This is a genomic window from Hymenobacter arizonensis, from assembly GCF_900115775.1.
Classification (GTDB): Bacteria; Bacteroidota; Bacteroidia; order Cytophagales; family Hymenobacteraceae; genus Hymenobacter; species Hymenobacter arizonensis.
This window is the reverse complement of record NZ_FOXS01000005.1, coordinates 400,922-457,860: the sequence shown is the minus strand read 5'-3', so window position 1 is coordinate 457,860 and position 56,939 is coordinate 400,922. Positions and strand designations below refer to the sequence as shown.

Annotated in this window: 48 protein-coding genes and 1 tRNA gene (2 of these 49 running past the window's edge); 9 read left to right on the top strand and 40 right to left on the bottom strand. The window is 62.5% G+C overall.

Annotated elements, in window-relative coordinates:
- The 8 genes from BMZ66_RS18435 to BMZ66_RS18400 form a co-directional block, all read right to left on the bottom strand.
- On the bottom strand, positions 1–323 hold the 5' portion of the coding sequence (locus tag BMZ66_RS18435; protein WP_092677012.1) for an energy transducer TonB. Its footprint begins 241 nt before the window's first position; only the first 323 of its 564 coding nucleotides appear in the window; it begins with the start codon at positions 321–323; its stop codon lies off the left edge, out of view.
- 272 nt (positions 324–595) lie between these two features.
- Positions 596–1,324 (bottom strand): hypothetical protein, encoded by a 729-nt coding sequence (locus BMZ66_RS18430; protein ID WP_143080276.1) that lies wholly within the window; start codon positions 1,322–1,324, stop codon positions 596–598.
- 230 nt (positions 1,325–1,554) lie between these two features.
- Positions 1,555–2,181, bottom strand: coding sequence for a hypothetical protein (locus BMZ66_RS18425; RefSeq protein ID WP_092677008.1), 627 nt, complete (start codon positions 2,179–2,181; stop codon positions 1,555–1,557).
- The gene (locus BMZ66_RS18420; RefSeq protein WP_092677006.1) at positions 2,181–3,014 is read right to left on the bottom strand and encodes a metallophosphoesterase family protein; all 834 of its coding nucleotides are present in this window, start codon (positions 3,012–3,014) and stop codon (positions 2,181–2,183) included. Before BMZ66_RS18420 ends, BMZ66_RS18425 begins: the two co-directional genes overlap by 1 nt.
- Positions 3,015–3,230: 216 nt before the next feature.
- Entirely contained in the window at positions 3,231–4,082 is an 852-nt protein-coding gene (locus tag BMZ66_RS18415) for a maleylpyruvate isomerase N-terminal domain-containing protein (protein WP_092677004.1), read from the bottom strand.
- Positions 4,083–4,096: 14 nt separating this feature from the next.
- Positions 4,097–4,807 (bottom strand): SIMPL domain-containing protein, encoded by a 711-nt coding sequence (locus BMZ66_RS18410; protein WP_092677002.1) that lies wholly within the window; start codon positions 4,805–4,807, stop codon positions 4,097–4,099.
- 221 nt (positions 4,808–5,028) lie between these two features.
- Positions 5,029–5,391 carry a hypothetical protein gene (locus BMZ66_RS18405; RefSeq protein WP_092677000.1) on the bottom strand — a complete coding sequence of 121 codons (363 nt, stop codon included), beginning with the start codon at positions 5,389–5,391 and terminating at the stop codon, positions 5,029–5,031.
- Between the two features lie 55 nt (positions 5,392–5,446).
- Entirely contained in the window at positions 5,447–6,586 is a 1,140-nt protein-coding gene (locus BMZ66_RS18400; protein ID WP_092676998.1) for a cystathionine gamma-synthase, read from the bottom strand.
- 177 nt (positions 6,587–6,763) lie between these two features.
- On the opposite strand from BMZ66_RS18400, the gene BMZ66_RS18395 reads away from it, so the two are divergent.
- The 3 genes from BMZ66_RS18395 (at position 6,764) to BMZ66_RS18385 (ending at position 8,692) form a co-directional block, all read left to right on the top strand.
- A complete protein-coding gene (locus BMZ66_RS18395) occupies positions 6,764–7,669 on the top strand; it encodes a DUF2167 domain-containing protein (protein ID WP_092676996.1) in 906 nt (301 codons plus the stop codon).
- 114 nt (positions 7,670–7,783) lie between these two features.
- Positions 7,784–8,497 carry a TVP38/TMEM64 family protein gene (locus BMZ66_RS18390; RefSeq protein ID WP_092676994.1) on the top strand — a complete coding sequence of 238 codons (714 nt, stop codon included), beginning with the start codon at positions 7,784–7,786 and terminating at the stop codon, positions 8,495–8,497.
- A 121-nt stretch (positions 8,498–8,618) separates the two neighbouring features.
- Positions 8,619–8,692 (top strand) — tRNA-Arg (locus BMZ66_RS18385).
- Positions 8,693–8,951: 259 nt separating this feature from the next.
- On the opposite strand, the gene BMZ66_RS18380 is transcribed toward BMZ66_RS18385, so the two are convergent.
- The 5 genes from BMZ66_RS18380 to BMZ66_RS18365 form a co-directional block, all read right to left on the bottom strand.
- A complete protein-coding gene (locus BMZ66_RS18380; protein ID WP_092676992.1) occupies positions 8,952–9,719 on the bottom strand; it encodes an MBL fold metallo-hydrolase in 768 nt (255 codons plus the stop codon).
- 70 nt (positions 9,720–9,789) lie between these two features.
- Positions 9,790–10,371: a TetR/AcrR family transcriptional regulator gene (locus BMZ66_RS18375; RefSeq protein WP_092676990.1), complete on the bottom strand. Its 582-nt coding sequence runs from the start codon at positions 10,369–10,371 to the stop codon at positions 9,790–9,792.
- Positions 10,372–10,587: 216 nt separating this feature from the next.
- A complete protein-coding gene (locus BMZ66_RS25590) occupies positions 10,588–10,743 on the bottom strand; it encodes a DUF8832 domain-containing protein (protein ID WP_177204797.1) in 156 nt (51 codons plus the stop codon).
- A gap of 198 nt (positions 10,744–10,941) precedes the next feature.
- Positions 10,942–11,466 carry a GNAT family N-acetyltransferase gene (locus BMZ66_RS18370; protein ID WP_092676988.1) on the bottom strand — a complete coding sequence of 175 codons (525 nt, stop codon included), beginning with the start codon at positions 11,464–11,466 and terminating at the stop codon, positions 10,942–10,944.
- Positions 11,467–12,011: 545 nt separating this feature from the next.
- Positions 12,012–13,301 carry a PQQ-dependent sugar dehydrogenase gene (locus tag BMZ66_RS18365; protein ID WP_092676986.1) on the bottom strand — a complete coding sequence of 430 codons (1,290 nt, stop codon included), beginning with the start codon at positions 13,299–13,301 and terminating at the stop codon, positions 12,012–12,014.
- A 487-nt stretch (positions 13,302–13,788) separates the two neighbouring features.
- On the opposite strand from BMZ66_RS18365, the gene BMZ66_RS18360 reads away from it, so the two are divergent.
- Both BMZ66_RS18360 and BMZ66_RS18355 read left to right on the top strand, forming a co-directional pair.
- A complete protein-coding gene (locus tag BMZ66_RS18360; protein WP_092676984.1) occupies positions 13,789–16,200 on the top strand; it encodes a TonB-dependent receptor in 2,412 nt (803 codons plus the stop codon).
- 185 nt (positions 16,201–16,385) lie between these two features.
- Positions 16,386–17,570 carry a PepSY-associated TM helix domain-containing protein gene (locus BMZ66_RS18355; protein ID WP_092676982.1) on the top strand — a complete coding sequence of 395 codons (1,185 nt, stop codon included), beginning with the start codon at positions 16,386–16,388 and terminating at the stop codon, positions 17,568–17,570.
- 173 nt (positions 17,571–17,743) lie between these two features.
- Here the strand turns inward: BMZ66_RS18355 and BMZ66_RS18350 are convergent, their stop codons facing one another.
- From BMZ66_RS18350 to BMZ66_RS18320, 7 genes are all read right to left on the bottom strand, one after another.
- Entirely contained in the window at positions 17,744–20,713 is a 2,970-nt protein-coding gene (locus BMZ66_RS18350; protein ID WP_092676979.1) for a PAS domain-containing protein, read from the bottom strand.
- A gap of 395 nt (positions 20,714–21,108) precedes the next feature.
- Entirely contained in the window at positions 21,109–21,621 is a 513-nt protein-coding gene (locus tag BMZ66_RS18345) for a RidA family protein (RefSeq protein ID WP_092676977.1), read from the bottom strand.
- A 100-nt stretch (positions 21,622–21,721) separates the two neighbouring features.
- Positions 21,722–22,663 carry an NAD(P)-dependent alcohol dehydrogenase gene (locus BMZ66_RS18340; RefSeq protein WP_092676975.1) on the bottom strand — a complete coding sequence of 314 codons (942 nt, stop codon included), beginning with the start codon at positions 22,661–22,663 and terminating at the stop codon, positions 21,722–21,724.
- Positions 22,660–23,415, bottom strand: coding sequence for a pirin family protein (locus tag BMZ66_RS18335; RefSeq protein WP_092676973.1), 756 nt, complete (start codon positions 23,413–23,415; stop codon positions 22,660–22,662). The genes BMZ66_RS18340 and BMZ66_RS18335 overlap by 4 nt, the downstream gene beginning before the upstream one ends.
- A complete protein-coding gene (locus BMZ66_RS18330) occupies positions 23,408–24,313 on the bottom strand; it encodes an alpha/beta hydrolase (RefSeq protein ID WP_092676971.1) in 906 nt (301 codons plus the stop codon). The genes BMZ66_RS18335 and BMZ66_RS18330 overlap by 8 nt, the downstream gene beginning before the upstream one ends.
- Before the next feature lie 38 nt (positions 24,314–24,351).
- Positions 24,352–25,434: an alkene reductase gene (locus BMZ66_RS18325; RefSeq protein ID WP_092676969.1), complete on the bottom strand. Its 1,083-nt coding sequence runs from the start codon at positions 25,432–25,434 to the stop codon at positions 24,352–24,354.
- 80 nt (positions 25,435–25,514) lie between these two features.
- Positions 25,515–26,498, bottom strand: a complete 984-nt coding sequence (locus BMZ66_RS18320) for a helix-turn-helix transcriptional regulator (protein ID WP_092676967.1) — start codon at positions 26,496–26,498, stop codon at positions 25,515–25,517.
- A gap of 284 nt (positions 26,499–26,782) precedes the next feature.
- On the opposite strand from BMZ66_RS18320, the gene BMZ66_RS18315 reads away from it, so the two are divergent.
- Positions 26,783–28,828, top strand: coding sequence for a HelD family protein (locus BMZ66_RS18315; protein ID WP_092676965.1), 2,046 nt, complete (start codon positions 26,783–26,785; stop codon positions 28,826–28,828).
- Between the two features lie 137 nt (positions 28,829–28,965).
- On the opposite strand, the gene BMZ66_RS18310 is transcribed toward BMZ66_RS18315, so the two are convergent.
- The 3 genes from BMZ66_RS18310 to BMZ66_RS18300 all read right to left on the bottom strand — a co-directional run bounded on the left by BMZ66_RS18310 (position 28,966) and on the right by BMZ66_RS18300 (position 31,447).
- Positions 28,966–29,811: a phosphatase PAP2 family protein gene (locus BMZ66_RS18310; RefSeq protein ID WP_092676963.1), complete on the bottom strand. Its 846-nt coding sequence runs from the start codon at positions 29,809–29,811 to the stop codon at positions 28,966–28,968.
- Positions 29,812–29,963: 152 nt separating this feature from the next.
- Positions 29,964–30,599, bottom strand: a complete 636-nt coding sequence (locus BMZ66_RS18305) for a hypothetical protein (RefSeq protein WP_092676961.1) — start codon at positions 30,597–30,599, stop codon at positions 29,964–29,966.
- Positions 30,599–31,447 carry a metallophosphoesterase family protein gene (locus BMZ66_RS18300; RefSeq protein WP_092676959.1) on the bottom strand — a complete coding sequence of 283 codons (849 nt, stop codon included), beginning with the start codon at positions 31,445–31,447 and terminating at the stop codon, positions 30,599–30,601. Before BMZ66_RS18300 ends, BMZ66_RS18305 begins: the two co-directional genes overlap by 1 nt.
- A 974-nt stretch (positions 31,448–32,421) precedes the next feature.
- On the opposite strand from BMZ66_RS18300, the gene BMZ66_RS18295 reads away from it, so the two are divergent.
- Positions 32,422–33,267: a DNA/RNA non-specific endonuclease gene (locus BMZ66_RS18295; RefSeq protein ID WP_092676957.1), complete on the top strand. Its 846-nt coding sequence runs from the start codon at positions 32,422–32,424 to the stop codon at positions 33,265–33,267.
- A gap of 2 nt (positions 33,268–33,269) precedes the next feature.
- Here BMZ66_RS18295 and BMZ66_RS18290 read toward each other — a convergent pair whose 3' ends face one another.
- Positions 33,270–33,881, bottom strand: coding sequence for a TlpA family protein disulfide reductase (locus BMZ66_RS18290; RefSeq protein ID WP_234795154.1), 612 nt, complete (start codon positions 33,879–33,881; stop codon positions 33,270–33,272).
- Positions 33,882–34,093: 212 nt separating this feature from the next.
- On the opposite strand from BMZ66_RS18290, the gene BMZ66_RS18285 reads away from it, so the two are divergent.
- Positions 34,094–34,858, top strand: coding sequence for a TIGR04283 family arsenosugar biosynthesis glycosyltransferase (locus BMZ66_RS18285; protein ID WP_092676955.1), 765 nt, complete (start codon positions 34,094–34,096; stop codon positions 34,856–34,858).
- 43 nt (positions 34,859–34,901) lie between these two features.
- Here BMZ66_RS18285 and BMZ66_RS18280 read toward each other — a convergent pair whose 3' ends face one another.
- From BMZ66_RS18280 to BMZ66_RS18260, 5 genes are all read right to left on the bottom strand, one after another.
- Positions 34,902–35,615, bottom strand: coding sequence for a hypothetical protein (locus BMZ66_RS18280; RefSeq protein WP_092676953.1), 714 nt, complete (start codon positions 35,613–35,615; stop codon positions 34,902–34,904).
- 290 nt (positions 35,616–35,905) lie between these two features.
- Positions 35,906–36,196: a hypothetical protein gene (locus tag BMZ66_RS18275; protein WP_092676951.1), complete on the bottom strand. Its 291-nt coding sequence runs from the start codon at positions 36,194–36,196 to the stop codon at positions 35,906–35,908.
- A 200-nt stretch (positions 36,197–36,396) separates the two neighbouring features.
- On the bottom strand, positions 36,397–37,221 hold the full coding sequence (locus BMZ66_RS18270) for a universal stress protein (RefSeq protein WP_092676949.1): 825 nt from the start codon (positions 37,219–37,221) through the stop codon (positions 36,397–36,399).
- Between the two features lie 11 nt (positions 37,222–37,232).
- Positions 37,233–37,463: a hypothetical protein gene (locus BMZ66_RS18265; RefSeq protein WP_092676947.1), complete on the bottom strand. Its 231-nt coding sequence runs from the start codon at positions 37,461–37,463 to the stop codon at positions 37,233–37,235.
- 29 nt (positions 37,464–37,492) lie between these two features.
- Positions 37,493–37,828, bottom strand: a complete 336-nt coding sequence (locus BMZ66_RS18260; RefSeq protein WP_143080275.1) for a BON domain-containing protein — start codon at positions 37,826–37,828, stop codon at positions 37,493–37,495.
- A gap of 126 nt (positions 37,829–37,954) precedes the next feature.
- On the opposite strand from BMZ66_RS18260, the gene BMZ66_RS18255 reads away from it, so the two are divergent.
- On the top strand, positions 37,955–38,935 hold the full coding sequence (locus BMZ66_RS18255; RefSeq protein WP_092676943.1) for a universal stress protein: 981 nt from the start codon (positions 37,955–37,957) through the stop codon (positions 38,933–38,935).
- Between the two features lie 36 nt (positions 38,936–38,971).
- On the opposite strand, the gene BMZ66_RS18250 is transcribed toward BMZ66_RS18255, so the two are convergent.
- The 11 genes from BMZ66_RS18250 to BMZ66_RS18200 all read right to left on the bottom strand — a co-directional run.
- Positions 38,972–40,816 (bottom strand): glycoside hydrolase family 35 protein, encoded by a 1,845-nt coding sequence (locus tag BMZ66_RS18250; RefSeq protein WP_092677136.1) that lies wholly within the window; start codon positions 40,814–40,816, stop codon positions 38,972–38,974.
- A gap of 213 nt (positions 40,817–41,029) precedes the next feature.
- Complete coding sequence (locus tag BMZ66_RS18245) at positions 41,030–42,526, bottom strand: TSUP family transporter (protein ID WP_177204796.1); 1,497 nt, start codon at positions 42,524–42,526, stop codon at positions 41,030–41,032.
- Between the two features lie 181 nt (positions 42,527–42,707).
- The gene (locus BMZ66_RS18240; RefSeq protein ID WP_234795153.1) at positions 42,708–44,165 is read right to left on the bottom strand and encodes an efflux transporter outer membrane subunit; all 1,458 of its coding nucleotides are present in this window, start codon (positions 44,163–44,165) and stop codon (positions 42,708–42,710) included.
- 199 nt (positions 44,166–44,364) lie between these two features.
- Positions 44,365–47,547, bottom strand: a complete 3,183-nt coding sequence (locus tag BMZ66_RS18235; RefSeq protein WP_092676936.1) for an efflux RND transporter permease subunit — start codon at positions 47,545–47,547, stop codon at positions 44,365–44,367.
- A gap of 63 nt (positions 47,548–47,610) precedes the next feature.
- Positions 47,611–48,738, bottom strand: a complete 1,128-nt coding sequence (locus BMZ66_RS18230) for an efflux RND transporter periplasmic adaptor subunit (RefSeq protein WP_234795152.1) — start codon at positions 48,736–48,738, stop codon at positions 47,611–47,613.
- 372 nt (positions 48,739–49,110) lie between these two features.
- Positions 49,111–49,455 (bottom strand): four-helix bundle copper-binding protein, encoded by a 345-nt coding sequence (locus tag BMZ66_RS18225; RefSeq protein WP_092676932.1) that lies wholly within the window; start codon positions 49,453–49,455, stop codon positions 49,111–49,113.
- 87 nt (positions 49,456–49,542) lie between these two features.
- Positions 49,543–49,803, bottom strand: coding sequence for a hypothetical protein (locus tag BMZ66_RS18220; RefSeq protein WP_092676930.1), 261 nt, complete (start codon positions 49,801–49,803; stop codon positions 49,543–49,545).
- A gap of 317 nt (positions 49,804–50,120) precedes the next feature.
- On the bottom strand, positions 50,121–51,491 hold the full coding sequence (locus BMZ66_RS18215; protein ID WP_092676928.1) for a HAMP domain-containing sensor histidine kinase: 1,371 nt from the start codon (positions 51,489–51,491) through the stop codon (positions 50,121–50,123).
- A 5-nt stretch (positions 51,492–51,496) separates the two neighbouring features.
- Positions 51,497–52,174, bottom strand: a complete 678-nt coding sequence (locus BMZ66_RS18210; protein ID WP_092676926.1) for a response regulator — start codon at positions 52,172–52,174, stop codon at positions 51,497–51,499.
- A 120-nt stretch (positions 52,175–52,294) separates the two neighbouring features.
- Positions 52,295–52,999, bottom strand: coding sequence for a phosphatase PAP2 family protein (locus BMZ66_RS18205; RefSeq protein ID WP_177204795.1), 705 nt, complete (start codon positions 52,997–52,999; stop codon positions 52,295–52,297).
- A 277-nt stretch (positions 53,000–53,276) separates the two neighbouring features.
- Positions 53,277–56,939, bottom strand: partial view of a T9SS type A sorting domain-containing protein gene (locus BMZ66_RS18200; protein WP_092676922.1) — the 3' portion only. The gene runs 585 nt beyond the window's last position; 3,663 of the gene's 4,248 nt are visible here — the last part of the coding sequence; its start codon lies off the right edge, out of view; the stop codon is at positions 53,277–53,279.

The following is a 56,939-nucleotide window of genomic DNA, read 5'->3' as shown; positions in this document are numbered from 1 at the left end:
TTGGAGGTGTAGGCGGCAAGGGCCTCGTGGCCGCCAATGAACCAGGGCGCCTGCGCGAGTTGGGTGCTCTGCCACTGCCCGGGCGCCGTTTCGGCCCGGTAGCTTTTATCGTCGGGCCGGGCATACACCAGCTTCCGGGTGGTGTGGTCGTAGCGCTGGGTTATCACCCGCTCACCCAGAGCCGAATAGCTGTAGTATTGCCATTCGCCCACCTTTTCGCCTTTTTCGAGGGTGCCGCTTTCCCAGTTTGTGTTGCGTTGTCGCTGGGCAGTGGCCCACAGCGGCAGGCTACTTAATAGAAAAACTAGTAACAGACGAAACATAGCAAAAGGTAGATAGCGGAAGGACTTGAAAAGTTGACCTTCTAAGAGAGAAGCAGTACAATATACTGGCAACAAGCCAGTATGATGCTCGCCACTCGCAATATTTCTTCTTTTCCTGTTTTTGCACTATTCCTTAGCGGCAGTATCCTGCAAAGCCCCCCCAGGCGTTACGGAGCAATCAATATTGAATAAGTATAAAGAAAACTATTACACCTCCAAAGCCTCCCGCTGGCAACCCTCTTCAGCCGTTTCACCTGACATAAAGCCGGTACCTATTTCAGGCGGTAGGCCAAGCCCAGACGCAGTATTCGCGCATACACTTCGGAGTTGGTTCCTTTCAGGCCACTCTGGTAGTTCAGCAAGCCATGGGAATAGCTGGCGTTGGCCCCTAGCTGGTGGTACCACACCGTGATGTCGGCGCGCAGGCGGAGGTCGAGGCGGCTTTCGTAGCTGCGGAGCGAGTTAATGGCCCAAGGTTGGCCGCCGTTGTAGGTGCCGCTGCCTTTATCACGCAGCTCGTAGATGTAAGCCAGCTCTGGCCCAGCCAAAATATCTACTTCAACCAGGCTCGCTTTTAGGCGGCGGCCCAAGCCCAGGAAGGCTGTCAGGTTTTTGCTTTGCAGTGCCGCACTTCCGTCGGCGCTATACACCCCGATGAAGGAGCTGAACTGCGACGGCGAGTAGAACAGCTGGTTGATATTGTTTCGGCTCCGAAGCAGTTCGTATCCGAGGTCAAACGCTAGCAGGCCATTGTGTGAACCCACGCGCTGCACCCGCCCGCCCAGCGCCAAGCCCGTACCCACGCGGCTACCGTAGGGGTTGTTTACGTAACCTTCGCTGCTGGCACCCAGGTCCTGATACAGCACGAAAGAGTTGCTCGTTGCATTTTGGCCTCCAAACCTAAACAGCCCTACCCCTGCCCGGCCCGCAATTTCAACGTGTTGGGCAGCTACCGGAGCGGCCAACGCCAGTAACGTCAAGAGCATAAGGCATTTTTTCATGGAGCAAAAGGTAAGGCGAGACCAGTAGAGTCATCTGTTCGCCGATGACCTCCCCCCTAGCGCAAAAGTTGCGCTGCTTGCTGAAAGCGACACCTTTCCGCTATGAAATAGGCAGGGCGGCATTTACTAACCGTTCCTGAGAACCCAAAAAACCCTCAGCAACGGTGGCGGCTGAGGTTTAAGAGTTGCTTATAGTGGCACAATTGGGGCGGCGCCTCGGTTCTTCAACTTCAGAAATCAGCTTTTACGCCCAAGGCCAGGGTAAGAAGCTGGCCTATGCCTAGCCCGCCATCGCGGTTGGTGAGGTAACTGGCAATGTAGAGGTCGTTGCTGCCCAGCTCGTAGTAAAAGGAGAGCTTGCGGGGGGTACCGGTGGCCGCTATAGGCGGGGCCAGGTAGGTGAAGCGCCCGCCGATGAAAGGGCCGTAGCGGCTATCGGTCGAAAACCAATAGTAGTCGGCGGGGTACTGCCCACTGGCTCCGCTGTTGATGGTGTTGTGGGTGTAGCTGTAATAGCCCCCAATGGTGAAGGGCAGCACCTGCACCTGCTCGGCCACGCGCAGCCGAAACGGCGAGTACATCAGCTTGATTGAGGCGACGCCGAGCGCGGAGCCCGCGAAGCGCTTGGGCACGTAGCCAACCAGCACGTCGGCATCAATCCGGTTGTTGACGAAGGCATAGCCGAGGCCGCCCGTCACCATGCCCAGGCCACCGCCGGTTTGCAGCAGCGCATGCGTGGGGCGGTACCATTTGCGCACTACCAGAGGGGCCGGCACTGCAGTAATGGTATCGGCGGGGGGCGCTGCCGGGCTGGCCGGAGCCGCCAGCAGCAGGGCAGAGAGCAACAAGGAGGCCATTAGAACTGAACCTGTTTGATGCGGAATTCGCGGTCGCCCCACACCGTAACCACCATATAGGTGCGCTCGGAAAAGGCATCGGAGTTGACGTAGGTTACGCCGTCGTCGTAGGGCTGGCCCACGCTGGAGGAGTGTCGGTGCCCGTTCATCTTCAACACCAGGTTTTCGGTGTCGCGCAGGGCCTGGGCGTAGGGCACGCTCAGGGCCGGGTCGAAGTCAACGTCGTTGGGCGGCACGTGCGCCACCACCACCTGCCGGCGGGCGCCGTCGAAGTTGGCAAGCTGCGGCTTCAGCCAGCCCATGTTGGGAACCTGGCCGTTGAAGTTGTACTCCCGCCCGTTGGTGTCGACCATAATGAACTTGGTATCGCCGTACACAAACGAGTAGTTCAGGTCGCCGAAGATGCGCTGGTAGGTTTCGCGGCCATTGCCTATCAGGTCGTGGTTGCCCACTACGGTCAGGTACGGCACGTTCAGGCGGCGCAGCTTCTCGTCGACCCAACGCATTTCGCGGGCCAAACCAAAATCGGAGATGTCGCCGGCTACTAGCAGAAAGGAAATGTCGGGCTGCTGATTCACGCTCTTTACCAGGGCTTCGGCCTCGTCGTAGAACTGCTGCGAGTCGCCGGTGAATACAAAGCGCAGGGTATCGCCGGGGGCCAGGGGATTGGCTTCCAGCTTAGCCAGGTTTTTCTGAGTAAGGTTGGTGAACTCCTCGGGCACACGGCTGTCGTTGGGACTGAATTCCAGCAAATCGCAACCCGACAAGCTCAACACTAGAATGGCAAGCGGAGCCGCGCGGAACCAGCGCCGCAAAGTAGATAAAGGTGACATAACTAAGGAGCGGCGGACAGCCGCAGTACAATAATTGAATAGTCCTTTAACTACTCTTCTGCCTATGTGGTTGGGCACAAATACGTATTTTCCGATTTTAATTGGTTTATACGTATTTTTTCCATAAGAGCAGCAAGCCCGCCCGGCCCCAGCTATTAAGGAGTGGAGACGAAAACCTTATCAGATTACTTCATTTCGAGGCGCATTGCCGCGCTCTTAGGCCATCACAGCCAGCAGGCCCAGAGCTGCCTCGCCCAGCGGCTGACTGCCAACGAGCTGCACGTGGGGCCGGGCCTCGGCTGGGCTCATGCCCTTGGTAAACAGCCGCCAAGCCACGTCAGGGCTAAGGCTGACCACCGTGGCGGGCACGGCAACAGCATCAGGGGCTTGCAGCTCCCAGCCGGCCGGGACTTTCCGGAGCTGCCACGTTCCGCCCAAATTGGTCGTGATGCAGACGTGCACCACTGTGCCCACGGGCGCGGCCACGTGCCGGTAGGCGTGCGGCAGGCCGCGCAGGCAGGTTTCGGCAAAGGGCCCGAACAGCTCCGGCGTCAGCAGGCCGGGACCGCCCACGGCGGCGTGAATCTGCTGCTGGTGGTGCCACTTCTCGGTGTACTCGCGGGCAATGTGAAACCAGTTGCGCGACTCGGCTTCGCCGGCCCAGGCCACGGCGAAAGTGGCCGGCGCGAAAGGGTCGAGCGAGTTGAGGTAGGCCGTGTACTCAGCGCCAGACTGTGCCAGCAGCTCCATGAGCACTGCGGGGCTGAGGCGGCGGGCAGCCCGCACCCACTCCGCATTAAGACGGTTCAGGAAGGTTAGAATTCCCTGGTAGGAATCAGGGTCGTCGGGTGCTTCGCCGAAATGCCCATCGCGCAGCATGGATAGCGTGCGCAGGTTGCCGTCGAGCAGGTGGGCGGCCACGTCCTTCACCGTCCACTGCCGGGCCAGGGTGGGGCGCTGCCAGTCAGTGGGCGACAGGGAGCGCAGCAGCTCGGCGAGGCGCTGGTCCAGCACCGGAAACAGCGGCAGCACCTCAATGGGAACGGCAGGGCGAGCAGGCGCTGGCATGGCGAAAGAAAAAACTACTTGACCTCGAACACCATGTCGTACACGGCCTTCACTTTGATTTTGCGCAGGTTTGGGGTGGCAATGTCGGCTCCGCCATCCCCGCCGCCCATTGATTTCACTTTCTTGTCGGCGCCCAACTGGTATTCACTTAGAGTGTTGTTTCCGGGGCTGCCGGGCAATACTTCCGTAGCGGCTACCACGCCGCCAAGCTGCCCACCGGCCTGCTTTACCACGGTTTGGGCTTTTTGGCGGGCGTTGGCCGCGGCGCGGCCGGCCACTTCCAGCTGGGCCGCGTCGAGGCGGCTGCTTTCCAAGTTCACCACGCGCAGGTTGTCGGCGCCGGTTTGCACCAGCTGCGGGATGAGACTATTGAGCAGCTTCGGGTTGTTTAGCGTCAGCCGGTAGACCTTAGTCAGGGCCACGTTGGCATTGCCTGTTTTGGAGAAGCCGCCGTAGCCACTGGCGCTTAGGTCTTCCAGTAACAGCTTTTCGGGCGCAATGCCGGCCTGCGTCAGCACGCGCTGCAAGTTCTGCTCCTGCTCCTGGGTGCGGCCGCTCTCCTTCACATTATCGGAAAACCGGTAGGTGAGCAGCAAATCCAGCTTTTCGGGGTCCAGCTCCTGCTCGGCGGTGCCGCGCACCAATATGGTGCGGGGTGGAGTTGGTGGGGCTACCTGGGCAGCAACCGGGTGGGCAAAAGGCAATAGCAGCAACAGGTAGCGCATAAGGCAGATTACAATGGAAGTGACTGGCCTGCTAAAAGCAAAAGCGCCGGAACACTGCACTAACAGTCCGGCGCTTTTTTTTAGTATGCAACTACTGCAATATTCTTGCTCAATGGCAAGACTCTGGTTTTTAAAGAATCACTTGCTTCCCCGGGTAGCTGTGACAAGCTTTTGTTTGCTAAAACGAACCTGCCCGCCAGGATGTGCCCGCGCGGTAGTTTCTATCTCGCGAAACGTTTTTTGGCCGGCGACCAATCAAACCCCCAGAATTCCGAAGGATAAAAGACGTTGCTGCCCACACCAAGTGCGGCCACCGAACCCGTCAGCCGCACGCCGCCAGACATTGTTGCCAGGCGAATAACCAACGGCCAAGACTCGGTGCCGGGCGGGATAGTGGGCATGGTGGTTACCACCCCACCCTCGTAATCGACCGAATCGAGCGCAAAGCCACGCTGGCGCAGGTTTTCACCCAGCTCACGGAGCACAGCTACAGGGCTAGCATTTGTGTAGAGCAGAACGGTATTCGCGCGGCGGAATGGCTGCGGCTCGCCGGCAATACTTTGCGCACGGGTACCTGCAGCCAAGCCAGAAACAGCTACAGCAGCAAGCTACCAGCTTTTTACAGCAGCTGCTTTCATGTTAGCCAATGGCCTGGGCCAGGTCCTCAATCAAGTCCTCGGCGTCCTCAATTCCCACGCTCAGGCGGATGAGCGAGTCGCTGAGGCCCGATTTGCGGCGCTGCTCGGCCGGGATGCTGGCGTGCGTCATGCTGGCGGGGTGGCCACTGAGGCTTTCTACGCCGCCCAGGCTTTCGGCCAGGGTGAAGTACTTGAACTTCTCGAGCACGGCAATGGCATCTTCCTGACGGTCGCCTTTGAGCACGAAGGAAATCATGCCCCCGAAGTCACGCATCTGCTTGGCCGCAATGGCGTGGTTGGGATGGTTCTCGAAACCGGGCCAGTAAACTTTCTCCACTTTGGGGTGCTGGCGCAGGAACTTGGCCACGGCGCGGCCATTCTCGCAGTGCCGCTGCATGCGGATGTGCAGGGTTTTGAGGCCGCGCAGCACCAGGAAGCAGTCTTGGGGGCCGGGTGTGCCGCCGCAGGCATTCTGATAGAAGCTCAGGCGCTGGTGCAGCTCGTCGTCGTTCACGATGAGGGCGCCCATCACGGTATCGGAGTGGCCGGCCATGTACTTCGTGAGCGAATACATCACGATGTCGGCGCCCAGGTCCATGGGCGTTTGCAGGTAGGGCGTGCTGAAAGTATTATCCACGGCCAGCAGGGCGCCGCACTCCTTGGCCACGGCTGCCGCGGCAGCGATGTCGATGACGTTGAGCAGCGGGTTGGTGGGCGTTTCCACCCAAATCAACTTGGTTTTGGGGCCGGCTACGGCGCGCACGGCTTCCATGTCGTGCATGGGCACGAAGTGGAATTTGATGCCCAGCGGCTCGTATACTTTGGTGAAGAGGCGGTAGCTGCCGCCGTAGAGGTCGTTGGTGGAAATGACTTCATCGCCGGGCTGCAGCAGCTTGGCTACGCAGTCGATGGCGGCCATGCCGGTGGCAAACGCCAGGCCGTGCTTGCCGTTGTCGAGGGCCGCCAGGGCATCCTGCAGCTGCGAGCGGGTGGGGTTGTGGGTGCGGGAGTACTCGAAGCCCTTGTGGTCGCCGGGCGAGCGCTGCACGTAGGTCGACGTCTGGTAGATAGGCGTCATGATGGCGCCGGTGGTGGGGTCCGGGTGCACGCCGGCGTGAATGGCTTTGGTGGCGAATTTCATAGAAAAAGGAAAGCGGGAATTTGACAGAAATTGAGCACGGCGCGGGCCTGGGGCCAGCCGCTTTGGGGCGGCAAGTTACGGACGCCGGCCAAGGCAAAGCTCAAATGTGGGCATAAGGTTATATTCGCCTTTTGGCTACTTCACTCTCTACATTTTTTTACCCATCTCTGGTTCTACATGAAAAAACATCTACTGCTCGTTTCCCTTCTGCTTGCGTCTGAGGGCGCCTTTGCCGGGCCCAAACCCGTGCCTACCGCCGCCGATAGCGTCGTGATGCGCATGGCCGCCTACAAAGCCTACACCGACTCGGTTCAGGCCACGCTGCACTACCAGCAGGGCCACATTGTGCTACCCGGGGGCATAGGCGAGCTCACCGTGCCCAACGGCTTTCGCTACCTCGACTCGGCCCAGAGCCGCCGGGTGCTCACGCAGCTGTGGGGCAACCCCAAGAGCGAAACGCTGGGCATGCTGTTTCCCGCCAACCGCGGCCCGCTCGATGAGAAAGCCTGGGCGTACTCCATCAGCTACGACGCCATGGGCTACGTGAAGGACGACGACGCCGACGACATCGACTACAAAGAGCTGCTGGAGGAAATGCAGGGCGACACCGAGGAGAACAACAAGGAGCGCCAGGCCGCGGGCTACGAGCCGTTTTACCTGCTGGGCTGGGCCGCCAACCCCTACTACGACAAAAACACCCACGCCCTGCACTGGGCCAAGTCCATCCGCTTCGGCAGCAACCCCGACACCACCCTCAACTACAACGTGCGCCTGCTCGGCCGCAAGGGCGTGCTGGTGCTGAACGCCATTGGCGAACGCGAGCAGCTGCCCGAAATCAAGGCCAGCATTCCGGGCCTGCTTGCCGGCGTGAGCTTCGCCCGCGGGCAGCAGTACGTCGACTTCAACGCCGACATCGACGAAGTAGCGGCTTACTCCATCGGCGGGCTGGTGGCCGGCAAGGTGCTGGCCAAAGTGGGCCTGTTTGCCATCATTCTCAAATTCTGGAAGCTTGGCCTGCTGGCGCTGGCCGGCGCCTGGGCCGGGGTGAAGCGCTTTTTCGGGTTTGGCACCAAAGAATCGTAAGCCCGAGCTGGCCATAAGCGCAAGCAGAGCGTAAAGGCACCCAATTGGCGGGGCAATTCGCACCCGGGCCGCGTGGCCCGGTGCGGGTTGCCCCGCTCCTACCTTTGCCTGCCTATGAAATTTCTGCGCGAGCTTTTCCAAAAAAACTTCTCCACCCTGCTCACCATGTTTCTGCTGGTGGCCGTGCCGCTGCTGGGCTCGTCGTCGCTACTGGTGCTGCTCTACCAGAAGCAGGAACTGCTGCAGAACCTGAGCCTGGTGCAGCAGCTGCTTTACTTTGTGGTTATTGCCTTCACCATGGCGTTTGCCTTCACACCCACCACGTTTGTGGCCATCGTGACGGGGTATTACTTCGGCTGGCTGGGGCTGCCGGGCATGGTGCTGGCCTACGCGCTGGCTTCGGTTATTGGCTACGAGCTGGCCCAGCGCCTCGACCATGGCAAGCTGCGCAATTTCCTGCACCTATTCCCCAAGGCCGAGGCCGTGCTCGGCGAGCTGCAGAATCAGAGCTGGCAGCTCATCATCCTCACACGGTTGTCGCCGGTGCTGCCGTTTGCCCTCATGACGTTTGTGCTGGCCATCGTGGGCGTGCCGCGCCGCCGGTTTCTGGTGGCCTCGGTGCTGGGCATGCTGCCTCGTAGCCTGTTTTTCTACTGGCTGGGCACGCAGGCCTCCGACGTGCTGGCCCTGCTGCGCGACCCCGACCAGGGCACCTTGAGCAAGGCCGTGCTGCTGGTGCTGGTGGCCGCCTCGCTTTTCGGCCTGTTCGTGGTTTTCAATCGGGCCCTGCAGAAAGCCCTGCGGCGGGGCACCCCCGAAAATTCGTAAAAATCTGCCGTTGATTATTAGCTAGTTGTTCAAAAATCAAAACTTTTCTTGAGTAAAAAGTGCCCGTGGTTTGCACAGCCGCAATTTTGTCTCTTACCTTTGCGGTCCCATCACGGGAAAGGGTTGTGTAGCTCAATTGGATAGAGCATCTGACTACGAATCAGAAGGTTTAAGGTTCGACTCCTTACACGACCACAAAAAAGGCCCTCAGCACGCGCTGAGGGCCTTTTTGCATTCATGGGGCACACTTATACGGTACAGCAGCACCCTTTCGGGCTTGATTCTTTAAATTCTACCTCATTTTAATAGATGTAGGCCCTAGCGGTGGGCAAAGAAAGGCGCATGGACTCAATCCGGCCCTTTCCTTTGCCCACCGCTAAGTGCTGTAACCAAAGCCAATAGAGCTGTGCCTCCAGGCACTGTAGGCATCACAAGGCGTTGATTGACCTGGCCCTTAAAACGTGTAGGCCTCGCCGTCCGCGGGCACGAGCAAGTGGTCGGCTATGCCCTTTTCGGTGGCGAAGGCGCGCAGCTGCTGGCGCGACAGCGTCGCATGGTTGGTCGATTCCATGTGGGTGGAGATGAGCGTGGCCTGGGGCGCGGCCTGATGCACGGCCAGCACATCCTCCTGGTTCATGACAATGGAGCCGACCCCCGTGATTTGGTTGTCGCCCGCGTTGAGGACCACCACCTGCGGCTGGTATTGCCGCAGATTATTTTCCACGTCCGGGTTCCAGACCGTGTCGCCGGCGAGGTAGAGCGTTTTCTCCTCGGGGTGCTGGAACACGACTCCGCACACCTGCCCCAGCAGTTCGCCGGCCACGGCCATTACCGCATCGCTGCCGTGCTGGCCTGGGGTTTGGGTTAGCGAGACGCCATTGAAGGTAGCACCCTGAATCAGGCGCACGTCGGTAAAGCCCTGCGACTGAATCAGGGCCTGGTCCTGGGCGTGCTGGGTGAAGACGGGCAGGTGCTTGGGCAGCTGGGCCACGGCCGCCTCGTCCCAATGGTCGAAGTGGGTGTGCGTGACGACCACGGCGTCTACCTGCCCGAGGTTTTCGGCCGGCACGGGCAAGCCCACCGTGGGGTTGGTCAGGTGGCTGTTGGGCGAGCCGGGCAGCCCGGGGTAGGCGCCCTGTTCGGCCAGCATGGGGTCGACGAGGAACTTGACGCCGGCGTAATCAAGCCGCAGGGTGGAATGGCGAATCAATTGAAGAATCATGGGAGGAGAATTAATAGTGAAACAGATAAAATATTTAGGACTCATCGGTCCAGAAAAAGACAAAAAAAACTTAACTGTCCAGGTGGGTAAACAGCAAGCGCAGGGCCTCGTCGAGCTCCTGCGAGCTGTAGCCCGCCCGCGCCATCACCTGCAGGCCGGGGAAGGCCAGCACCAGGAGCCGGGCCAACTCCCGGGCCGGGCGCGGGCTGGTGAGCGAGCCGTCCTGCTGGCCGCGCGCGATGGCCGGGGTCAGAACTTCCTCCAGCTGGTGCAGGTCCTGCACCACCCGCTCGCGAACCTGCGGGTCGTGCGGCGCCAGCTCCACGGCCTGGTTGATGCTCATGCAGCCCAGCGCGGGCTGGTCGGTGTTGACGTTGGCAAACAGTGAATGGAAAAAAGCGTAAATCGCCTCCCGGGCGGGCTGCTGCTGCAGGAGCCGGTGCGCGTCGCGGGCGCGGGCCTGCCGGTAGGCGTCGAACGCGGCCAGAAACAGGTCGCGCTTGCTGCCAAAGGTGGCGTACAGGCTGCTTTTGCTCAGGCCCGTGGCGGCCAGCAGGTCCGTTAGCGACGTGCCCTCGTAGCCCTGGCGCCAGAATACCTCCATCGCTTGGCGAAGGGCTTCGGGGGTATCAAATTCCTGGGGGCGTGACATTGTCTGACTGGGTAAGGAAAGCAGCAAAGGCGTGCTTTGGGCTGCAAGTTACGGTTAAGAACCGTTCGGTCCAAAACTAAGTTTCGGGAGGCAACCCGTGGGAGCAAGTTGTCCCGTTGCCTCTGTCCTGCTTGAGGCGCGCGCTCGGCGACTTGATGATGGTCGCCGAGCGTCGTGGCTGATACCTGAACTCTCGTCGCTGGCGAAAGGGACGCGTTAGGCTGCAGCCGGCGCCACGTTCACTGTAAAATTCGTGGTCTGCACCGCGCCGACGTGCTGAAACTGCAGGAAAACGCGGTAGCGGCCCGGCTTGTCGAAGGTGGTGTGGAAGCCGACGCGCGGGCCCGCTCGTTGCGTGTGCGTCTTCCTCATCGGAATGCGTAATCTAGTCATCCCCAAAGGGTCATATCGCCCCTCTCTAGGGCTAAAGTAGCCCGTCGTCTATTTGTTCGCTTTAAGGAGGGTCCGCATAGAGCAGGTGGCGAAATTCCAATAGGCGGGTAAGGCAGGGGATGACCTTGGCTCACGCGAACTGACAAACACCTTGTTAGCGGTCCGTAGTTCTTTCATTTAGCCACTATGTGTCAAGTGGAAACGCGTGAAGTTTTCGTCAGCAGCACTGTCTTTCGTAAAGAGTAGCTTCTCCAACACGAGGGTCGAACGGTGGTTTTCAAAGTGGGTATAGGCTTCTACTGTCTGCAGCCCGACTTGCTGAAACCCGAAGTGAAGCACGGTTGCAAGCGCTTCGTGCATGAACCCTTTTCCCTGAAAGTCCGGCAGCAGTTCATACCCCAGCTCGGCCGTCGAAAGGTTTTCCGAAAAATTAAACAAGCAGACTGTTCCAATGACGTTGTCGGCCCTGCGCAGCGCAATAGCCCAATAAATTGAGGTTCCGCGTTGCACGTTTTCGGTGATGGTGTCGATGAAGTTCCGGGCGTCATCCAAGGACTGGCTGGGTTGCCGGCTTAGGTAGTGGTTCACGTGCTCGTTCGAACGCAACGCCCAGATTGCCTGGTCATCGCTGCGCCGGAGTTGCCGCAACGTCAGCCGTCCCGTTTTCAACACCGGAAACGGTGTAAACTTTTTGTCCGTCATTGTTCCTGTCTAAGCGCTTGCTGGGAATCGATTAGGAAGTAAAGTAAACGAGGGCTGACGTGGTCTAGGGATGACGGACAGAATAAGGATGCCTATTGCTTCTATGGTGGCAAGCAAATTCAGCGGGACATGGCCCGACCAATAGCGTCAAAAGGCCTACAAGGGCGAGCGGTGTCCGCGCTTCCAGGCGGCCGGGACCTAACTAGGAAAGCAGCCGCTACCTCGCCTGATACAATGCCCCATGCCATCCTCAGCTACCGCCCCCCACTCCCTTCGAAACCCATCGGCAAAACACGGCCCAACCCTCTTCGGCTTAACCAAACTACCTCACTATCATCGACCAATCTTAGAAGGCAGATTTCACCGCATCATTGCTTTTCAATTCTGCTTATTAATAAAAAAAAGCTCATCTAGCTTTTGAGAAATAGCTTCTCTCGCTTCCCGAAAAACAACAGCATCAAAACGCCCGCTGAGAATAAGCTTCTCGGCGGGCGTTTTGATTTGGGGTGCTTACCAGCGGTTATAAGTTGACCGGGAAGGCGGCGTTATTGCTTGCTCGCCGCTTGAGGGGCAATTTTCCACAGCTCGCCGTTGGAGTCGTCGGTCACCACGTACAGCGCTCCGTCTGGGCCCTGCTTTACGTCCCGCACGCGCTGTTTGCGGTCGGAGAGCAACCGTTCCTCGCCCGTTACGCGGCCGTTTTCGAGTTGTATGCGCACCAGTTCCCGGTCAGACAGGGAGCCCACAAACAAATTGCCGCGCCAAGCCGGGAAGGCGTCGCCGCTGTAGAACTGGGCGCCCGAGGGAGAAATCACCGGGTCCCAGTAGTAAACGGGGTCCACGTAGCCTTGCTTGGTGGTAACGGAGTTGGGAATCGGCTCGCCCGAGTATTCCTCGCCAAACGTCACGAGCGGCCACCCGTAATTTTTGCCGCCCTCAATTCGGTTTAGCTCGTCGCCGCCCTGCGGGCCCATGTCGATGGACCAGAACTGGCCCTGTGCGTCGAAGGCTGTCGCTTGCACGTTGCGCTGGCCCACGGTCCAGATTTCGGGCAAGGCGTTGGCTTGGTTGGCAAAGGGGTTGTTCGGGGCGGGTTTACCGTCGGGGGTGATGCGCAGAATTTTGCCCATGTGGCTGTTCATTTGCTGGGCCTGGGGCCGGATTTCCTTGTCGGAACGCTCCCCGAGGCTTACGTAGAGCAGGCCATCGGGCCCAAACGCGAGGCGGGAGCCAAAGTGTTTGTCGCCATCGTAGGCCGGCAGCGCCCGGAATATCACCCGCACCTGGCTCAGGCTGCGTCGGTCGGCGGCCAGCACGCCTTTGGCTACGCTGGTGGCGTTGCCCTTGGCCCCGCGTGGCTCCGAAAACGTCCAATAGATGGTCTGGTCGGTGGCGAATTTTGGGCTCAGTGCCACGTCAAGCAAGCCGCCTTGCCCCTTGGCGTACACCGCAGGCAAGCCCTGAATGGGCTCCCCTATCTGACCGGCGGCCGACACGATGCGTAGCGCACCTGGCTTTTCGGTGATGAGCAGGTCGCCGTTGGGCAGCGGCTCCACGGCCCAGGGGTTTTTGAGTCCTTTGGCCAGCACCGTCACGTCGAAAGCCGTGGCCGATTTGATGCCACTGGCCCGGTTTTGCTCGGGGAAAGTGGGGCGCTGCTCGGGCACGTTGGCCTCCCGGGTTTCGAGCGGCGAGCGGCCCTCTTGGGTGGTGGCCTGCGTGGTGGTCTCGTCTTCGCTTTGCGCCCGCTGCTCCTGGGTAGAGCGGTTGCAGGCGGTAGTGAGGCTTGCCAGCAGAATGGCGGAGGCACTGATAAGTTGGCGTCGTTGGCTCATGGTAGATTACGCTAGAATTTTGAAGCTCATTTAAGCACTTGGGCAGCAGCAGAATGCGCAACCTCTACAATGGCTTACGCAAAAACGAGCAGATGTTTACCATAAGTGAGTTTTCGCGCTGTCTCCAGTCGGGATTTGGGCGAAGAATTGGCATCGCAGGTTGGCACCTGGCGCCTGCAGTTGCCCTGCTTTCTCACCGGCCCGCATTAGCGCTTGCACGCCCGCGATTTGCCGCTACGCGAACTGCTGGCCGATGCCAGTTGCAACAACTGCTAGTTGCCACAACGGCCCCAACTGCGCTCGCATTGCAGCAGAACATATCACGCTTTGAATTCCGGTGCTTGGCCAATACAAGCCCCGTGAGCAAGATGAGACGCATCAGCCCCATGCGCTAAATGTTTATTTAGAATTATTCTAAATAGCCTTTCTAACTCGACTATCGGGACCTACCTTTGCCACTGTTTAGAATCATTCCAAATAAGCTTACATGCGTTCCCGAATTTTCTGCACTGCCCTTGCTCTACTGTCTTTTGCCGTCCTGCCCGGGTGGGCCCAACAAACGGGCCGCCTTGTGGGCCGCGTCACCACCACCGACGGCGACCCTGCCGAATCTGTGAGCGTGGGCGTGCAAGGCCAGCCGCTGGGCGGCATCACCAATAGCGACGGCCGCTACCGCATTGGAGCCGTGCCCGAAGGGACCTACACAGTGGTGGTTTCCTTCGTGGGGCTGCAGCCCGCGCAGCAACAAGTGACGGTGGCCGCGGGCCAGGTTGTGACCCTGGATTTCCGCCTGGCCGAGAGCACGGCCCAGCTACAGGAAGTGGTTGTGCAGGGCGCCCGCACCAACCGGTTTGCCCGCACCAGCAGCGAGTACGTGGGCAAAATGCCGCTCAAAAACCTCGAAAACCCGCAGGTGTACGCCACGGTGGGCAAGGAATTGCTGACCGAGCAGCTCGTGTTCACGGCCGACGACGCCACGCGCAACGTGCCGGGCCTGCAAAAAATGTGGGAAGCCACCGGGCGCGGCGGCGACGGCGGCGCGTTTTACTCCAGCCGGGGCTTCATCCTTTCAAGCCAGCTGCGCAACGGCGTGGCCGGCAACGTGACCAGCGACATCGACGCCATCAACCTGGAAAAGCTGGAGGTCATCAAGGGGCCGTCGGGCACGCTGTTTGGCAGCGCGCTCACGTCGTACGGGGGCTTGCTAAACCGCGTGACCAAGAAGCCGCTCGACACGTTTGGGGGCGAGCTCAACGTGGCGGCCGGCAGCTACGGCTTCCACCGGGTGAGTGCCGACGTGAACCTAGTGGACGGACAAACGCCAACCATGCAGCCCAAAACGCTGGCTTTCCGCCTGAACACGGCCTACACCTACGAAGACAGCTTCCAGAACATCGACTACACCGGCTTTGGCAAAAGCCTGGCGGTGGCCCCCAGCCTGCAGTACCGCCCCAACGACCGGCTGACGGTGAACGTGGACGCCGAGATTTACAAGGGCACGAGCGTAGGCAAGCAAATGCTGTTTTTCTACTCCCCGGCCGCCGAACTGGGCGCCTCGCGGGCCGAGGATTTGCCGCTGAACTACCGCCAGTCGTACCAGGGCGCGGGCCTGACGCAGGACACGCGCAGCACCAACCTGTTTGGGCAGGTGCAGTACCAGCTTTCGCCGAGCTTTACCTCGACCACCTTCCTGACGAGCAGCCACAGCTTTTCGAACGGCTTCGGGCCATATTTCTACCTGATTCCCGGCGACACACTGGCCCGCGCCGACCAATCGACGGGCAATAGCCGCCGCACCGTGCTGGAGGCCCAGCAGCTTTTCAACGGCGATTTTAAGGTGGGCCGCATGCGCAACCGTGTGGTCCTGGGCCTGGACTTCCTGCGCGTCGACTCCGACGTGAACTTCCTCGGCGGCTACTTCGACAAGATTCCCCTGAACGCTTCCAGCGACGCCATTCGGGCCTTCAACGGGCCAAACGTAACCGCAGGCTACGCGGCTGCGCCAACGGGCAACTACTTGGTCACGACTAAAACCAACACCTACAGTGCCTTCGTCTCTGACGTGCTCAATCTGACCGAGCAGCTGAGCGTGCTGGCCGCCCTGCGCGTCGACTATTTTGACAACAAGGGCGGGCTCTTTTACTCCCCGGTTGCGGCTTATTCGCAAACGGTATGGTCCCCAAAATTTGGCGCCGTGTACCAGCCGGTGAAGGACCGGGTGGCATTCTTCGCCAACTACCAAAACAGCTTTAACAACCTGGGCACCTACCTCAACCCTAGTGGTGAATCGCGCCTGGCCACGCCCGAGCGGGCTAATCAGCTGGAAGGCGGCGTGAAACTGGACGCGGCCGGGGGCCGCCTAAGCGCCACGGTAAGCTACTACGATATCCGGGTGGAAAACCGCCTGCGCAACGTGCCCACGGTGGCCCTGCCCAACGCACAAACCCAGGACGCCACCCAGCTCAGCCGCGGCGTTGAAGTGAGTGTAATCGCCAATCCTGTTCGGGGCTTCAACTTCATAGGCGGTTTTTCCTACAACGACTCGAAGTTTGAAAACACGGCCGAGGACGTGAACGGCCGCCGGCCCAACACCGCTTCTTCGCCCATCGTGGCCAATGCCTGGCTCAGCTACCGCCAGCCCGAGGGCGTGCTCAAAGGCCTCGGTGCGGGCTTTGGTGGCAACTATGCCAGCGATAACCGCATTCAGAACACCGCCACCAACGTGTTTACCCTGCCCGCCTACACCGTGCTCAACGCCAGCATCTTCTACGACCAGCCCAAATATCGGCTGGCGGCCAAAGTCGACAACCTGACCGACCAGCAGTATTGGATTGGCTACACCACCATGAACCCGCAAAAGCTGCGTAGCATCATCGGCAGCGTGGCCTACAAGTTTTAAGCGGGTGCCATTATAAGAAACTGATGACGTGAGGCTGAGCGGAGTCGAAGTACCTCTACCACGAGCGTAAAATCAATGGTGAGTGTGCTCGATTCGCTGCAACGAAGCGGTAGAGGTGCTTCGATTCCGCTCAGCCTCACGTTCCAGCTTGACGACCAACAGCTATTCAACACCCCTCCCTCCCCATGACCGTTAAACAAGCCATTGGCAAGCTGCACCTCTGGTTGGGCCTGAGCTCGGGGCTGGTGGTGTTCATTGTGAGCCTAACGGGTGCCATTTTCACCTTTCAGGACGAAATCCGGGACGTGACCGAGCCCTGGCGCACGGTGGAAGCGCAAGCCAGCATGCCCATGCTGCTGCCTTCGCGCCTGCAGACTGCCGCACTGGCCAAGCACCCCGGCGTGGCAAAGGCCAGCACGTGGGTAACCTACTTCGGGCCCGAGCGCTCGGCGACGGTGTTCTTCACCAGCCCGGCCGGCACGCCCACGCAGGTGTACCTGAACCCCTACACCGGCCGGGTGCTGCACGAGCTGGACCTGAGCCGCCACTTTTTCACCATCGTGCAGGAAATTCACATGACCCTGCTGCTGCCCGAGGCGGTGGCCAAGTGGGTGGTGGGCGGCAGCGTGGTCATCTTTCTGGTGCTGCTGGGCACGGGCTTGGCGCTGTGGTGGCCCAAGCGCAAACAGGAGCGCAAGCAGCGGCTCACCATCAAGTGGGGGTCCCGCTGGCGACGCTTAAACTACGACCTGCACAACGTGCTGGGCTTCTACATTGCCAGCCTGGCCGGGGTGCTGGCCCTTACGGGCCTGTTTATGCTTTTCCCAGTGCTGCTCGACGCAACCATGCTGGTGGCCAATGGCGGCCGCACCTATCCGCAGGAAAAAGTGGTGGCCAAGGTTGATACCCTGCAGGCCGTAACGGCTGCCGCGCTGCCCCTGCCCGACCTCATTTACCGCACGGTGCGGCGCCGCTCGCCGCAGGCCGAAATGGTGCTCCTCGGGCCAACGGGAACCGGCAAAGACCCCGCCTACTGCTGGGCCTACCAGCGCGCCCTGCACTACTACCACCGCGACGAGTACGCGTTTCACCCCGTGTCGGGCCAGGTGCTGCAGGCCCGCTTCCACGCCGGCAAAAGCAACGGCATGAAGCTGGGCGACATGAACTACGATTTGCACACGGGCCAGATTTTGGGCCTGGGCGGCAAAATAGTGGCCTTTCTCGTCAGCCTGCTGGCGGCCAGCCTGCCCGTAACGGGCACGTTGCTGTGGTGGGGGCGCCGGAACAAAAAGCCCAAAGCCCGCGCCCATGTACCGGCGGCGGCTTCGCCCCGGGCGCCTGCCGCTTCCGTGCGTGCCGGGGTCCGTTAACAGCCCAGATAGGCATCGGCGCACTTTCACTCAGGCCAGAAAACTCGGGCGGCCACGTCATTGGGCCACGTCCACGGCTGGCCCCAAAGGCTGCGCACCGTCGTGGAGCAGGCCCGGTTCAGGGGCAAATGGTTTCGTTGCCGAGCAGCGTGCCGGAGAAGGCAGCCACAAGGTCAGGCAGAAATAAAGGCTGGAAAAGGCTCCCTGACGAGGCTGCCCGCGTGGGGCAGAAACACAAAAAAGGTGGTGCCGGCCCCAAGCTGGCTGTGCACCTCGATACGCCCCCCGGCGTTCTCGACCATGCGCTTGACCATGTAGAGGCCGATGCCCGTGCCCTCGACGTGGTCGTGGAAGCGCTGAAACATATTGAAGAGGCGCGGCAGGTGATTGCCATCCAGCCCAAGGCCGTTGTCGTGCACTTCGAGCACGGTGTGGCCGTCGCGGATGTGCGCCCGCACATCGATGCGGGGCGGGCGGTCGGGCGAGTGGTATTTGATGGCGTTGCTGAGCAGGTTGTAGACAATGCTGCGCAGGTTCTTTTGCGAAAAATGAACGGGCGGCTGGGCCGACACGTCGACAACGAGCTTGGCGCCGGCGGCCTGCAGCAGGGGCCGCAGGTCTTGACGGACGTCCTCAACCACGGCGGCCAGGTCGACCAGGGTGGCAGTGGGCGCGTTTTCTTTTTGCAGCTTGCTTACTTCGGTGAGGTGGTTGATAGTGCGCTTGAAGCGTTCCACCGACTCCAGCATCCGGCTTAAGGTTGGGCCAATGTGCGCGTCCTGAGTTACCTCGGCGGGCAGCTCTTCCCGCAGCAGGTAGAGCAGGCCCTCAATGTTGGAAATGGGGGCTTTGAGGTCGTGAGAAGCGGTATAGATGAAGTTATCTAGGTCGACGTTGGTGCGCATGAGCTGCGTATTGGAGGTACCAAGCTCAGCATTGGATGCGGCCAGCTGCTCATTGATTGCGGCCAGCTGGTCGTTGAGCTCCTGCACCCGCTGGCGGGCCTGAACCTGCGCGGTGACGTCGGTGCCCACCGCCGCCACGCGGGTAACGGTGCCATCGGCGTCGCGCAGGGGCTGGTACACGTAAGTCAGGTATACGGTTTGCACCGTGCCGCCGCGCAGCAGCTGCGCGGGAACGCCTTCGGCTACAAACGCCTCTCCACTCTGGCGGACGCCATCGAGCAATTCCTGGAAGCCCTGGTCGCGCACCTCCGGCAAGGCCTCGAACACGGGACGGCCCAACACTTCGGCCGGGGCCCGGCCCCACAGCCGGCCCATGAACGGGTTAGCAACTTCCACCACATAGTCGGCCCCGCGGAGGATGCCAATGGCAACCGGGGCCTGCTCGAACAAGTCCCGCAGCTGCTGGCGCTCGGCCTCGCGCTGCTCCCGGGCCTGCACCTGCTCCGTGACGTCGAAGGCGAAGATGGAAACCCCGGCAATTTGGTCGTTTTCGCGGTAGGCCTGGTAAGTAAAAGTGTAGTACACCTGCTGGACGAGGCCACCCCCGGCCGGCACGAGGCGCATGGGCAGCTCCGTGCCAAAGAATGTTTCACCGGTGCGGTACACGCGGTCGAGCAGACGCAGGAAGCCGGCCTCTTCGGTTTCGGGCAAGGCCTCGGCCAAGGGCCGGCCGGTGAGCTGGCGCTCGGGAAAGAGTTGCTGATAGGCGACGTTGACGTACTCGAAGCGGTGCTCCGGCCCCCGTAGCAAGGCCACGGCGGCGGGGGTATCGGCCAGAATTTGGAAGAAGGCTTCGCGCTGCTGCGCCTGGCGCTGGGCGGCGGCCAGCACTTCGGCCTGCAGAGTTTCGGCCTGTTGGCGGGCGCGCACCCGCTCCGTCACGTTGACGGCGAAGCTCATCACGCCTTCCATCTGTCCGGCGGCGTCGAACATGGGGTGGAGGCTAAGGTCGAAGTACTCGTCGTGCAGTTTCCCGTCTCGGAAACGGTCGAGGCGGCGGAGGGCTTCCAGCACGTGCACGGGCTCACCGGTGCGGTACACGCGGTCAAACGGCTCGTGGTTTTCCTCGGGCAGCTCGGGCAGGGCCTGGCGGTGGGATAAGCCGACAAGCGGTCGGTTCTGCAACAGCTCGTGGGTGCCGGGGTGCACCAAGGTCCAAACGTGGTCGGGGCCGGTGAAGATGTTGATGAGCGCCGGTGCCTGATTGAAAAGGCGCAGCAGGCGGTTGCGCTGTTCCTCGGCGTCGGTGCGGGAAGCCTCGGCTTCGCGCGTGCGCTGCTGCACCCGGGCCTCCAACTCGAGGTTGAGCTGCTGCACCTGCTGGCGGGCCCGCACCTGCTCGGTTACCTCGGTGCCAACAGTGAAAATGCCGCTGACGCGGCCGTCGGGCCCGTGCTGGGGCTCAAACACAGTGTTCCAGTACACCACCTCCTGCCGGCCGTGGCGGTGAATGACGGTGGGCTGCTCGTAGGCCGTGTGGGAAGCGCCAGTCGTGAACACGCGCTCGAAAATGGCCACGACTTCGGGCGTGGCGGTTTCGGGCAGCACCTCAACTATGGGCCGGTTTAGCACGGCCTCCAGCGGACGGTCCCAGATAGCCAGCATCGTGGCATTGGCCAGCTCCACCTGGAACTGGGCCCCCCGGTACATGGCCACGGCCACGGGGGCCTGCTCCAAAAAGTGCCTTACCTCGTGGCGCTGCTGCTCGGCATCGGCGCGGGCGGCCTGCTCACTGGCCTGGCTTTCGCGCAACAGCCGCTCCGACAATCGGCCCGCGGTGATGTCCTGCACGGACTGAATGATGAACTGCACCTGCCCAGCGGCGTCGAGCACAGGCGTGTGGCGCGGCAGCCAGTGGCGCTCCACAAACCGGCCGGGCTGCGCCCGGTCGGGCACGTCGTAGTGCTGCGGGGCCATTTCGTGCGGCTGCCGGGTGGCCAGCACCTGGGCCAGCGAGGCGCGCACGTTGGCCACGGCGTTGGCTTCGGGGGTACTGGGGTTGTCGGGAAAGGCGTCGAAAATGTGCTGCCCGACAATGACCTCCCGCTGAGTCAGGGTCGCGGCCAGATAGTCGTCGCTGGCGCCCACAATCACCCAGTCCGGCGACAGCAAAAGGTTGGCGCCGGGCAGGGCGTTGAAGACGGGCAGTAAATCGGGCGGTGGCGGGGCCAGAGACATCAATACAGCGTTCAGTTCGGAGGTGCAGATACGAAGGTCGTACTGATATAGGTTGGCAGCAGAGAAAAGAAACGAAGGACCCGCTGCACGCCGCGGCTATGCAGGCCAGAACGACTGCTTAGCGCAGCAGGTGAAGGTTGAGAACAAGGGTCGCTTGACCAGCGCTTCCGCTGCCGCCCCCCGCCAAACCAGCCCAACGAGCAGCTGTAGGCCTCCCCTGACGCCACACGCATGAAGTCCCTACGCGGGCTTACGGTGCACGAATTTGTCTGTACCCAATGGTAAATGAACCCGACTCTTTTTCCCTCGATACCCGGCCCACCTCACGCTGGGACCATACACTTAATTCGGGCAGGTGAGCCGCGGTGGGCCGAGGCCAGGCTCGCGCCCCGCTCCTACTCCACTTCCACCACCATCTCCACTTCCAGGGCCATGCCCAGGGGCAGGGCGTTGGTGCCGAGGGCCGTGCGGGCGTGCCGGCCCCGCTCCCCGAACACCTGAATGAGCAGGTCGGAGTAGCCGTTGATGACCTGGGGCTGCTCGGTGAAGGTATCGGCGGACTTCACGTAGCCGTTGACTTTGACGATGCGCCGGACCTTGCCTAGGTCGCCGAGTTCCTTTTTCAGCACGGCCAGCTGCAGCAGGGCCGTGAGGCGGGCGGCCTCGTAGCCCTGGGCCGTGGTCAGGTCGGCGCCCAGCCGGCCGGTGATGTAAGCGCCGCTGCTCTGGCGGGGGCCCTTGCCCGAGAGAAATAGCAGGTTGCCCACCCGCACCACGTCGACGTAGCTGCCGATGGCGGGGGCAACGGTCGGCAGGGTCAGCCCCAGCTGGGCGAGCTTGGCTTCGGGAGATTGGGCGAACGCAGGGCCAGCAAGGCCGAGCAGGATGGCAATGAGCAGGTTTTTCATGGGCAGGGCACGTAAGAGCAGATATTGGGAAAGGCACTGCAAACTACTGGGATATGCCGGAAACTCGCGCTGCCCTTCCATCGACTGCCCGCAGCTAGCCTTACGGCACCGTGAGCACGGCTTTGCCGACCACCCCGCCCCGCGCAACTTCCGCATAAGCCCGCTGAAAATCGGCCATTGGGTAGGTTTGGCTTACTACGACGTTCAGCCCGCGGGCGGCCAGGGCAGCCAGCTCGCGCAGGTAGGCGGGCGTGGGCTTGAGCATCAGTACCCGATATTTCTGCTGCGACACGAGGTTGTGCAGGAAGGAGCCCACTATTTCCCGGGGGCCGGGCACGGTGTTGATATAGGTTCCGGTGGGCTTCAACAGGGAGCGGGCCGCATGGAAGCTCAGCTTTCCCGACAAGTCCAGCACCACGTCGTAACGCCGGCCCAGGTGCCGGACGTCGTGCTCCCGGTAGTTCAGCACCACGTCGCTGCCCCACTGCCGGGCCTGTGCTACGCCCGCCAGCCCCACCACGGCCGTGACGTGGGCCCCGCGCTGCCGGGCCAGCTGCGTGGCGACCATGCCGATGCCTCCGCTGGCGCCGTTTAGCAGAATTTCGGTGCCCGGCCCCACCGCCACCAGTTGGTCAAACACCTGCAGCGCCGCAGACCCCACGACGGGCAGAGCCGCCGCTTGCGCAAAAGACAGGTTTGCGGGCTTGAGGACGAGGTCGGCGTCAGGCACCACCACGTACTCGGCCAGGGCACCGCCTTTGAACACGTCCATGAGGCCAAAAACTTCATCCCTGGGGCGGAAGCCGGAAACAGCTTCGCCCACGGCTTCCACCACTCCGGCGAAATCGATGCCCACGCCCTTGGGAAACTTCGAACCGGCCACGAGCTTCATTTCGCCCTGGCGGATTTTCCAGTCCAGGGGGTTGAGGGACACGGCCTTCACGCGGACCAGTACCGCGCCGGGCGTGAGGGCTGGCTGGGGCACTTCGGCCAGCTCCAGCACCTCTACGCCGCCAAACTGCTTATAAATAACCTTTTTCATCGCTGATTCCGGAGTTGGTTGCCGCTGTACATGCCTTGGTCAGAGTAGGCGCTGGCTGGGTCGGTGACCAGCAGCACCAGGTCGCTGGTGGGGCCGGCCACGAGTTGGGCCGCCTCGTTTTCCAGCAGCAGGCTCTCGCCCTTGCTTAAAGTGAGGTGGTTGTTCACCACCACTTCGCCCGCGAACACATACAGCAGACTGGTGGCCCCCGCCACTCGTGGAGCTGGCAGGGCCAGGCTCACGCCGCCTTCTAGGCGGGTGTCGTACACCCAGGTCTGGCTGCGGATGTGTAGCGGGAAGCTAGCGTCGGGGCCGGCCAGGACCCGCCACTGGTTGAGGCTGTATTTGCCGGCCGGCGCGTGGAACTGCACTTGCGGGGGCAGGCCGCTTTGGGCGGGGCGCAGGAAGATTTGCAGGCCTTCGAGCTCGCCGCCATCGGCCAGCACCTGCTCTTCGTGGAAGAAGGTCGACCCGGCGTTCATCAGCATGAACCGCTCGGCCGAGATGGGCTCGAAGTGGCCCTCCGAATCCCGGTGCTGCACGTGGCCGCTGCGCAGGTAGGTCAGAATCTCGTCGTCGCGGTGCGGGTGCATGGGCACCAGCGTACCCGGCCGCACGTGGGCGTGGTCGATGCGGCCCAGGGTGCCCAGGCCGGAGTCGGCGGCCCCCAGGGTTTGGCCCGGGAAGAGAATATCAATCCCGAAGCCGCCGTGCTGCTTGCTGATTTTTTCAGCGGTGCTGAGCTTATGCATAAATGGGGGCGTTAAGTTTCTCTTTCAAGAAAGACGCCGCCAGCTGCAGGGCCTCGGGGGTGCTGCCGAAAAAGCCGTGGACGTTTTCGTAGTTCTGGTAGGTAGTCTCCACCCCGGCGGCGTGAAGCTGCTCGGCGTAAGCCCGGCCTTCGTCGCGCAGCGGGTCGTAGTTGGCAGTTAGTATCAGGGCCGGGGGCAGACCGGCGAAGTCGGCTTGGCGCAGCAGCGAAGCCTCCTCGGCACGAGCGGCGTCGGGTAGGAAGTTGTCCCAAAACCAGCGCATCATGGGAGCCGTCAGGATGTAGCCCTCGGCGTTCTCTTCCCACGACGCGTGACCGGCCGAGTAGTGGTCCGTGACCGGGTAGGCGGCGAACTGGGCCTGTAGCGTGATGCCTTCGGCGGCGAGCTGCCGGGCTACGGACAGGGCCATGTAGCCGCCGGCGCTGTCGCCGGCCACGGCCAGGCGGTGGCCGTCGGCTCCAAACTCAGCGGCATGCTGCCGCAGCCAACGCACGGCCCGCAGGCTGCTGGCCGGGCCGGCCGGGAAGGGGTGCTCGGGCGCCAGCCGGTAGTCAACCGACATCACCACGGCCTCGGAGAGGCGGCAGAGCTGCCGGCACACCTCGTCGTGCGTGTCCAGGCTCATGAGCACGAAGCCCCCGCCGTGGAAATACGCAACCACCGGAAACGGCCCCTCCCCTTCCGGGAAGTAAAGGCGCACGGGAATGTCGCCGTCGGCCGTGGTGTTGAGGACCCGGCCTACTGCAGAGGGGTCGGGATTTTTGGGGAGAGATGACATCAGCGCCCGGGTTTCGGCCGGGGGCATGAGGTGCAGCTTATCGAAGCCCTTTTGCTGGGCGTAGGCAATATTTTGCCGAATAGCCTCGGAGAGTGCCATCGTAGTCAGGATTTCAGTTGATAAAGGACAGATGCTGATTAGCGCGCCAGTGCCGCGGCCAGCACGGGGTAGTCGGTGTAGCCCACCGGTCCGGGCGTGTAGAGGGTGGCGTAGTCCGGCGCGTTCAGCGGCGCGTCTTCTTCGATGCGCAGCGCGAGGTCGGGGTTGGCCAGAAAGGAGCGGCCAAAGGCAACCAGGTCGGCAAAGCCGTCGTTGAGGGCGGCTTCGGCTGTTTCGGGCGTGAGGCCGTTGCAGAGAATGATGGTGCCGCGGTAGGCGTCGCGAATGGCCGCCAGCAAGGCAGGCGGAATGGGGGCATTTACCCCGATGTGCAGGTAGGCTACGCCGATGCGGTCGAGCTCCCGGGCTAGGTACACGTAGGTTTCCTGCACCTCGTCCTCGTCGTAAGCAGCCAGGTCGCCCAGGGTGGAGAAGGGCGAGAAGCGTATGCCGACCTTCTCCGGCCCGATGGCCGCCGCGGTTTCGCGGGCCAAATCCAAGGCCAGGCGGGCCCGGTTTTTTACGCTGCCACCGTAGGCATCGGTGCGGGGGTTGACGTGGGGGTTCAGGAACTGCTCAATCAGGTAGCCGTTGGCGCCGTGCAACTCCACCCCGTCAAAGCCCGCGCTGATGGCGTTGCGGGCAGCCTGCACGTGGCCTTTGATTACGGCCAGGATGCCCTCGGTGGTGAGGGCGACCGGCGCGGAATGGTCTTGCATACCGGCCGTGTCGGTAAAAATCTGCCCGGCGGCCGGGATGTCAGACGGCCCGACCAGCCGGGCGCCGGCCGGCAGGTTGTCGACGTGGCCGATGCGGCCGGTGTGCATCAACTGCATGAAGATGCGGCTGTTGCCGGCGTGCACGGCGGCGGCTACTTGCTGCCAGCCCGCTACTTGCTCGGGCGAGAATACGCCCGGGATGCGCGGGTAACCCAGGGCATCGGGCAGGGGCGCGGTGCCTTCGGTGATGAGGAGGCCAGCCCCGGCGCGCTGGCCGTAGTATTCGGCCATGAGGGCATTGGGCAGGTTGTTGGTGGCGCGGCTGCGGGTCATCGGGGCCATCACCAGGTGGTTCTTGAGGGCCAGGCCGCCGTGGCGGTAGGGCGTGAGCATCTTCTTCATCTTTAGGTTGTTGCTTAGTACAACACAAAGGTGAGGGTGCCCGCCAGGGAGAAATAACCCGAAAAACCGCAAGAATAGTCCTATCCGCCAGCCGAGTAGCGCTTGGGCTTGGCGCCTAGGTGTTTTTCAAACAAGCGCGTGAAGTGGCTGAGGTTGGTGAAACCCAGCCGGAACCCCGTTTCCGACACCGAATAGCCGCTGTGGCGCAGCAGGAAAGCGGCCTCTTCCATGCGGGCCCGCTGGTAGTAGTTATAAATGCTGTCGCCGTACACTTGCTTAAACAAGGCACTCAGCTTGGATTCGCTCATGCCGGCCATGCGGGCCAGCGGCGGCAGCTGGGGCGGCGTGCCCAGGTCGGAGAGCACCGCCGCCTGCACCAGGGCCAGCTTTTCGGCGTCGGCCTTGTGGAGAGGGCTGTGCGGCGGGGCGTCGCGCTGCAGCAGCTTCTCGAACAAGCAATAAATGAGCTGCTGCACCCGAATGCGATAGAACAGGCTGCTCAACGGGTCGACGGGGCCCACGTCGGACATTTCCTTGAGGATGCGCTGCTCGTCGACGCCCATCCGCTCGTGGTAGTGAAACCCGGCAGCGCCACTCAGGATGGTGGCCACCACATTGTTGGGCTGCGCCACGCCCAGCAGCGTGCGCAGCGCCGGCAGCAGCACCCCCACCACGGTGAAGTAGATGTCGGTGTGCGCGGGAAAGTGGATGGTCGTGTCCAGGTCGGTGGAGGAAATCTCCACGGCAAACGCGGTGTTTCGGGCGAAGGCAAACTCCTGGCCCTCTGCTTCCAACGTCAGGGGTTCCTCGTTGAGGTTAAAGATGAAGCTGACGAGTTCGTGGTTGGGCAGCGGGGCAGCCCGCCGCTTCAGCACTAGGTCCTGCTTGAGCCGGTAGCGGTGCACGAACAGCCGAAAGTCGGGGCCCATGTCCACCTTGCGGATGCGGCCTTCGCCCAGCGTCGGCGGAATGTGCAGCGTATCGCCCGCCACCGGCAGGTTGAACTCCTCCCCGAAGCTCTTCAGAAAATCAAAGCCGGGATAAGGGACAAATTCAAACACCATGGCGAAGTGGGCAAAGGGGCGCGGGCCAAGATACCGGAATAGCGGCCCGCGGCAAGTTCGGTTTTAAGGTACAAAGCTCAGCTTGACCGCTACCCGGCGACTGCTAATCGAAACAGAAGCCGACTCGAAACTATGGCCAATATATCTTATTGATGAGCATTAAGTTGCGGCATTCCTCGCCGCATAGCCACCCGGCCATACGCCTAACAAAACAGAAAGCATGCTTCTGCAGCCCGGAATTTGAGCGGACCTTTAAGGTCTATTTTCAAAGAGCTGCAGTAGGGATGAACGCAACGGAGCAAGAAGAACGGGAATACCTGGAAGAAATCAAGGAGAAGCTGACGCTGGCCCTTCGGCGGATTGATGGCGACGTCAAGCAATTCTCCGACGAGCTGCGGCAGAAAAAGGAGTACATCCACGAGCACCAGTCCGGCATGGACGACGCCGACATGGTGGCGGCCGGCCAGTCCATCAACCGCATGGCCTTTACGGGCGAGGCCGCCGTGGCCCGCAAGCGGAAGCTGCTCAAGCTGACCCAGTCGCCCTACTTTGGCCGCATTGACTTTGCCGCCCGGGGTCGGGAGAAAACGCCGATTTACATCGGCATGTACTCCTTCATCGACGAACGGCAGCGCCAGGGCCTGATTTTCGACTGGCGGGCGCCCATTTCCTCCCTATTCTACGACTACGAGCTGGGCGAAGGCTCCTACCCCACCCCGTCGGGCACCATTCAGGGCACCATCGACCTCAAGCGGCAGTACAAAATTCGGGATGGCCGGCTGGAGTTCATGATTGAGAACGACGTCAACATTCACGACGACGTGCTGCAGCGCGAGCTGGCCCGCTCTTCCGACGACAAGATGAAGAATATCGTCGCGACCATTCAGCGCGACCAAAATGCGGTTATCCGCAACGAGACCGCGCCGGTGATGGTCATTCAGGGCGTGGCCGGCTCGGGCAAAACCTCCATTGCGCTGCACCGCATCGCCTTCCTGCTCTACCGCTTTCGCGAAACCATTGCGGCCAAGGACCTGCTCATTATTTCGCCCAACAAGGTATTTGCCGACTACATCTCCAACGTTTTGCCCGAGCTGGGGGAAGAGCACCTGCCCGAGCTGGGCATGGAGGAGCTGGCCGCCGACCTGCTCGAAAACAGGTACCCGTTTCAGACCTTCTTCGAACAGGTGTCGGCGCTGCTGGAGCAGCACCACCCCGCTTTCATCGAGCGCATCCGGGTCAAGTCCTCGTTCGAATTCCTGGGTCAGCTCAATCAATACCTGCTGTACGTGGAGAATAACTACTTCACCTGCACGGAGCTGAAGGTCGGGCAAACCGTTGTTCCCTTGCCATTCCTGCTGGCGAAGTTCAAGACTTATCACCGCGTGCCGGTGCTGAAGCGTTTTCCGCTGGTGGCCGAGGACGTGCGGAACTACGTGCGCGACGCCACCAAGCGCAAGCTCACCGGGCACGAGAAAGGCACTATTGGCGAGGCAATCCCGCGCATGTTCAGGGTCAATAACCTGCTGGACTTCTACCGGGATTTCTACCGCTGGATTGGACGGCCCGAGCTGTTCCGGCACGACCACCGCACGGGCCTGGAGTACGCCGATGTGTTTCCCCTCATCTACCTGCGGCTCCGGCTGGAAGGCATCTCAGCCTACGACCACGTCAAGCACTTGCTGATAGACGAGATGCAGGACTACACCCCCGTGCAATACGCGGTGCTGTCGCGGTTGTTCACGTGCCGCAAGACCATACTGGGCGATATCAGCCAGACCGTCAACCCCTACAGCGCGTCCTCGGCCGAAACCATCGAGCGCGTTTTCCCGCAAGCCGATGTGGTGAAGCTGTACCGCAGCTACCGCTCCACCGTCGAGATTACGACCTTCGCCCAGCGCATCATGCCCAATCCGCACATCATCCCGATGGAGCGGCACGGGCAAGAGCCCCTGGTGGGGCGCTACAACAGCCCCGACGAGGAGCTGCAAGCCATCCAAGGAATGATTACGGCCTTCCAGGGCTCCGAAAATCGTTCGATGGGCATCATCTGCAAGACCCTGCGGCAAGCCGAGGACGCCCATAAGGTGCTAAAAGCCCAGGGGGTTCATTTGCTCACGGCCGATTCCACCACCTTCAAAGAAGGCGTCATCATCACCACGGCCCACCTGGCCAAGGGCCTGGAGTTCGATGCGGTGATTGTGCCGTTTGCCTCCGCTCGAATTTATAAAACGGAGGTTGATAAGAGCATGCTTTATGTGGCGTGCACCCGAGCCATGCACCAGCTCACGCTGACTTATTCACGTGACATCACGCCGTTTCTGGCTTCCTGAAGCGCGTAACGATTGTTATCGAAGGGATGGCTTAGGAGCTGCATCATGAATCGGCAACCCGTGTTTAATGCACGAGTGGATTTTGTTAGCGGCAGCAGTGCGGAACCGCTTAACGACTTATGCGTCCAAAGCATCCATCATAACAGCACCACGACCGAGGCGCCCACGGTGCCGTTCAGGTACATCGGCAGCACTACGGCCCGGTCGCCGAGGCCGCGCATCAGCTGGCGGTGCAGCCACGGATACACCCAGTAGGCCAGCTCGGTGGAGAGCAGGCCCACGCCCGCCCCCGCCAGCACATCGGACAGCCAATGGTCGTCGTTGGCAATGCGCAGCCCCCCCGTGGCGGTGGCCACCACGTAGCCGCCCACGCTGTACCACCCACTGCGCCCGCCGTACTCCTTGTCCAGCACCCGGGCCGCCGAAAATGCCGCGCTCGTGTGCAGGCTCGGGAACGAATCAAAGCTGTTGCCCTGGGGCCGCTCGACGCGGGTGAGGCGCTTCAGGCCGCCCGAGGCCACGTTGTTGATGGTATAGGCCAGCCCGAACAACAAAGCTTGGTTCAAGGTGTTGTGGCGGCCTTTGACCCCGGCCAGGCTGAGGCCGAGGGTGGCGTAGGCGGGTACGTGCCGCAGCTGGTCGTCAATTTCGGTTCGGATGTGCGTGCGGGACTGCACTTCCCGCCGCAGCGGTTCGTCAATGCCCAAAACGTTGACTTTCCGGGTGCCCAGGACTGCCAGCGTGAGCAATGCCCCCGGCACCACCGTGCGGCGAAACGCCGGGCTCGCGGTGAAGTGATGGTAGCGGGCAGGACCAACGGGCCGCACCGAATCGGCCACCGGCTGGCGCGGAGCCGGCGGTTGGGGCCGGACCAGGGAGTCGACGGCCCCTACTTTCTGCGCCTGGGCCACTGCCAGGGGCGCTCCCGCGAGCCCCCCCACCAGCAGCACACGCACGAACCAGTCAGGTAATAGAATTCTCATTTTTTAAACGGCTCAATGCGGGGCTGCCGGCCCTAAATTGGGCGAAAAGCTACTGATTATTTAAAGGTTTAGGCGCTGGAACAGGTGATTGCGGCGCTGCTCCCGCTCTTGGTGCCACGCAGTCACGCGCCATCGGAAGCGGCGCCCTTGGCTTACAGGTCCAGCTTGAGGCCCACGCCCAGCGTGGCCACGTCCAGCGGGGAGAGCCCCCGTGGATTGCCCCACCAACTGGCCAGGTACAAGTCGTTCGTGCCCAATTCGTAGTACAGCGAAACCAGTCGGGGGGCGGCACCGGGCCGCTTGGCGGGCAGCGGGTAGGCTATGCGCCCCCCGAGGAAGCCCCCCACGCGGCCATGGGCCGACCACCAGTAGTACCCGCTGGGGTACTTGCCGTCCTGAGTGGCATTCAGCCCCTTGCTGGCCGTGTAGCTCAGGTAGCCGCCGAGGGCCAGCGGGCGCACGGCCCAGCCCCGGGGGCCCAGCGGAACGGTCCAGGGCATGAAGGTGGCCTTGGCCGTGAAAATGCCCATGGGCGTGATGCTGTAGCGGCGGGGCACGTAGCCCGCCAGCAGGTCCAGGTCCAGGCGGTTGCGGTTCAGGCGGTAGCCCACGCCTGCGGTTATCAGGCCTTGCCCGCCCGCAAACTGGCCCACGAGGTGGTGCGGCGCGTGCCAGCGGCGCGCCGGGAGCGTATCGGCGGGGGCGGCGGTTTGGGCCGCCGCGCCGGGGGGCGGCGCCAGCAGGACGCTGCCCAGCAGCCCCCCGCACACGGAGAAGAAGCGTCGCATCAGTACGGCACGGTTTGGAGCCGAAAGCCGCCCGTGCGCCCCATGGTGAGCATGACGTACTGGCGCTTTTCGAACCCGTATGAATTGATAAACGGCACGTGGAGCTCAAAGGGGTTGGAAATGCCGAAGCTGTGGCGGTGGCCGTTGAGGTGAAGCGCCAGCATGGGGGCCTCGCCCAGCGCCTGCACGTAGGGCGCCTGGAGCTGCGGGTCGAAATCGGCGTCTTCGGGCGGCACGTGGCACAGCACCACTTGCTGCGTCACCCCGGCCGAATCGGCCAGCTGGGCGCGGAGCCAGTCCACGTCGGGCACGCGGCCGTTGAAGCCGTACTCCCGGCCGTTGGTGTCGAGGCAGATAAAGCGCGTGCCGGCGTAGGTGAAGCTGTAGTTGAGCGGGCCGTACACGTTCTGGTAGGCCTGGCGGCCATTGGCCACGTGGTCGTGGTTGCCAATAACGGTCAGGTACGGCACGTTCAGGTGGCGGAGGCGGTCGTGCACCCAGCGCATTTCCCGCACCAGCCCGAAGTCGGACACGTCGCCCCCGAGGGCCACGAAGGCCACGCCCGGCTGCTGGTTCACGCTCCTTACAAACGCCGCGGCCTCGTCGTAGAAGCGCTGCGAGTCGCTGATGAATACGAACCGCAGGCTGTCGTCGCCCAGGGGGTTGGGGCGGGCAAGTAGGGCCTCCAGGTTTTTGCGGGTCAGGTCGCGGTAGGCTTCCGGCGTGTGCGTTTGGTTGGGGCTGAATTCGAACAGCTCGCAGCTCGTGAGCAGGACCAGGGCGGCCAGACCAGCGGCCCAGCCGCCCCAGCGGCGCCGCACCGATGGCAAGGAAAAGGGATTCTTCATAACCAGGAGCCGTTATGGATAAGTTGCGCGAATAATTCGGCATACAAATCCTGCTGTGGAGACCGGTCGGGGCCGCTGATTACGTGAGCACCACGGCCTTCGTAGTGGCCTGATTGGCAGCGCAGAAATCAAACAAGCCCCTACATAAATCAAGGAATACCGGGGAATTGTTTGATTCACAACCGCCGTTGCGCGGTGGGGCACCTGCACTGCGCCACCCTTCATGTGCCCGGTACAGTGCGGCGGGCGTGCTGGCGAAGGGGTTGCCGGCGGCCCGAATGGCAGTCGAACAGTGGCTTGCGGGGAAGCAAATCGGCACGACCGGCTCTTATGAAAAAGCCGGCCAGACGCAGTGGGCTTCCGTGGGTATCTAGCGGTGGAACGAGGCCTGCAAGATTTATCTGAGCGACATCCCCGATGCCATGTTGGCCATGGACGAGGAGCACCTACAAGAAGAGGGAATTTGTGGCCTCGCCCTTCATCGGCCGTCTCTACTCGGTGGAGCTGAAGGTAAACCGGCCTGCAATCGGCGCTGCCAAGCGTCGCTGTTTTCAGTGGCCAGGCACCCGGCACCGCAAGGTTCCGGAGTGTCTGGCCACTGACGTGCTGGAGCGGTGCAGTTGGCTCTAAGAAATTGTTTAAGTTAATTCTGATGGCTCTGATGGCGCGGGGCTGTGCCCCGCGTCGCTTACTGGCGGGCCTCTAGGCCCGCGCAAGTTGGGGGTGTCAGGGGTCTTAATTTAACGACCACAGGCCAGAGGCCTGCTAATAGCCAGTCACGGGGCACAGCCCCGCGCCATCAGAAGCCATCAGAATTAATTTAAACAGTCTCTAAGCAATTGGGCAGGACTGTTGTTGCTTGTTCCTCCCTCTACCACGGTTGGTTCGGCATGAAAACCCAGTCTGAAATCCGGACCTTTGGCGGCTTGCCCTCGTAGTTTGGGGCATTAGCCTAACCACGGCGCTCCCACACCATGCTCCAATTCCGACTGCGATTACATTTCCCTGTGCTGGCTTGCTGCCTCCTGCTGGCTGCGTGCAAAAAGGAGAATCCCGCCCCCGCCCCCTCCGACCACCTGGCCCTGGGCAACCCCAGCGGCGCCACAGCCGACCCCGCCCAGCCCACGAACTACCTGCTGGCCAAGCCCCAATATGCCCTGAGCTACCACCGCGACCGCGGCATTGCCAACTGGGTGAGCTGGCACCTGAGCACCGAGTGGCGCGGCAGCGCCGGCCGCCAGGACAATTTCCGGGCCGACCCAGAGCTGCCCACCGGCTGGTACCAAGTGCAGGCGAGCAGCTACACCAACTCCGGCTTCGACCGGGGCCACCTCTGCCCCTCGGCCGACCGCACCAACACCGAGGCCGATAACTCGGCCACGTTTCTCATGACCAACATGATGCCCCAGGCCCCGCGCAACAACCAGCAAACCTGGGCCAGCCTGGAAGACTACAGCCGCTCGTTCCTGGCCAGCGGAAACGAGGTCTACGTCATTGCCGGCAGCTACGGGCGCGGCGGCACCGGCACCAACGGCTACGCCACCACCCTCGACCAGGGCCGCGTAACCGTGCCGGCTCGCTGCTGGAAAGTGGTGGTTATTCTGCCCGTGGGCACCAACGATGCCGCCCGTGTCAGCAGCAGCACCCGCGTCATTGCCATTGACACGCCCAACGACAACGGCCTCAGCACTAGCTGGGGCACCTACCGCACCACCGTCGACGCCATTGAGGCAGCCACGGGCCTGGACCTGCTGTCGGCGGTGCCCGCGGCGGTGCAGCAGGTGATAGAAGCCCGCGTCGACACCGGCCCCACCTCCTGATTTTACTGGCTCGATAGCGCGAGGTTTTCCAGCGCCGCGCGGAATTCGGGCGTGTCGTAGTTGGCCATGCCGTCGTGCCGAACGGCTACCTGGCCGTCGGGCCGCAGGATGACGGTGGAAGGAATGGACTGCGAATTGAATGGCGCAGGAAGCGGGGCCGCGGGAACATACACGGGGAAGGTGTAGCCGCGGCGCTTGAGCAAAGCCTGGGCCCGGGCCGGCCGCTCATCCAGCGAAATCATCACGAAGGCCACCTTGGTGGGGTCGGCCTTTTCGTACAGCGCCTGAATGCCGGGCATCTCGGCCAGGCACGGGCCGCACCAGCTGGCCCACAGGTTCACGAACACCGTTTTGCCCTGGAGCTCACTCAGATTAACGGGTTGGCCGGCAAGGCTGAGCAGCGCTACATTGTGTGGGTAGGCGGCAAGTCCGGTTTTCACTACCGGCATGGCGGCGGGCGGGGCGGGCAGCGGGGCGTTCCACAGGCCAGTGGACAGCAAGCCGCGCTGCACTTGGCCCTGCACCAGGGGCCGCAGGTCGGTGAACATGACCAAAGCCAGCACCGCAAAGGGAAGCCACGACAACAAGTTTTTACGGGTCAGCATCGTTTTCATCAGGGTACAACAGGGCAAAGGAACTGCCGGCTAGCTCATATCTGCCCGAAAAACTCAGGTGAGGGCGGCGCCTGTTTTCTACCTCCCAAACCCGAGCTTTATTTATTGGGTTCGACAACGTGGGCCTTTGGGCCGGCGTATTTGTTTGAACAGGTACGGGCCCGAAAAACCAGTTTTTCATACGCTGGCCCGCTGCTCACGTCGTCCGGTTTATGTTCGCCTCTGCCCCCGCCCTGCCTGCTGCCCACCGGCGCCCCGCGCCGGCCAGCGTGCCGTCGCGGGTGAGCATTATTATCCCTACTTACAACGAGGGGCTCACCATACGGTCCCTGCTCAACTACTTGCAGCAGGCCACCGCCGGGGAAACCGGGCTGGAAATTATAGTGGCCGACGGCGGTAGTACCGACGACACCCGGGCCCGTGCCCAGCTCGCCGGCGTGGCCGTGCTCGCCTGCCCCCGCAAGGGCCGGGCCGCCCAAATGAACCACGGCGCCCGGCAGGCCACTGGCGAGCTGCTGTACTTTCTGCACGCCGACTCTTTCCCGCCGCCCGGCTTCCTGCACGACCTGCGCCAGGCCCACCAGCAGGGCTACGCCAGCGGCTGCTACCGCCTAGCCTTCGACCACTCCCACTGGTTTTTACGCTTCAGCGCCTGGTGCACGCGCCTGCCCCTGACGGCCTTGCGATTCGGCGACCAAAGCCTGTTTGTGCGGCGCGAGCTTTTTGAGCAGGTGGGTGGCTTCCGGGAAGACCTGCTCGTTATGGAAGACCAGGAAATAGTGCGGCGGCTGCAGGCCCGGGCGCCGTTTCGGCTGCTGCCCCGCGCCGTCACCACATCGGCCCGCAAGTACCTTGATAATGGCGTGTACCGTCTGCAAGGGGCTTTCACGCTCATTGCCGGGCTCTACTGGCTTGGCGTGTCGCAGCGCCGCCTGTTGGGCCTGTACCGGAGATTAATCAAGCAAAACAAGCTGTAGGCTCCGCTGCGCTAGCTTGCGGGGCAGCATATTTTGCCTGCTCCTACGACACTGGAAGAGGCTGTCGGGGCCGGCCTTGGGTGCTTGCGCTGTGGTGCAGCTTGTCTTTAAAGATGAACTCACCCTTGGTGAGCCAGGAAATACCGAAGGCCCAAAGAGCAATGGCTTCCAGCCAAAACACCGGCTTATAATTCCGCAGTGAGGTTCGCTCAAAAAAAGCGAAATACAGGCCCAGCAACACGATGCACAGGGCCATCACTACGCCGCAGATTCGGAAAATCAGGTTGCGCTTCTCTTTCTCCGGGGTCATGTCGCCGTCGGTTTTGGTAAAGAGCAGCAGGGAGAAAACCGTGAAAGTGGCGAAGAGCAGGGCCGCCGAAACGTAATGCACGGTGCCCACCCATTTGGCGGCGGGTTCCAGCATGCGGGTACAGGCATTACGGGGCTCGTCCTGCATGCTGGTGGGGAAAAAAGCGACGCCCAAAGCAAAGACGCAGGCCGCCCGGCTGGCCAGAATATCGGCCCAATGGTTGTAGCCCCTGTAGGCATACAGGAAAAACGCCACCACGCAGAGCGTGCCCACAAATACGTCGCGCATCACGGTATGATAATACCCGCTGATGGAGCCTTGAATGTCGGACCACTCGCAAGAGCCCAGCACAATAGACCCCAACACCAAACCAACAGGAAAGGCAATGCCCAACATACCCACGATTTTGCGCAGCGCCTGGTAGGAGATGATTTCCGGCTTTTCCATGGGACCTTTTCAGTGGCAAGAAGTGCGGGCCAATTGAACAGCATACGCGGTTTTGGGTGCCTGCCGCTGCCGGCCCCGGGAGCGCCGCAAAGCCCGGGCCAGCCAGCAACCAAACGTAAGCAGCCGGCTTGACTTTGCCGAGGGGAGCCAGCGCTTAGCCGGCAGAGCGGCCTACTGGGCGGGCACTGGCGGCGCTGAACCCGCGGACCTGCGCCGGCCCACAAGCAAAACGGCCGGCTGCAATTGCTTGCGGCCGGCCGTTGGAAGGGGCTCAAAACTCAGGCTGGGCCTTAGTCTTTGGGCTTAATCTTGGTTTTGTTGCGCTTGGCTTTCACTTTAGCGTCGGCGGGCACCGCTTGCACGGGTTCAGCGGTGGCGGGCTCGGTGGTGGTAGTGGTCGACTCTACTGTGGTAGTGGAAGCGGGGGTTTCAACCGCGGGCGTGGCGGGAGTAGCAGGGGTGGCGGGCGTAGCCGGCGTCACCGTGGTCTGCTTGGTCGTGGTGGTGTTAGTGGCCTGAGCATTGGCCGAATAGGCGCCAGTAGCTACCAACAGGGCGATAAGAAAAATTTGCTTTTTCATAGGACCAAAAGGTTCAGTGTGTAAGGTACCGCATTGAAAATAATGCGGCTTTTGAGTTGCCTTTAACGCAGAACCCACAAGAATGGTTAGCCCCCACTGTGGCACAGCCAGCAGTCTGGGTTCCAGCACCGGATTTTGGCAGCGGGGCAGCGGGGCCAGGCGCGTGCCACGCCCCGCCTTGTTGCTGGCCCCGGCTGGGCTTAATCTTCGGCTGGCAGCAGGAGCACCGGGATGGGGCTGTCCTGAATGAGCTGGGCCGTGACGCTGCGGTGAAACAGGCTGCCCAGCAGGCTGTGGCGGCGGGCTACCACCACCAGCAGGTCGGCTTCAAGGCGGGCGGCTTCTTCGAGCACGCCCTCCACCACGCGGTGCCGAACCAGCGTGTGGAGCCGGCTGGGGTCCGTGACGTCGGCGGCGAGGTCGTTTTGCCGAAGGTGGTGCAGCAGGGTCACGGCGTCGGGGCGGGTCTCGGCGGCGTCGGCCACGTGCACCACATCGAGCGTGCCTTGGGTGGCTTGCAGCAAGTGCCGCACCACGTTCTGCGACTGCGTGAGCTGAAACGGCTCGCCATCGACGGCCAGCAGCAGGCGGCGGGGCGGAAACGAATCCCAGCCCACGGTGGGCACCACCAGCAGCGGGGAGGGCGCGTGGCGCAGCAGGTCCATGGCCGTGCTCACAATGATTTCCTCGGGGGCATTGGCCATGCCGGGCCGGCCCAGCACCAGCAGCAGCGGGTGGTAGCGGCGCACCACCGCCTGCACGGCATCGGGCAGGTATTCTTCCGAAACATCTACGTGGGTGGGCACGGGCTGCGTGGCGGCCAGCTGCTCCAGGGCGTGCTCGGTTTTTTTCACGCCGGAACGGGTGCGGGAGCTGCGGTACTCGGCGGGGGCCAGCAGGCCGTCGTGGCGCACGTGCAGCAGCACCAAATGCGCCTGCAGCGGCAGGGCCAGGCCCGCTGCATAGGAAAGCGCACGGTTAGAAACCGCGAAAAAATCGGTCAGGACAACCAGGGAGGGACTCATGGCAATGCTTATTAATAAGATGGAGAAGCGGCAGGGGCCGGCGCCTGGGGCCAGCGGGACTTGTCGGTTGACTGCGAACCGGCCGCCGGGCCCGACTGCTCGTAGCCCCAGTGGTCCAGCGCCAGGGCGGCATCGGCCTCCTGCGTGCGCCGCAGGGCTTCGGAGCTGATAGCCAGCGATGCGCCGGCAGAACGGCCGTAATATGAGCGGGCGCGGGAAGTTGCAAATCCAGACGTTTTCATAGCGAATGGGAAAAGGGTGGGATGAAAAACTACTTTGGAGAGGCGCCCGCTTGAGGGCGGCCGGCAGCCGCGGGCCTCGGCTGGCTGGGGCGCACCTTCAGGAGGTTGTGCACGTGCCACACGCCGGCCACGCGGCGCACCTTTTCTTCGGCGGCCTGCCGGGTGCGCAGGGTGCCCACCACGCCCACCAGCGTCACTACTCCGTGGTGGGCCTGCACCCGCGCTTCAAAAGCGGGCAGCTGCGGGTCTTGCCGAAACAGAGTGCGCACGGCTTGTTCCAGGGCTTCGTCGGGCTGCTGTGGCAGCAGGCTTTCGGGGGCGGCGGGCTGGGCGGTGTTGGGCAGGGGCCGAAGTGAGGTAAGCATGGCGAAGTAGTGAGCGGGGCGCACCCCGCGGTGGACGGTAAGGACAATCCAAAATTCGCCCCATACCACTGCCAATGCTCTGACAATGATTACTTCACCACATGACTTTTATCATACTCTTCCTCATTGCGCAGTGAAGAAAGCACTAGCCCGAACTTGGCGGGCGGCAGCCAGACCCGCCCGGCGCACATGACTAAAATCAGGTTTGCGGCCGACTTTACGCAAGTGATGATTGCCCCACGGGCCGGTACTTTGCTGTTGTTTCCAGCTCTATCCTCACTCCTGCCCATGGCCGCTTCCCTGCTTATTCTCACCGACTTTTTTCAGGCGGCCAACCGGGCGCTGGACTACGCCACCAACCTGGCCGTGCCGCTGAAGGCCCGGCTGGTGCTGCTGCACGTGCGCCGCGACTCCATCCTCGACCCCGAGATGTTCACGGGCCAGCTCTCGAACCTAAGCCAGGAAGCCATGGACCTGGCCCTCAACGGCGTGGCCAGCCACCTGCCGGTGCCGGTGGTGGCCGAAGTAGGGCACGGCCGCATCGCCTTTGCCGTGGCCGACGCCGTGACCCGCCACCACCCGCAGCTGGTGGTGCTGGGCCGCGCCGACCACTCGGGCACGCCCAATGAGCTGGTGGAAACGACTTCGCTGGACATCCTGCGCACCACCCCCTACCCCATGCTGGTAGTGCCGCACTCGGTAGAAAGCACGGCCCCGCCGCGGCGCGTGCTGCTGGTTGTTGATGGCGAAAACTTTACGCTGGGCGAGCACGCCGGCAGCGCCCGCCAGTTTTTGGCGGCCCTCGGGGCTGAGCTGGTGGTGGGCCACGTGATGCCCGACAGGCACAGCGGCGAGCTGCCGCCCTCCGTGCTCGACTCGGTGCTCCGCACGGGCCTGGCGCTGGAGCTGCCGCCCGTAGGCACGCGCACACTGGTGAATGAGGACGTGGCGGCGGGCATCCTGCACGCGGCGCAGCCCAAAGACTTCGACCTGGTGGTGCTCATTGCCCGGCAGCGCAGCTTCATGGGCAACCTGTTCCACCGCAGCGTCACGGCACAGGTGCTACTCGAAAGCAAGATTCCGGTGCTGGTGCTCCCGGCCAAATAATACTCGTTGGGCCGGCTTTCTCCCTTGAGCTCAGCCTCAGGGCCGCAGCTCGTTGAGAATGGGGTGGTCGAGGGTGGTGAGGGTGGCTTGGTCCGGCTTGAGCAATTCGAGCACGGTGACTTCATTCTTGCCCTTTTTCAGCCACTCGGCAGGCACGTACAGCGTTTGCTGCGGGCCAATGGCCCAGTAGCGGCCCAGGTTGTGGCCGTTTACCCACGCGCAGCCTTTGCCCCAGGCGCGCATGTCGAGGTAGGTATCGGCGGGCTGGGCCACGGAGAAAGTAGTTGAGCGGAGCACCGGGGCCGCCGTGGCGGCCGGTCTCTGCGTGGCGGGCTTGGTCAGCGCGGGGGCCTGGCTGAACGGCAGTCGGTACATGCGCCAGTTCTTTACTTCCTGCCTCCCCAGGCGCACGCTTTGGGTGATGCCCTTGGTGTTTTCGAGCAGGTACTTGCCGAAGTTGATGCGGCCCATGTTTTCGACCAGAATGTCGAGCTGCACCGAGCCGGCGGGCAGGGCCACTTGTAGGCTGTCTTGGCGCAGGCGGCGGTCGAGGGTGCCCACGCGCTGGCCATTCACGAGCACCACGGCGTAGTCGCGCAGGTCGGTAATCTTCAGGGTTTGGGTGCTGCCGCCGGGCACGGTGGCGCGGTACAGCACAAAGCCGTAGTCTTGCTTCAGGGCCTCGAAGGTGAGGGGCGTGGGGCTGGCCACGGGCGCCGGCAGCTGGCTGAGCAGGCTGGCGGCGCGGCCGAGCTGCAGGGCCGGTAAGGCGGCGGCGGGGCGGGCGGTGGGCACGGGCGGCAAGGGCTGCCCGGCTGGCCGATACTTGGCAATCACCTGCCGGAAGGCGTGGAATTTGGGCGTGGCGTTGCCGGCTTCATCGAGGGGCGCGTCGTAGTCGTAGCTGCTTATCTGGGGCTCGTAGTTGGAGGTGCCGCCCTTGTAGTTGGCCCCGTTCATGAAGCCGCGGGTGGTGCCGCCGTGAAACATGTACATGTTGATGGACATGCCGGCCTGCAGCACCGAATCGAGGCCGGGCGTGTATTTCTCGGCGGGCACGGTGTGGTGCGGCGTGCCCCACCAGTCAAACCAGGCGGGGTACCATTCGGCCACGTAGTATGGGCCTTTGCCGCTGTGGTTGGCGCGCACCAGCTGCCGAATTTGGCTGGGCTTGTCTGTGCCGTTGACGGCGGGCAGCAGGGCGGGCAGGTGGCCATCGGCCACGTCCTTCACCGGGTCGCAGGTGTAGAGCAGCCCGTCGAAACCGGCTTCTTCAAACAGCTTTTTGTTGAGGGCCAGGTACGCTTTGTCGTTGCCGTAGGAGCCGTACTCGTTTTCGACCTGCACCAGCAGCACGGGGCCGCCGTGGTTCACCTGCAGGGGGGCTAGCTGCTTGCCCACGGCCTGAATGTAGCGGCGGTAGGCGGCCACGAACTGCGGCTCCTGGCTGCGCACTTTCAGCCCGGGCACGGTTTGCAGCCAGTAGGGGTAGCCGCCAAATTCCCACTCGGCGCACACGTAGGGGCTGGGGCGCAGCACCACCCACAGGCCTTCTTCCTGGGCCATTTTCACGAAGGCGGCCACGTCGTGGTTGCCCGAGAAATCGTACTTGCCCGGCTGGGGCTCGTGGGCGTTCCAGAACACGTAGGTGCCAATAGTATTCAGGCCCATGGCCTTGGCCATTTTGAGGCGCGCACGCCACACTTCGCGCGGAATGCGCGGGTAGTGCAGCTCGCCCGATATCATCTGAAACGGCTGGCCATCGAGCAGAAAATGCTCCGAACCCAGCGCAAATGTGTGCTTGGGAGCCTGGGCCCGGGCGGGTACGGAGCATAAACTGAGGCCGCCCAGCAGCAGGGCTTGCAGAAAACTTTTGCGCATGGCAACGTGCATGTGGTTGGTTAATACCTGGCTTTCAGTAAGCTGAGCAGCCACTACGCGGTCCAGCCCCTCGGCCATGCAGCGTAGTGCCGCAAAGAAGGCCTCCGCCCCGCCGCAAACCCTTCTGCTCTCTCCTGACTTTTGGGTTTTAAGCCAACTCCTCTCCGCTACCGACAAAGCGGCCGGGCGCAACCTGCTTCCAAATTCCGTCGCTTAAAACAGCTTCCGCAGCGCCCACAGGCTCCACAGAATAACCATGGTGCCCACGCCCAGGAACATCCAGCGGGTGGGGATGCGGCCGGCCAGCCGGGCCGCAAACGGCGCCGCCGCCACCCCGCCCACAATCAGCCCGGCCACAATCTGCCAGTGCGAAATGCCGATGAGGGCGAAAAAGGTGAAGGCGCTGGCAAACGTGACGAAGAACTCCACCAGGCTCACCGTGCCGATGACGTACTGCGGCGTGCGGCCGTTGGCAATGAGCGTGCTGGTAACCAGCGGCCCCCAGCCGCCGCCCCCAAACGAGTCGAGGAAGCCGCCCGCGCCGGCCAGCCAGCCGGCATTTTTCACCTTGCGGCGCTTGTCTTGCCGCTTGCGGAAGGCTTTGCCAATGATGCGCAAGCCCAATAGCAGCAGGTATACCGCCAGAATTGGCTTCACCAACTCCGCGTATTTTTCCCCAAAGTAGGTGAGCAGCAGGGCCCCGGCTAAGGAGCCGGCCACGCCGGGCAGCAGCAGAGCCCGAAAAAGCCGCTTGTTCACGTTGCCGAAGCGGTAGTGCTGGTAGCCCGACGCGCCGCTGGCAAACATCTCGGCCGTATGAATGCTGGCACTCACCGCCACCGGGCTCAGGCCCAATGACATCAGACTGATGGCCGACACCACGCCGTAGCCCATGCCCAGCAGCCCGTCGATGAGCTGCGCCACAAAGCCCACCACCACAAACATGTAGAACGTTTTGGAGCTGCTCAGCCACGCCCAGGCCTGCGGCAGGGTGATGTAGTAAGACAGGATGTTGAGCACGATGAACAACGCAAACGTGACCAGTGCGCCCGTGGCCACGCGCCGCCAGTAGGCCGTGGCGGGGGTTTCGTAGGCGGGGCCGTAGGCCAGCTCGGCGGTCACGGCATTCAGCTCCTTGATGCGCTGGGCCACGTCGCCTTTCAGCCGGTGGCTGATGATGGCCATTTGGTGCAGCACATTGGGCAGCTCGTTGGGCAGCGCGTCTTCAAGCACGTTGCGTAGGCGCTGGCCCACCGAGGGCGCTTTGCCGTTGGTGGAGATGGCCACCTTCAAATCGCCCTTCTGCACCACCGAGGCCAGGTAGAAGTCGCACTCGTCGGGCGCCCCGGTCACGGTGGCCAGAATGCGGCGGGCCGCCGCCTCGGCGCTGATGTGGCGGTTGAGCTCGGGGTTGTTGGTCGCGACAAACACAAAGTCCTGGTCGTCGAGGTCTGCATCGCAGAAGGGCCGCACGTGCACCTGCACCTGCGGGTGCCGGGCCGCCAGGCTTGTTAGGGCCGGCAGCACGCTCGGCGACACCACCTGCACCGCCGTGTTGGGGCTGTTGTGCAGAATGGCAGTCAGGTTTTCCAGCCCCACCTGCCCGCCGCCCACCAGCAACACCCGGAAATGCTCCAACTTCAAAAACACCGGAAACAGGGCGTTTGAAGTGGGCGTGGGAGCGGCGGGCGGTGAGGCGTAAGAGGGCACGGAAAGTACGTTTGAGGCAACTACAACCGCATCCGAACCGGATACGGGTGCATACAAGCCGTAAGTGGCAGCACATGTTCTTGCACGGCCAAGTTACAAATGCCCGCCCGGGACTTACACCAACGAAGAACTTTTTGAAGTTTTCCACCCTGCGGTGGCCAGGCGCTGCTTCTGCCCTCCCCTACCGGACGTCTGCCGTTGGCTGGGCGTCCCAGCCGCCGCCCAGGGCCCGGTAGAGGTCGATGAGCAGCAGGAACTGCTGGCGGCGCGTGTCGGTGAGGATGAGCTCGGCGTCGAGCACGCTGCGCTGGGCCGTCACCACTTCGAGGTAGTTGGCGTAGTTGGCCCGGTAGAGGTCGTTGGACACGTCGACGGCGCGGGTGAGGGCGGCCACTTCCTGCTGGCGCAGGTCGGCCACGCGGCGGTAGTTTTCCAAGCCATTCAGGTTGGTGGTTACTTCCTCGAAGCCAGTTTGCACAGCTTTTTGGTAGCTCCAGTAAGCGGCCCGTTGCTGGGCGGCCGAACGGCGGTAGTCGGCCCGGAACAGGCTGCGGTTGAGTAGCGGGGCCGAGAGGCCGCCGAGCAGGCCGAAGGCCAGCGAGCCGGGCGTCTGGAACAGCAGCGCGGGCGAGTAGGCATTCAGCCCGATGTACGGCCCCAGCGTGAGCGAGGGCAAGAAGGCGGCGCGGGCGGCGGCTACGTCGGCGCGGGACGCTACCAGTTCCAGCTCGGCCTGCTGCACATCGGGCCGGCGCAGAAGCATGGTGGTGGGCAGGCCAGCGGCTACCTGGGCCGGCAGCTGCTGCAGGTTCAGGGGCAGGCCCCGCCGGATGGGCTGCGGGTAGCGGCCCAGCAGGCGGTTGAGGGTGTTTTCGGTGGCCGCAATGCGCTGGCGGGCTTCGATTTCAAGGCTGCGGGTGCGCAAGAGCTGAGCCGTGAACTGCTGCACCGCCAGCTCAGTGGCCCGGCCGCCCAGCTTCTGGAGCTTCACTATTTCGACGGCTCGCTCCTGCAATGCGCGGTTTTTGCCCAGCACGGCCAGTTGGTTGTCGTAGGTGAGCAGCTCGTAGTAGAGACTGGCTACCTGGGCGATGAGGGCAGTTTGCACCAGGCGGCGGCCTTGCTCACTGGCCAGCACGCGCGCAAAGGCCGCTTGGCGGCGGTTGCGCAGCTTACCCCAGAGGTCGATTTCCCAAGCGCTTTGCAAGCCTAGGGAAAAGTTGGGTACTCCGTTGGGCAACTCCCGGCCGTCGTTGGTGCTGGTCTGGCCCTGGGCCGCGTAGTCGGCAAACCGGTCAAAGCCGGCGACGGCCCCGACGCTCGCGCTAGGCAGCAGCGCGCCGCGGGCCGCCAGCAAGCCAGCGCGGGCTATTTCCACGCGCTGCACGGCCACGAGCAGGTCAGGGTTAGCGTGCAGAGCAGTGTCGATGAGGGTTACGAGGGCCGAGTCGCCGAAGAATCGGCGCCAGGGAAGTTTGGCCAGGGTGAGAGTGTCGGTGGTGGTTGGGGTGGCGGTGCTGGCGAAGGTGGAGGGAGTGGCAGTGGCGCGGGGCGTGATGACCGGTGGGGCTACGGACTGACAGCCGGTGAATATGGTTATTAGGCTAACTACCAGGAGTTGCGCGAACGTTCGCCTCACCCCCCGGCCCCCTCTCCGAGGGAGAGGGGGAGCCAGACGACTAAAAAAGGCTGCATTTATAGAAGGGTTAATCAGAAACATAATCAGCTTTCAAAAACATCTTGTAGCTCATGATTTGAGCTACATTTTTCCATCAGGCTCCCCCTCTCCTGCGGAGAGGGGGCCGGGGGGTGAGGCGCGCCGTCTGGGCGATTTGCCATCAAGCCGTAGCCGCCACCTTTTCCTCAGCAGCCGGCGCCTCCTCCAGCCCCGTCAGCGGCTCCTTATCCTTCTTGGAAGGCTTTTTATCCCTCGAAAACAGCACATACAGCCCCGGAATGAGCACCACGCCGAATAGCGTGCCGATGAGCATGCCACCTGCCGCCGCCGTGCCGATAGAGCGGTTGCCCACCGCCCCGGCGCCCGTGGCCACGCACAGCGGAATCAGGCCCGCGATGAAGGCGAACGACGTCATCAGAATGGGCCGCAGGCGGGACCGCGCCCCTTCCACGGCCGCATCGAGCACGGAGGCGCCTTCGTTGCGGCGCTGCACGGCAAACTCGATGATGAGAATGGCGTTTTTGCCCAGCAGGCCGATGAGCATAATGAGGGCCACCTGGGCGTAGATGTTGTTTTCGAGGCCCAGCAGCTTCAGCGACAGGAAGGAGCCGAAGATGCCGGTGGGCAGGCTCAGCAGCACCGGCAGCGGCAGCACGAAGCTTTCGTACTGCGCCGCCAGCAGCAGGTACACGAACACCAGCACCAGCAGAAAAACGTACATCGCCTGGTCGCCGCTCAGGATTTGCTCGCGCGTCATGCCGCTCCATTCGAAGGTGTAGCCGCGCGGCAATTCCTTGGCTGCCACTTGTTCCACGGCCCGGATGGCGTCGCCAGAGCTGTAGCCAGGGGCGGCGTCGCCGTTGAACTGCGCGGCGTTGTAGAGGTTGTAGCGGGTGAGCTGCTCGGGGCCGTAAATGCGCTCGATGCGCATGAACGTGGCACAGGACACCATTTCGCCGCGGCTGTTTTTCACATAGAGGGCTAGCACGTCCTCGGGCTTGCCGCGGTAGCGCGGGTCGGCCTGAATCATGACGCGGTACATCTGCCCGAAGCGGATGAAGTTGGAAATGTAGTTGGCGCCCATGAAGGTTTGGAGCGTGTTCATGGCTTGGGCCACGTTCACGCCCTTTTTGGCGGCCAGGTCGGCATCGACCTTGATGAGGTACTGCGGAAATTTCGGGTCGAAGCCGGTGAAGGCGCCTTCCACGGCCGGCGACTTGTTCAGGGCCGTGAGGAAGCGCTGGGCCACCCGGTCGGTTTCCTGCAGGTCGCCGCGGCCGGTGCGGTCCAGCAGCTGCATCTCGAAGCCGCCGGCGTTGCCGAAGCCCGGCACGGTGGGCGGCGTGAAAAACTGAATTTGCGCGTCGGTAATGTGGCGGGTTTTGGCCGTGAGCTGGGTCATGATGTCCTGCACCGACTCGGTGCGCTGGTCCCAGGGCTTGAGGTTAATCATGCCCATGCCGTAGCTGGAGCCCGACACGTCATTCATCAGCGAGAAGCCGCCCAGGGTCGACACCGACTCCACGGGCTTGAGCTTCTGAGCAATGCGCTGCACTTCGTTGAGCACGGCGGTGGTGCGCTCCAGCGTGGCTCCGGCCGGCGCGGTCACGTTGATGTATACCATGCCCTGGTCTTCGGACGGAATAAAGCCCGACGGCAGCACGCGGTTGATGCCCCAGGTGGCCCCGAAAAAGCCCAGCAACAGCGCCGCCGTTACCAGCCGGCGGCTCGACAGCCAGCGCACCAGCCCCTGGTAGCGCTCCGCAAACGCCTCGTACTTGCGGTTGAAGCCCGCGAAGAAGCGGCCCAGCCAGCCCTTGCGCTCGTCGTCGGCTGGTATTTCCTTGAGCAGCAGTGCGCACAGCGCCGGCGTCAGCGTCAGCGCATTAATGCCCGAAATGACGATGGAAATGGCCAACGTGAGCGAAAACTGCCGGTAGAACACGCCCACCGGCCCCGACAGAAACGCCACCGGCACAAACACCGCCGACATCACCAGCGTGATGGCCACCAGCGCCCCGCGAATTTCATTCATGGCCGCAAACGTGGCTTCACGTGGCCCCATATGTTCCTCGTGCATCTTGGCGTGCACGGCTTCCACCACCACAATGGCGTTATCGACCACAATACCGATAGCCAACACGAGAGCAAACAGCGTGAGCAGGTTAATCGAAAAGCCCAGCATCTGCATAAACGCCAGCGTACCGACCAGGGCCACCGGCACGGCCAGCGCCGGAATCATCGTAGAGCGCCAGTCCTGCAGGAAGATGTACACCACCACAAACACCAGCAAAAACGCCTCCACCAGCGTGCGCAGCACTTCGTGGATGCTGGCGTCGAGGAAGCGCGACACGTCGTAGCTCACAATGAAGTTCATGCCGGGCGGGAAGCTGGATTTTTTCAGCTCCGCCATGCGGGTTTTAATGTTTTCGATGATTTCCGAAGCGTTGGAGCCCGGCAGCTGCTTGAGCCGGATGGCCGCCGAGGGCCGGCCGTTGGTCTTGGACTCCATGCGGTAAGTCTGGGCGCCAAACTCCACGTCGGCCACGTCTTGGAGGCGTAGCACTGAGCCGTCGGGGTCGGCGCGCACCACGATGTTGCGGTACTGCTCGGGCTTGTCGAGCTTGCCGGTGTAGCGCAGCACGTACTGCAGCACCTGCGGGGCGCGGCCGGCGCTTTCGCCGGTGCGGCCGGGCGCCGCCTCAATGTTCTGCTGCTGAATGGCGGCCACCACCTCGTCGACGGATATGCGGTAGGCCAGCATGCGGTCGGGCTTGAGCCAGACGCGCATGGAATATTCGCGGTTGCCCATGAGTTCAGCCAGGCCCACGCCCTTGATGCGCTTGAGCTCGTTGAGCAGGTTGATGTCGGCGAAGTTGTAAATAAACTGCTCGTCGGCAGCGGGGTCGTCGCTCACCAGGTTGATGTACATCAGCATGGAGTTCACCTCCTTCTCGGTCATCACGCCGTTGCGGATTACCTCCTGCGGCAGCTCGTCAATCACCGTCGACACGCGGTTTTGCACGGCCACGGCGGCGATATCGGGGTCCACGCCCACTTCGAAATACACTGTGATGAGCGTGGTGCCGTTGTTGCTGGTCACGGTCTGGATGTAGGTCATGCCCGGCACGCCGTTGATGGCGCGCTCCAGCGGAATGGCCACAGCCTTGGCGCACACCTCGGCGTTGGCGCCGTTGTATTTGGCCCGCACCGTCACGGACGGCGGCGCAATGTCCGGAAACTGCGTCACGGGCAGCGTGAAGAAGGCCAGCGCCCCCAGCAGCACGAAAAACAGCGAAATAACCAGCGACAAAACTGGCCGGCGAATGAATATATCGAACATGGCAAGCGAAATAGCGGGTTACAACTGCCGCGCCTCGCCGCGGCCCGAAAGCGGGGTTAGCAGTTAAGGAGCGGAGGCCAGCATGCTCTGCATCGTGACCGGTTGCGCGGTGATGCGGTTGCCATCGCGCAGGTCCTGAATGCCCCCGCACACCACCCTATCGCCGGCCTCCAGCCCTTCTTTCACCACGTAGAAAGCCGACACCCGGGCCTGCGGCACGAAGCTCTTGCGCTTCACTTCTCCCTTCTGGTCGACCACGTACACGTAGTTTTTGTCCTGCACCTCAAACACGGCTTTCTGCGGCACGAGCAGGGCGTTTTCTATTTCGTTGCTCATGCGCACCTTGCCGGTGGCGCCGTGCTTGAGTAGCTTTTTGGGGTTGTCGAAACGGGCCCGGAAGGCAATGGAGCCCGTGCTGGCGTCGAACTCGCTTTCTACGGTTTCAATCTTGCCCGGCGGGGTGTAGAGGGTGCCGTCTACTAGCACCAGCCGCACCACGTCGCCACCTTTGGCGGACTGGCGCCGGGTTTTGGTGTACTCCAGGTACTCCATTTCCGACACGTTGAAGTAGGCATAAAGCTGCCGCGTGTCCGACACCGTGGTGAGCAGGGTGCCGTTGTCGAGCAGGCTGCCCACTTTGAGCGGCTCGCGGTTCACCACGCCATCGAAGGGCGCGCGAACCGTGGTGAAACTCACTTGCAGCGCCGCGTTTTTGGCCGTCGACCGCGCCTCGTCGGTGCGCGACTCGGCGGCCCGCATATTGGCCCGGGCCACGTCAAGCTCACTCTTGGTGATGATGTTTTTCTCGGTCAGAATCTTCACCCGGTCCAGCTCCAGCCGGGCCACGCGGGCCTGGGCCGTAGCGGTGCTCAAGGCTGCCTGAGCGCGCGCAAGACGGGTTTTGTACTCGGCGTCGTTGATGCGGAACAGCGGCTGGCCCTTGCGCACGGCCTGGCCTTCATCTACGTAAATCTGCTCGAGAAACCCCGGTACCCGGGCCCGTATTTCCACGTTGCGCACCGCCTGAATCTGGGCCACGTAGTCGCGGGTAAGTACGGTGTCGCGGGCTTCGAGCCGGGCGACTGGCAAGCTCCGGGCCTCCTCTACCTCAGCCGACGTATCAGCCTCTTCTTTGCTGCCGCAGCTACCTAGGCCCAGGCACAACAAGGGCACCAGTAACCAAGGGGGCAAAACGCGAAGAATGGACGGGGCAAGTGGCATGAGGCGGGGCTTGAGCAGGTGCGGATTTCCGCATCAGAGTGCCCAAAAGTGCCCGCCTGACATTAGAACAGAATTACAACGGCATTAAAAAACATTAAAAAAAGCCGCTTTACTTCAAAACAGAGCCGCAGCAACTGGCTATGCTGCGGTTGTGATAGTGAACTGATTTGTACCAGTTGAAACGGCTATCCATCGCTGTTTCCTCGCGTCTGTCGTGCTGAGTTCGCGAAGCATCTTCTCACCGCGGAACGAGTCGTCACAACGCGATAAGATGCTTCGCAAGCTCAGCATGACAGACGCGAGGCCGACACGTAAACCCCGCTTTTGTACATATTACAACGCCTAAGCTGGCACTGCAGACCGCACAAATGCCGTGCGGCAGGCGTCTTCGGCGCGGCGGCAGGTGTCGGTGCATTTGCGGAATGCTTCGTAGGAAAACTGTGTGCTCTCGTCGGCGCAGACACGGCAGAGCTCGGCGCATTCGCGCAGGATGTGCGGCGTGTGCTCGGCCCCGCGCAGGACGAAGGCGGCAGCCAACCGGCACAGGTCGGCGCAGTCGCGGCTGAGGCGAACGCTGCGGTGGGTATCGGGGTAATCTAGGCCATCAACGGTTTGGATTTCGCAGGCGGCGATGCAGGCATTCAGGGCATCAAGTACGTGTTGCTGGCGGGGGAGCAAGGGAAGCATGAATTAAGTTGAACTTTCGGGAGGGTGGGAATCGGCCGTGAACGATGGGCTTAGCGGAAAAGCGAGCGAATTGGGCTGAAAAAGGCGCTATGGTTGCTCATCGTCCTGTACCTGGGCCGCGATGGTTAAAGAATCGGGCTTCACGTGCTGGCGCTGGCATTCGGCTAGTTCGGCCCGGGCCCGCAGCAAGGCCATCTCCGTCATGGAGGCCGGCAGGCCAGCTTCCAGCTCGTAGTTAAGCGGCTGCGCCGTCTGTTGCTTCAGAAAGAAGAAATTCAGGGCGGTCGACAGCATCAGCGCTCCCAGCAACAGACCGAGCAGCAAGCGGTTGCGGTTATTCCGTTCCATAGCGTTTTGCACGTTCAGCCTACAAAGGAGGATGAGCGACATTAAAACGGTATGAACGCGACATTATAAGACATTAAAGAACCGCTGAAAAATGGCGCACCAACTGGTTGGGCATTCATGGCCCTGCACAAGCGGCGGGCCTTGCCACCTTTTAACGCTGGGCGCTGAAACGGTCCGGTCCGACCGCCCTAGGCGGTTCGGCCGGTTGTCGGAACAACGATTTCCGCCGCTCGCCAACCGGTCGGACCGCCTAGGGCGGTCGGACCGGAGCAAGACCTAAAATGAGGGTAAGGACAAGCCCAAACGGTGGGGCTTTACTAAGCCCCAGTAGCTGGCAGCGTTAGCGTGGCGGTGGTGCCCATGCCCAAAGCCGAAGTGAGTACGATGCTCCCGCCGTGCAGCTCGATTATCTTCTTGGTGAGGGCCAAGCCGATGCCGTAGCCGGGGCGGCTCTTGCCGTTGCCGGCCCGGTAGAGGGGCTCAAACACCCGGGGCAGGTCTTCGTCGGCAATGCCGATGCCGGCGTCGGCAATGGTCACGCTGAGTTGCTTGGGTGTGTCGTAGCCCAGCAGCACCTGCACCGGGCCGGCCGAGTACTTGCAGGCATTGTCCAGCAGGTTCACGAGGGCGGTGGTGAGCAGCTGGCCGTTGCCGGCGACCAGAAACAGGTCTTCAATTTCCTCGGGCGTGGTACCGTATTCCAGCTGCAGCTTGTGCGCCGGATACGCGGCGGCCGTGGCCTGCAGGGCGCGCTCCAGGCATTCGTCGAGCTGCACGGGCTCGCGAGGGAAAGTCGCGTCGTCGGCCTTGGCCAGGGCCAGCAGGCCGTTGGTGAGGTCGATGACTTTTTTGAGCTCCTCCACGGCGGTTTCCTGGCTCTGCTTGGCTTCGGGTAGGGTTTGGTCGTAGGCCAGGGAGGTTTCCAGAGTGCCCTGCAGGGTGGCTAGGGGCGTGCGCAGCTCGTGGGAAGCGTGCGAGAGAAAGCTTTTCTGCATCTCGAAGGCTTGCCCCACCCGCGTGAGCATGCGGTTGAAGGTGATGGCCAGCTGTGCAATTTCGTCGGTGCCGTTGCCTTCGTCCACGTGGTTGCTGAGGCGGCTGGCGGTTATTTTCTCCACCTGCTGCACCACCCGGGCAATGGGCCGCAGGGCCTCATCGGCAAAATACCAGCCGGCCAGCACGATGAGCACCAGCCCGCCCACGTTGCCTACCAGCAATATCAGGAGCAGCTTTTCCAGCTGCTGGTGCCCAAACTCGTCGAGGCCGGCAGCGAATACGCGGTAGGGCTGGCCGTTGAACTCGAAGTACATGCCGATGGCCTCCAGCGCTCCGTCGCGAAACGTTACCGGCTGGCCGCGCTGCACCCGGCGCAGCTGCGCCGCGTTGGCGGCTTGGTTCAGGCTATCGGCGCTGCTGTAGAGCAAGCGGCCGTCGGGCCCGAAGATGCTCACCTGTTCCTGAGCAATGGTGAGCAGGTCGCGCCGCCGAAAGTTGCGCTCAAAATCCTCGTTTATTCCCTGCTCTCGCAGCAGCAGGCGCGTGGTCATCATGGCCTTGCCTTGCAGGCGGTTGGCGAAGCGCTGCTGGCGGGAGTTGGCGTAGAAGTAATAAATGAACCCCGACAGGCACAGCTGAATGACCAGTACCAACAGGGTAAAACGCAGAATGAGCTTGTTGCGAATCAGCATGGCCCCTACCCTTCCCGCAGCACGTAGCCCATGCCCACAATGGTGTGAATCAGCTTCACGTCGTAGCCCTTGTCGAGCTTTTTGCGCAGGTGGCTCACATACACGTCGATGACGTTGGTATTGGTGTCGAAGTTGAGCTCCCACACCCGCTCGGCGATGTCGACGCGCGACACGACTTTGCCGCGGTTGAGAAGCAGGTGCTCCAGCAGTGAGTATTCTTTGGCTGTCAGGTCAATGCGCTGCCCGCTGCGGGTCACGGTTTTGCGCTCCAGGTCCAGCTCCAAGTCGGCGGCGCGCAGCACGCGCTGGCTGGCGGCGGCATCTACGTAGCGGCGGGTGAGCACCCGCGTGCGCATCAGCAGCTCCTGAAAGGCAAAGGGCTTCACGAGGTAATCGTCGGTGCCGGCTTCGAAGCCGGAGACTTTGTCGTCGAGGCTGTCCAGAGCCGTGAGCATGAGCACGGGCTGGGCCGGGGCCTGCTGCTTGAGAAGCCGGCAGAGCTCAAAGCCATTGATGTGGGGCAGGTTGACGTCGAGAATTACCAGGTCGTAGGGCTGCTTCTGGGCCAGCGAGAGGCCGGTGCGGCCATCGTAGGCCACCTCAATTTCATAGCCCTCGTTTTCAAACCCTTTTCTGATGAAGGAGGCCAGTTTAGGTTCGTCTTCTACCAGGAGCAGTTTCATAAGCAGTGAGGCAGGTGCCGGGGCAAAGGTCCTACCTGGCGGCTAAACAAACACGCCGCCGGCTGGGCCGCTGATAGCTCGGCCCGCCGGCGGCGTGGTGGCAATGCGGCAATGCGCTGCTTATTTAACCAGGCTGGACATGTAGCCCATGATGCTGCGCGTGCTATTAAACAAGTCGTTAATCTGATACGTCATCAGAAACAAGCCTACGTAGAACACGCCCGGGTAGCGCCGCTGCCACGCCAGCACGGGCCGATAGAGCCTTTCCCGAAGCGCCGGCAAATTGGCCAGCACGGCGGTGGCAATGCCGATGAGGGCGCCGGCCAGCAGGTCGCTGGCGTGGTGGTAGCCCAGGAAGGCCCGCGGGAAACAGATAAAGAAAATGGCGTAGAGCATGGCCATCAGGCCCAGCCCCCGCGAGATGAAGAAGAACCCTGCCGCCAGGGCACAGAACAGCGTGGCGTGGTCGCTGGGAAAAGAAGTGCTGTCGTCTATAATGGGCGGCGTTTCCAGGGGCGGCTTCAGGGCCAGCTCGGTGTTGTGGAGGGGCCGCACGCGGTGGGGCAGCAGGTGCGTGAGGGAGCGGGCAATGCACATGCCCACCAGGCAACCCACTAAAATTCCGATGATTATCTGACGGTTGCGAATGACAATTTCCTGCGTGGGATACCGCTGAAACCACAGCCACCAGATGCCGCCCATAAAAAGGCCGGCTTTGAGCAGGTTGTTGTCGGCAACGAATCGGTAAAATTCGCTAATGGCGGTTGATTGAATGGCAATGTCGTTTAGGCCCGTGAGAATATCACGGTCTAGTTCAGGCATCATAAGCGTAACGAAATGGTAATGTTCAATGAATCTGGACAACACATACGGTAAACCATTTTCCACGGATAACTTCCTAAAAAAAATGCATTCGTATTCGCTATCAATGCTTCCCGTTTGTTTAAGTCGAGATGCGGGGCTAGTGGGGGCTGGTCGGCCAACGCCATAAAGGCGTGGGAGCGAGGTTCCCAATGGCATAGCGAAATGCCTTTGCGGGTGGCTGGGCACAAAAAAAGGGGCCACATCGGCCCCTTTTTTTGTGCTTAATAAATGAGTTGCTCTATTTGGTAAGTACCACGCGCAGCGTTTGCACTTTTCCATTAATTAATAGTCGACCTGTGTACACGCCGGCCGCCAGGGTGGCGCCCTCCAGGGCAAACTCGTAGTCCTGCCCTTCCACGGCGGTGCCGTTGTAGAACGTCTTCACTACCTGCCCCAGCGCGTTGTAGAGCTGCAGCTGAGCGGGGCCGGTGCTACCAGCCCGGAAGTGCACCACGGTGCGCTCGGTGAAGGGGTTGGGGTAGGCTTCGAACACGGGGGCGCCGGCCGTGGGCAGGGACTCGCGGGCTGCCGCGCTGCTGGTCTGGGCGGTAGCCGAAGCAGTGGCGCTGGCCACCGGAATGCTGCAGTCGCCGAGGGTGCCGCCCTGCTTCAGGTAGCTCGGCACTTCTTTGGCGGCCACGCACTGGGGCTTGCCGCGGTGGCACACAAGCACCTTGGGGTTCTTGTCGGTGATGTTGCCGCAGCGGATATCGGTCACTACCAGGGTCACGCGCTGGGTAGCGGTGCAGCCCGAAGCGCTGGTGGCCGTGACCGTGCAAACAAACGTGCCCGGCGTGGTAGCCGTGAACACAGCGTTGGCACTGCTGGTGTTGGTCAGGCCTTTCACGGGGCTCCACTGGTAGCTCACGCCACTGGCCGCGGCCAGCGTCACGCTCTGCGGGCCGTAGCCGATGTAGAGGTTGGTGGCCACGCCGCCCGTGAACTCATTGGAAGCAGGCTTCACGGCGATGGTGGGCGTGGGGATGGTGCCCGTGACGGTGATGGTGGCCGTGGCGGTGGCGGTGTTGCCGTGGGTGTCGGTCACGGTCAGGGTCACTTTGCGCTGGCCAATGCTGTCGCAGGTGAAGCGGGTGTTGCTCAGTTCCAGCGTGGCGAGGCCACAAGCATCGGTGCTGCCGTTGTTGACTTGCGCGGCCGTGATGGTGGCCGTGCCGTTGGCTAGGGCCACGGTCAGGTTGCGGGTTAGGGCGATGGGCGCCTGCTTGTCTTCCACGGTCACGGTGAAGGTTTTGGCATCGGTGCCGCAACGGTTGGTAGCGGTGGCCGTGACGGTGGTGGTGCCTACCGGGAAGAGGTAGGGCGAGGTGATGGCCGTGGCCACGCCGTTCTTCAGGATGGAGTAGCTGATGGTGGGCTCGGGGTCGCCGGCAGCCGTGGCGGCGAAGGCCACCGAGGCATCGCAGCGGTTGGCGGGGGCCGTGGCCGTCAGGTTGGCGAGGGCTGCCAGCACGGCGGGCTCGCAGGTGACGCCGGTTTTCACGGCCTTGTAGGTGGTGCCCACGCGGATGCCGTCAATTACCAGGGTAGCAGAGTTGGTTGCGGCGCCCTGGCGCAGGGCCACCGCTCCGATGTGGTCGTTGGGAGCGCCGGGCGTGGTGCCGGTTTCGGTGGCCACCGCCGTAGCGGTAGCGGGCTCGGTATCGGTATCGGTGGTGGGGTTGATGAAGAGCTGGGCTTCGTTGCCTACCTCGTCGAAGGTGTATTTCACCACCATCAAGTAGGTGGTGGCTACATCGTAAATGGCTTCGGTGTAGGAAACAGTGCCGGTGCCGCTGGCAATGCCAAACTGCAGCTTCCCGTTGGCGGCGCGGCGCACGCTTACGCGGCTGCGGAAGGTGCCGCTAACAGGCTTGGGGCTCAGCATGAAGAAGTAATCGCCGGTGGCATTTACGCTGCTCACGTTCACTAGGAACGAAGCGTAGACGGGCGTGCGGGCATACACGTTCTCGAAGGTGCGGTTCACGTCTTCGCCCGAACCGCTGAGGGTGGCGGCGCGCCCGCTGTTCGGACCGTAGCCGGCGTAAGAAAGATTAGTCGGATTGACGGCAACAGCGTTTGTGCCTGCTCCGCTGTGCGCGCCCCAGTTGTTAGCCGTCAGCAAAGCGCCGCTGGCGTACTCGAAATTCTCTTCCAGCAACAGGGTTGCGGGCAGCGCCTCGGTGCTCTGCGTGAGCGTGCCGGGGTTGGTGGTGAGGTAGTTTTCGGCGTAAAGCGTGCCGTTGTTGTCGTTGAAAGCAAAAACCGCGAAGTGATAGGCCGAGTTGGGGCGCAGGCCGGTGAGGGCTACGGTGGTAGCCGTGCCGTTGTGCACTACAAACTGCCCGCCGCCCAACGACCGGCTTTTGCCGAATTCAGCATCGGCCGCGTAGGTGGTGGCATCAGTGGGCAGCACGTCGACAGGGCTGCCGAGGCGGGCAATCACCAGGTACTTGCTGCCGTTGCCGCCCGTCAGGTTCAGCTGCATGCTGGTGCCCGTGACGAGGCTGGCCGAGAGCGTGCCCGAGGCCGTGGGCTCCGTGGCGAGGGGTACTTCCACGGTGGTGAAGGTGAACTCCTGGCCGTAGGCAGTGCTCACGTCATTGGTGGCGTAGGCCCGCACAAAGTAGGTGGTGCCGGGCAGCAGGTCTTTGAGGGCGCTGGTGAAGGCGCCGGTGCCGGAGCCGTCGGTGGTGCTGGCGCTGGTGGTGTTGCCCAGGGTTGGGTTTTCAGTTTTGGACCACACCACGCCGCGGGCCGTGATGGCGCTGCCGCCATCGGTGGCTACGGTGCCACCAGCGGTGGCCGTGGTGGCAGTCAGTTCGGTAACGGCGGCGGTGGCGAGGGTGGCCGGGAACACAGCCGCAACGCCGGTGCCCGAAACGGCTACGTCCTGGCTAGGAAAGCCGCTGCTGGCCACCGGAATGCTGGCCTGGGTGTTTTGGGCCGCGGTGGGTGCAAACCGCACTTCAATGGTGGTGCTGGGCACGTTGCCCCCCACGGGCGTCAGTTCGATGGTGCAGCAGGCAAAGGGGTTGGTACCGGTCCGGATTTCGAAACCAGCCGGGGGCGTGATGCGGACAATGTCGGTGAGGCTGGTGCCGCTCACCGTGAAGCTTTTCAGCGGCGAGCCGGCGCCTACCGCTACGGAGTTGAAGTCGGGTAGGCTGGCGGTCGAAACCGTGAGAGCGGGCGTAACAACGGGCGCCGTCACGGTAACTTCGATGGGTGCACTCTCGCCGGTGGCCGTGCCGCAGCTGCTGCTAACGGTGGCCTGGGCAACGAGGTAATACTTGCCGGCGCTCGGAAAATCGGCGCCTTTGAGTTGGTACGCGGCATTGGTAGCACCGGCAATGGCCGAAGTAAACGGGCCGGTCGCGCTGGTGCTGTACTTCCACACATAAGTGGAGCCCGATGCGGCGCTGGCCGTGAGCATGGCGCCGGTGCCGGTAGTGGCAACAGCTTGAGCCGCGCTGGGCGCAACGGCAACGGGATTATCAGTCAGCGTCTGGCCAATGGTCAGGTCGGCGCCGTTGTTGGAGCCGAAGGTGGCGGGGGCATCGTTGAGGACGCGCACGCGGTACTTGCTGCCGCTGGGCGTGCCAGCCGGAATGGTGGCCGAAATCGGCGAGCTGCTGCCGCTGCCAATGATGCCGGTGGTGGTGCTGCTGGCGAAGACGCCGTTGGCATCGGACAGCTGCACCTGGTAGGTGCCGGTGAGCGTGCCCGTGTTGGTGAAGGCTACGTTGAAGGCAGAGCTGGGCGCGCTGCTGGTTACGCAAAACGAAGTAGGCGAAACTGCGCCGGTGGTAATGGCCGCGCCCGGCGTGGGCGGCGTCCCCCCCTCAAACGTTGCCGTAACGGTGACGTCATCCAGGCCAATCCCCTGGGCGTTGGTTACCAG

Bases quoted from the DNA above. Each gene is read 5' to 3' on its own strand.
- BMZ66_RS18430 (WP_143080276.1), bottom strand. From the start codon at position 1,324: ATGAAAAAATGCCTTATGCTCTTGACGTTACTGGCGTTGGCCGCTCCG.
- BMZ66_RS18425 (WP_092677008.1), bottom strand. From the start codon at position 2,181: ATGGCCTCCTTGTTGCTCTCTGCCCTGCTGCTGGCGGCTCCGGCCAGC.
- BMZ66_RS18420 (WP_092677006.1), bottom strand. From the start codon at position 3,014: ATGTCACCTTTATCTACTTTGCGGCGCTGGTTCCGCGCGGCTCCGCTT.
- BMZ66_RS18415 (WP_092677004.1), bottom strand. From the start codon at position 4,082: ATGCCAGCGCCTGCTCGCCCTGCCGTTCCCATTGAGGTGCTGCCGCTG.
- BMZ66_RS18410 (WP_092677002.1), bottom strand. From the start codon at position 4,807: ATGCGCTACCTGTTGCTGCTATTGCCTTTTGCCCACCCGGTTGCTGCC.
- BMZ66_RS18400 (WP_092676998.1), bottom strand. From the start codon at position 6,586: ATGAAATTCGCCACCAAAGCCATTCACGCCGGCGTGCACCCGGACCCC.
- BMZ66_RS18395 (WP_092676996.1), top strand. From the start codon at position 6,764: ATGAAAAAACATCTACTGCTCGTTTCCCTTCTGCTTGCGTCTGAGGGC.
- BMZ66_RS18390 (WP_092676994.1), top strand. From the start codon at position 7,784: ATGAAATTTCTGCGCGAGCTTTTCCAAAAAAACTTCTCCACCCTGCTC.
- BMZ66_RS18380 (WP_092676992.1), bottom strand. From the start codon at position 9,719: ATGATTCTTCAATTGATTCGCCATTCCACCCTGCGGCTTGATTACGCC.
- BMZ66_RS18375 (WP_092676990.1), bottom strand. From the start codon at position 10,371: ATGTCACGCCCCCAGGAATTTGATACCCCCGAAGCCCTTCGCCAAGCG.
- BMZ66_RS25590 (WP_177204797.1), bottom strand. From the start codon at position 10,743: ATGAGGAAGACGCACACGCAACGAGCGGGCCCGCGCGTCGGCTTCCAC.
- BMZ66_RS18370 (WP_092676988.1), bottom strand. From the start codon at position 11,466: ATGACGGACAAAAAGTTTACACCGTTTCCGGTGTTGAAAACGGGACGG.
- BMZ66_RS18365 (WP_092676986.1), bottom strand. From the start codon at position 13,301: ATGAGCCAACGACGCCAACTTATCAGTGCCTCCGCCATTCTGCTGGCA.
- BMZ66_RS18360 (WP_092676984.1), top strand. From the start codon at position 13,789: ATGCGTTCCCGAATTTTCTGCACTGCCCTTGCTCTACTGTCTTTTGCC.
- BMZ66_RS18355 (WP_092676982.1), top strand. From the start codon at position 16,386: ATGACCGTTAAACAAGCCATTGGCAAGCTGCACCTCTGGTTGGGCCTG.
- BMZ66_RS18350 (WP_092676979.1), bottom strand. From the start codon at position 20,713: ATGTCTCTGGCCCCGCCACCGCCCGATTTACTGCCCGTCTTCAACGCC.
- BMZ66_RS18345 (WP_092676977.1), bottom strand. From the start codon at position 21,621: ATGAAAAACCTGCTCATTGCCATCCTGCTCGGCCTTGCTGGCCCTGCG.
- BMZ66_RS18340 (WP_092676975.1), bottom strand. From the start codon at position 22,663: ATGAAAAAGGTTATTTATAAGCAGTTTGGCGGCGTAGAGGTGCTGGAG.
- BMZ66_RS18335 (WP_092676973.1), bottom strand. From the start codon at position 23,415: ATGCATAAGCTCAGCACCGCTGAAAAAATCAGCAAGCAGCACGGCGGC.
- BMZ66_RS18330 (WP_092676971.1), bottom strand. From the start codon at position 24,313: ATGGCACTCTCCGAGGCTATTCGGCAAAATATTGCCTACGCCCAGCAA.
- BMZ66_RS18325 (WP_092676969.1), bottom strand. From the start codon at position 25,434: ATGAAGAAGATGCTCACGCCCTACCGCCACGGCGGCCTGGCCCTCAAG.
- BMZ66_RS18320 (WP_092676967.1), bottom strand. From the start codon at position 26,498: ATGGTGTTTGAATTTGTCCCTTATCCCGGCTTTGATTTTCTGAAGAGC.
- BMZ66_RS18315 (WP_092676965.1), top strand. From the start codon at position 26,783: ATGAACGCAACGGAGCAAGAAGAACGGGAATACCTGGAAGAAATCAAG.
- BMZ66_RS18310 (WP_092676963.1), bottom strand. From the start codon at position 29,811: ATGAGAATTCTATTACCTGACTGGTTCGTGCGTGTGCTGCTGGTGGGG.
- BMZ66_RS18305 (WP_092676961.1), bottom strand. From the start codon at position 30,599: ATGCGACGCTTCTTCTCCGTGTGCGGGGGGCTGCTGGGCAGCGTCCTG.
- BMZ66_RS18300 (WP_092676959.1), bottom strand. From the start codon at position 31,447: ATGAAGAATCCCTTTTCCTTGCCATCGGTGCGGCGCCGCTGGGGCGGC.
- BMZ66_RS18295 (WP_092676957.1), top strand. From the start codon at position 32,422: ATGCTCCAATTCCGACTGCGATTACATTTCCCTGTGCTGGCTTGCTGC.
- BMZ66_RS18290 (WP_234795154.1), bottom strand. From the start codon at position 33,881: ATGAAAACGATGCTGACCCGTAAAAACTTGTTGTCGTGGCTTCCCTTT.
- BMZ66_RS18285 (WP_092676955.1), top strand. From the start codon at position 34,094: ATGTTCGCCTCTGCCCCCGCCCTGCCTGCTGCCCACCGGCGCCCCGCG.
- BMZ66_RS18280 (WP_092676953.1), bottom strand. From the start codon at position 35,615: ATGGAAAAGCCGGAAATCATCTCCTACCAGGCGCTGCGCAAAATCGTG.
- BMZ66_RS18275 (WP_092676951.1), bottom strand. From the start codon at position 36,196: ATGAAAAAGCAAATTTTTCTTATCGCCCTGTTGGTAGCTACTGGCGCC.
- BMZ66_RS18270 (WP_092676949.1), bottom strand. From the start codon at position 37,221: ATGAGTCCCTCCCTGGTTGTCCTGACCGATTTTTTCGCGGTTTCTAAC.
- BMZ66_RS18265 (WP_092676947.1), bottom strand. From the start codon at position 37,463: ATGAAAACGTCTGGATTTGCAACTTCCCGCGCCCGCTCATATTACGGC.
- BMZ66_RS18260 (WP_143080275.1), bottom strand. From the start codon at position 37,828: ATGCTTACCTCACTTCGGCCCCTGCCCAACACCGCCCAGCCCGCCGCC.
- BMZ66_RS18250 (WP_092677136.1), bottom strand. From the start codon at position 40,816: ATGCGCAAAAGTTTTCTGCAAGCCCTGCTGCTGGGCGGCCTCAGTTTA.
- BMZ66_RS18235 (WP_092676936.1), bottom strand. From the start codon at position 47,547: ATGTTCGATATATTCATTCGCCGGCCAGTTTTGTCGCTGGTTATTTCG.
- BMZ66_RS18225 (WP_092676932.1), bottom strand. From the start codon at position 49,455: ATGCTTCCCTTGCTCCCCCGCCAGCAACACGTACTTGATGCCCTGAAT.
- BMZ66_RS18220 (WP_092676930.1), bottom strand. From the start codon at position 49,803: ATGGAACGGAATAACCGCAACCGCTTGCTGCTCGGTCTGTTGCTGGGA.
- BMZ66_RS18215 (WP_092676928.1), bottom strand. From the start codon at position 51,491: ATGCTGATTCGCAACAAGCTCATTCTGCGTTTTACCCTGTTGGTACTG.
- BMZ66_RS18210 (WP_092676926.1), bottom strand. From the start codon at position 52,174: ATGAAACTGCTCCTGGTAGAAGACGAACCTAAACTGGCCTCCTTCATC.
- BMZ66_RS18205 (WP_177204795.1), bottom strand. From the start codon at position 52,999: ATGATGCCTGAACTAGACCGTGATATTCTCACGGGCCTAAACGACATT.